This is a genomic window from Paenibacillus lignilyticus (assembly GCF_017942085.1).
Taxonomy (GTDB): domain Bacteria; phylum Bacillota; class Bacilli; order Paenibacillales; family Paenibacillaceae; genus Paenibacillus_Z; species Paenibacillus_Z lignilyticus.
Genome location: NZ_JAGKSP010000021.1, coordinates 1 through 57671 on the forward strand (window position 1 = coordinate 1; position 57671 = coordinate 57671).

General features: G+C 50.6%; 52 protein-coding genes, 1 pseudogene and 1 riboswitch (1 of these 54 running past the window's edge). Of the genes and pseudogenes, 10 read left to right on the forward strand and 43 right to left on the reverse strand.

What is annotated here, in order from left to right:
* A riboswitch (cobalamin riboswitch) is annotated at nt 1–182 on the reverse strand. This riboswitch is flagged as partial in the annotation.
* An 80-nt stretch (nt 183–262) separates the two neighbouring features.
* The 5 genes from I8J30_RS28515 to I8J30_RS28535 all read right to left on the reverse strand — a co-directional run bounded on the left by I8J30_RS28515 (nt 263) and on the right by I8J30_RS28535 (nt 6437).
* Nucleotides 263–1825 carry a tetratricopeptide repeat protein gene (locus I8J30_RS28515; protein WP_210663888.1) on the reverse strand — a complete coding sequence of 521 codons (1563 nt, stop codon included), beginning with the start codon at nt 1823–1825 and terminating at the stop codon, nt 263–265.
* Between the two features lie 250 nt (nt 1826–2075).
* The gene (locus I8J30_RS28520) at nt 2076–3314 is read right to left on the reverse strand and encodes an MFS transporter (RefSeq protein ID WP_338044972.1); all 1239 of its coding nucleotides are present in this window, start codon (nt 3312–3314) and stop codon (nt 2076–2078) included.
* Between the two features lie 42 nt (nt 3315–3356).
* On the reverse strand, nt 3357–5318 hold the full coding sequence (locus I8J30_RS28525; protein ID WP_210663889.1) for a GTP-binding protein: 1962 nt from the start codon (nt 5316–5318) through the stop codon (nt 3357–3359).
* Nucleotides 5319–5481: 163 nt separating this feature from the next.
* Nucleotides 5482–6078 (reverse strand): ankyrin repeat domain-containing protein, encoded by a 597-nt coding sequence (locus I8J30_RS28530; protein ID WP_210663890.1) that lies wholly within the window; start codon nt 6076–6078, stop codon nt 5482–5484.
* Entirely contained in the window at nt 6075–6437 is a 363-nt protein-coding gene (locus I8J30_RS28535; protein ID WP_240548456.1) for a winged helix-turn-helix transcriptional regulator, read from the reverse strand. The genes I8J30_RS28530 and I8J30_RS28535 overlap by 4 nt, the downstream gene beginning before the upstream one ends.
* Before the next feature lie 145 nt (nt 6438–6582).
* Here I8J30_RS28535 and I8J30_RS28540 point away from each other — a divergent pair, with 145 nt between their 5' ends.
* Both I8J30_RS28540 and I8J30_RS28545 read left to right on the forward strand, forming a co-directional pair.
* Nucleotides 6583–7224, forward strand: coding sequence for an NAD(P)-dependent oxidoreductase (locus I8J30_RS28540; protein ID WP_210663891.1), 642 nt, complete (start codon nt 6583–6585; stop codon nt 7222–7224).
* A 40-nt stretch (nt 7225–7264) separates the two neighbouring features.
* The gene (locus I8J30_RS28545) at nt 7265–7972 is read left to right on the forward strand and encodes a DsbA family oxidoreductase (RefSeq protein ID WP_210663892.1); all 708 of its coding nucleotides are present in this window, start codon (nt 7265–7267) and stop codon (nt 7970–7972) included.
* A gap of 159 nt (nt 7973–8131) precedes the next feature.
* On the opposite strand, the gene I8J30_RS28550 is transcribed toward I8J30_RS28545, so the two are convergent.
* The 25 genes and pseudogenes from I8J30_RS28550 to katG form a co-directional block, all read right to left on the reverse strand.
* Nucleotides 8132–8476 (reverse strand): hypothetical protein, encoded by a 345-nt coding sequence (locus I8J30_RS28550; RefSeq protein ID WP_210663893.1) that lies wholly within the window; start codon nt 8474–8476, stop codon nt 8132–8134.
* Nucleotides 8477–8503: 27 nt separating this feature from the next.
* Entirely contained in the window at nt 8504–9700 is a 1197-nt protein-coding gene (locus I8J30_RS28555) for a ParM/StbA family protein (RefSeq protein WP_210663894.1), read from the reverse strand.
* 209 nt (nt 9701–9909) lie between these two features.
* Nucleotides 9910–10776: a DUF5666 domain-containing protein gene (locus tag I8J30_RS28560; RefSeq protein WP_210663895.1), complete on the reverse strand. Its 867-nt coding sequence runs from the start codon at nt 10774–10776 to the stop codon at nt 9910–9912.
* A complete protein-coding gene (locus I8J30_RS28565) occupies nt 10757–11254 on the reverse strand; it encodes an RNA polymerase sigma factor (protein ID WP_210663896.1) in 498 nt (165 codons plus the stop codon). Before I8J30_RS28565 ends, I8J30_RS28560 begins: the two co-directional genes overlap by 20 nt.
* 153 nt (nt 11255–11407) lie before the next feature.
* Complete coding sequence (locus I8J30_RS28570) at nt 11408–12211, reverse strand: histidinol-phosphatase HisJ family protein (protein ID WP_210663897.1); 804 nt, start codon at nt 12209–12211, stop codon at nt 11408–11410.
* Between the two features lie 92 nt (nt 12212–12303).
* Complete coding sequence (locus I8J30_RS28575; RefSeq protein ID WP_210663898.1) at nt 12304–13941, reverse strand: ATP-binding protein; 1638 nt, start codon at nt 13939–13941, stop codon at nt 12304–12306.
* Nucleotides 13942–14090: 149 nt separating this feature from the next.
* Nucleotides 14091–15614: an ABC transporter substrate-binding protein gene (locus I8J30_RS28580; RefSeq protein ID WP_240548457.1), complete on the reverse strand. Its 1524-nt coding sequence runs from the start codon at nt 15612–15614 to the stop codon at nt 14091–14093.
* A 7-nt stretch (nt 15615–15621) separates the two neighbouring features.
* Nucleotides 15622–16383, reverse strand: a complete 762-nt coding sequence (locus I8J30_RS28585; protein WP_091224740.1) for a response regulator transcription factor — start codon at nt 16381–16383, stop codon at nt 15622–15624.
* On the reverse strand, nt 16358–18118 hold the full coding sequence (locus I8J30_RS28590; RefSeq protein WP_210663899.1) for a sensor histidine kinase: 1761 nt from the start codon (nt 18116–18118) through the stop codon (nt 16358–16360). The genes I8J30_RS28585 and I8J30_RS28590 overlap by 26 nt, the downstream gene beginning before the upstream one ends.
* A gap of 159 nt (nt 18119–18277) precedes the next feature.
* A complete protein-coding gene (locus I8J30_RS28595) occupies nt 18278–19780 on the reverse strand; it encodes an ABC transporter substrate-binding protein (protein WP_210663900.1) in 1503 nt (500 codons plus the stop codon).
* Between the two features lie 98 nt (nt 19781–19878).
* On the reverse strand, nt 19879–20808 hold the full coding sequence (locus I8J30_RS28600) for a carbohydrate ABC transporter permease (RefSeq protein WP_210663901.1): 930 nt from the start codon (nt 20806–20808) through the stop codon (nt 19879–19881).
* 14 nt (nt 20809–20822) lie between these two features.
* Nucleotides 20823–21767 carry an ABC transporter permease gene (locus I8J30_RS28605; protein ID WP_210663902.1) on the reverse strand — a complete coding sequence of 315 codons (945 nt, stop codon included), beginning with the start codon at nt 21765–21767 and terminating at the stop codon, nt 20823–20825.
* 235 nt (nt 21768–22002) lie between these two features.
* Nucleotides 22003–22944, reverse strand: a complete 942-nt coding sequence (locus I8J30_RS28610) for an ABC transporter permease (RefSeq protein WP_210663903.1) — start codon at nt 22942–22944, stop codon at nt 22003–22005.
* Complete coding sequence (locus tag I8J30_RS28615; protein WP_210663904.1) at nt 22937–23866, reverse strand: ABC transporter ATP-binding protein; 930 nt, start codon at nt 23864–23866, stop codon at nt 22937–22939. Before I8J30_RS28615 ends, I8J30_RS28610 begins: the two co-directional genes overlap by 8 nt.
* Nucleotides 23863–24966, reverse strand: coding sequence for a DUF4097 family beta strand repeat-containing protein (locus I8J30_RS28620; RefSeq protein ID WP_210663905.1), 1104 nt, complete (start codon nt 24964–24966; stop codon nt 23863–23865). The genes I8J30_RS28615 and I8J30_RS28620 overlap by 4 nt, the downstream gene beginning before the upstream one ends.
* Nucleotides 24963–25706 carry a hypothetical protein gene (locus I8J30_RS28625; protein ID WP_210663906.1) on the reverse strand — a complete coding sequence of 248 codons (744 nt, stop codon included), beginning with the start codon at nt 25704–25706 and terminating at the stop codon, nt 24963–24965. The genes I8J30_RS28620 and I8J30_RS28625 overlap by 4 nt, the downstream gene beginning before the upstream one ends.
* Entirely contained in the window at nt 25706–26422 is a 717-nt protein-coding gene (locus I8J30_RS28630) for an ABC transporter ATP-binding protein (protein WP_210663907.1), read from the reverse strand. The genes I8J30_RS28625 and I8J30_RS28630 overlap by 1 nt, the downstream gene beginning before the upstream one ends.
* A 3-nt stretch (nt 26423–26425) precedes the next feature.
* Nucleotides 26426–26800, reverse strand: a complete 375-nt coding sequence (locus I8J30_RS28635; protein ID WP_210663908.1) for a GntR family transcriptional regulator — start codon at nt 26798–26800, stop codon at nt 26426–26428.
* 185 nt (nt 26801–26985) lie between these two features.
* A complete protein-coding gene (locus tag I8J30_RS28640; protein WP_210663909.1) occupies nt 26986–27348 on the reverse strand; it encodes a DUF1304 domain-containing protein in 363 nt (120 codons plus the stop codon).
* Between the two features lie 130 nt (nt 27349–27478).
* Nucleotides 27479–28948 (reverse strand): S-layer homology domain-containing protein, encoded by a 1470-nt coding sequence (locus I8J30_RS28645; protein WP_210663910.1) that lies wholly within the window; start codon nt 28946–28948, stop codon nt 27479–27481.
* A gap of 140 nt (nt 28949–29088) precedes the next feature.
* Nucleotides 29089–31503, reverse strand: coding sequence for an RNA polymerase recycling motor HelD (helD, locus tag I8J30_RS28650; RefSeq protein WP_240548458.1), 2415 nt, complete (start codon nt 31501–31503; stop codon nt 29089–29091).
* 284 nt (nt 31504–31787) lie between these two features.
* Nucleotides 31788–32186, reverse strand: a complete 399-nt coding sequence (locus I8J30_RS28655) for a DUF1398 family protein (RefSeq protein ID WP_210663911.1) — start codon at nt 32184–32186, stop codon at nt 31788–31790.
* A gap of 23 nt (nt 32187–32209) precedes the next feature.
* Nucleotides 32210–32749: a sensor histidine kinase gene (locus I8J30_RS34320; RefSeq protein WP_420831260.1), complete on the reverse strand. Its 540-nt coding sequence runs from the start codon at nt 32747–32749 to the stop codon at nt 32210–32212.
* A 33-nt stretch (nt 32750–32782) separates the two neighbouring features.
* Nucleotides 32783–33694: pseudogene (locus tag I8J30_RS34325) on the reverse strand (hypothetical protein); the annotation flags it as partial.
* 115 nt (nt 33695–33809) lie between these two features.
* Nucleotides 33810–35987: a catalase/peroxidase HPI gene (gene katG, locus I8J30_RS28665; protein WP_210663913.1), complete on the reverse strand. Its 2178-nt coding sequence runs from the start codon at nt 35985–35987 to the stop codon at nt 33810–33812.
* Nucleotides 35988–36302: 315 nt separating this feature from the next.
* On the opposite strand from katG, the gene I8J30_RS28670 reads away from it, so the two are divergent.
* The 5 genes from I8J30_RS28670 (at nt 36303) to I8J30_RS28690 (ending at nt 40393) form a co-directional block, all read left to right on the forward strand.
* Complete coding sequence (locus tag I8J30_RS28670; protein ID WP_210663914.1) at nt 36303–36656, forward strand: DoxX family protein; 354 nt, start codon at nt 36303–36305, stop codon at nt 36654–36656.
* Nucleotides 36657–36833: 177 nt separating this feature from the next.
* Nucleotides 36834–37898, forward strand: coding sequence for a zinc-binding dehydrogenase (locus I8J30_RS28675; protein ID WP_210663915.1), 1065 nt, complete (start codon nt 36834–36836; stop codon nt 37896–37898).
* Nucleotides 37899–37922: 24 nt separating this feature from the next.
* On the forward strand, nt 37923–38762 hold the full coding sequence (locus tag I8J30_RS28680; RefSeq protein WP_210663916.1) for an AraC family transcriptional regulator: 840 nt from the start codon (nt 37923–37925) through the stop codon (nt 38760–38762).
* A 54-nt stretch (nt 38763–38816) separates the two neighbouring features.
* Nucleotides 38817–39587, forward strand: a complete 771-nt coding sequence (locus tag I8J30_RS28685) for a TIM barrel protein (protein ID WP_210663917.1) — start codon at nt 38817–38819, stop codon at nt 39585–39587.
* A gap of 176 nt (nt 39588–39763) precedes the next feature.
* Nucleotides 39764–40393 carry a YfbR-like 5'-deoxynucleotidase gene (locus tag I8J30_RS28690; RefSeq protein WP_210663918.1) on the forward strand — a complete coding sequence of 210 codons (630 nt, stop codon included), beginning with the start codon at nt 39764–39766 and terminating at the stop codon, nt 40391–40393.
* Nucleotides 40394–40495: 102 nt separating this feature from the next.
* Here the strand turns inward: I8J30_RS28690 and I8J30_RS28695 are convergent, their stop codons facing one another.
* The 12 genes from I8J30_RS28695 to I8J30_RS28750 all read right to left on the reverse strand — a co-directional run bounded on the left by I8J30_RS28695 (nt 40496) and on the right by I8J30_RS28750 (nt 54499).
* Nucleotides 40496–40852, reverse strand: a complete 357-nt coding sequence (locus tag I8J30_RS28695; protein ID WP_210663919.1) for a VOC family protein — start codon at nt 40850–40852, stop codon at nt 40496–40498.
* 59 nt (nt 40853–40911) lie between these two features.
* Nucleotides 40912–41382, reverse strand: a complete 471-nt coding sequence (locus I8J30_RS28700) for a phage tail protein (RefSeq protein ID WP_210663938.1) — start codon at nt 41380–41382, stop codon at nt 40912–40914.
* A gap of 118 nt (nt 41383–41500) precedes the next feature.
* Entirely contained in the window at nt 41501–42811 is a 1311-nt protein-coding gene (locus I8J30_RS28705) for an ankyrin repeat domain-containing protein (RefSeq protein WP_210663920.1), read from the reverse strand.
* Between the two features lie 222 nt (nt 42812–43033).
* Nucleotides 43034–43510 (reverse strand): phage tail protein, encoded by a 477-nt coding sequence (locus I8J30_RS28710; protein WP_210663921.1) that lies wholly within the window; start codon nt 43508–43510, stop codon nt 43034–43036.
* A 634-nt stretch (nt 43511–44144) separates the two neighbouring features.
* Nucleotides 44145–45476: an aminoglycoside phosphotransferase family protein gene (locus I8J30_RS28715; RefSeq protein WP_210663922.1), complete on the reverse strand. Its 1332-nt coding sequence runs from the start codon at nt 45474–45476 to the stop codon at nt 44145–44147.
* A 37-nt stretch (nt 45477–45513) separates the two neighbouring features.
* A complete protein-coding gene (locus I8J30_RS28720; protein ID WP_210663923.1) occupies nt 45514–46032 on the reverse strand; it encodes a VanZ family protein in 519 nt (172 codons plus the stop codon).
* 166 nt (nt 46033–46198) lie between these two features.
* The gene (locus I8J30_RS28725) at nt 46199–48022 is read right to left on the reverse strand and encodes a sensor histidine kinase (RefSeq protein WP_210663924.1); all 1824 of its coding nucleotides are present in this window, start codon (nt 48020–48022) and stop codon (nt 46199–46201) included.
* Complete coding sequence (locus tag I8J30_RS28730; RefSeq protein ID WP_210663925.1) at nt 48015–49655, reverse strand: response regulator; 1641 nt, start codon at nt 49653–49655, stop codon at nt 48015–48017. The genes I8J30_RS28725 and I8J30_RS28730 overlap by 8 nt, the downstream gene beginning before the upstream one ends.
* Nucleotides 49656–49724: 69 nt before the next feature.
* A complete protein-coding gene (locus I8J30_RS28735) occupies nt 49725–50978 on the reverse strand; it encodes an FAD-dependent oxidoreductase (RefSeq protein WP_210663926.1) in 1254 nt (417 codons plus the stop codon).
* A 67-nt stretch (nt 50979–51045) separates the two neighbouring features.
* Complete coding sequence (locus tag I8J30_RS28740; protein WP_210663927.1) at nt 51046–52596, reverse strand: extracellular solute-binding protein; 1551 nt, start codon at nt 52594–52596, stop codon at nt 51046–51048.
* A gap of 94 nt (nt 52597–52690) precedes the next feature.
* Nucleotides 52691–53575 carry a carbohydrate ABC transporter permease gene (locus I8J30_RS28745; protein WP_420831259.1) on the reverse strand — a complete coding sequence of 295 codons (885 nt, stop codon included), beginning with the start codon at nt 53573–53575 and terminating at the stop codon, nt 52691–52693.
* A gap of 3 nt (nt 53576–53578) precedes the next feature.
* Nucleotides 53579–54499, reverse strand: coding sequence for an ABC transporter permease (locus I8J30_RS28750; protein WP_210663928.1), 921 nt, complete (start codon nt 54497–54499; stop codon nt 53579–53581).
* Nucleotides 54500–54761: 262 nt separating this feature from the next.
* On the opposite strand from I8J30_RS28750, the gene I8J30_RS28755 reads away from it, so the two are divergent.
* From I8J30_RS28755 to I8J30_RS28765, 3 genes are all read left to right on the forward strand, one after another.
* Nucleotides 54762–55124: a MerR family transcriptional regulator gene (locus tag I8J30_RS28755; protein ID WP_210663929.1), complete on the forward strand. Its 363-nt coding sequence runs from the start codon at nt 54762–54764 to the stop codon at nt 55122–55124.
* Nucleotides 55125–55142: 18 nt separating this feature from the next.
* Nucleotides 55143–55904, forward strand: a complete 762-nt coding sequence (locus I8J30_RS28760) for an SDR family oxidoreductase (protein WP_210663930.1) — start codon at nt 55143–55145, stop codon at nt 55902–55904.
* 183 nt (nt 55905–56087) lie between these two features.
* On the forward strand, nt 56088–57170 hold the full coding sequence (locus I8J30_RS28765; RefSeq protein WP_210663931.1) for a sensor domain-containing diguanylate cyclase: 1083 nt from the start codon (nt 56088–56090) through the stop codon (nt 57168–57170).
* 185 nt (nt 57171–57355) lie between these two features.
* Here the strand turns inward: I8J30_RS28765 and I8J30_RS28770 are convergent, their stop codons facing one another.
* Nucleotides 57356–57671, reverse strand: the end of a protein-coding gene (locus I8J30_RS28770) for an InlB B-repeat-containing protein (RefSeq protein ID WP_210663932.1). Its footprint extends 6032 nt past the window's final position; the window shows 316 of its 6348 coding nt (coding positions 6033–6348); its start codon lies off the right edge, out of view — the gene reads right to left on this strand; it ends in the stop codon at nt 57356–57358.

Genomic DNA, 57671 nt, shown 5'->3' on the forward strand with positions numbered 1-57671 from the left:
AATCAAGGCAGGTCTCCTGGCTATGCGTCAACGCTTCTCTATGCCTTCCCGGCTTATGGGCCAGTGGCGTCTCCTAGATCAGCTCTTCATTTACAGTGGCGGGACCGCGCCGGATTTTCACCGGACTTCCCTTTTAAGCAGCGCTTATCGACTAAGCGTGCACCTTGATTGTGCTATTCAATTGCTATTCATACTATAGAAGAACAATGCTTTTGTCTATCCATTGCCGCAGTAATTGCAAGACCACCCTGAAGCGGCTGCCCTATTCTTCTGCGGTCAGCGCATGCAGCAGCGCTAAGGCGTCCTCATGCTCGGGTTCCAGGACGAGCGCATCGCGCAAGTATGTCATTGCCGCTTCCTTATCCCCCTGCTCGTAGCTGCATATCGCCAGACAGAACAAGACGGTCGGCACAGACTCGTCTTCGTCGGTTTCAATCGACAAGCTCAGGAATTCCTTCGCGTCATCGTAGAATTCCATCTCAAACAGCAACAGCCCGGCATCGAGCGCCAAATCGTAACGCTGCTCCATCACATAGAAGGATGACCACATGATATGGATGCCATTTTGAATATCCAGCAATTCCTCTTCGCCTGCTTCTGGCAGCAGAGCCGAGATGCGTTTCGTACTCTGGATAAAGAACTCCGCGTCATACCCGCCAAGCCGCCAGAAGGCCAGGATTTGCTGCAGCCCCATCGAGCCGGAATGCTGGTCGACCCATTCCTTCAAACTGAAGAACTCGTCCGGCCCAAACCGATCGACGAACCGTCGAAAAGCAAGCCGCGTGTTGGCGTACCGCATTGGCGATTCCAACATGAGAATACAGCCGACATTAATCGCGTGATAATGATGCTCTTTCGTAAAGAGCGACAGTCCGCCTCGCTGCTCCAGCACATGCTGAATCGCATGATAGTTGGCCGTTAACGAGAAGCTCCCATGATGGAAGAACTCCGGCGGGTCCGCAAGGTCCCAATGCTCCAGCCGGTGATCGCCTTTGTCCGCCGTGATCAGCAGAAACCCTGCCCGTGACAGCCGATGAAGCCGATCCAAGCAGGTCAATCCGGCAACCGGAAACAGGATATAGGAATCATCCAGCTCCGACACATACATGTCGATCAGGTCGTGATACGGGTAGGTTTTCTCTCTGTATTCAGGTGCCGGCCGATTCACGTAATTCAGCTTCATCTGCTTCAAAGTTTCCGAAGTCGTAAGCTCCTTAAGATTATCCGGAAACTCGACGCTGATATCGCACTCATAAACCTCGCCGTCATGGACATAGATCAACTCTTGCGGAATCACATCGAAGAAATAATTCGCGACGATTATTAGCGGCTGCTTCAAATCGCCCGGACGTATCGTAGTTTGCGCTACTGCCAAATGTACCTCTGTATCCCGTACCGCATCAAACCTGGCAAAGTCCAGCAGTCCCTCCCGAATGAACGGCTGCAAGGCGGGATGATGCTGCCACGCCAATACGTTCTTAGAGGCCAGGTCGGTCATCACGTACCGGAAAGGCGGCAGCTCGATACCCGCGTAATCGCGCAGCTCGCACAATCGATGCAAGGTGTGAAAAGCAAGTCGACCTGCACCTGCGCCAAGTTCCATTATCGTAACCGGCTCACTTAAATCCCCCGTACCGGCCCGGTCTTGCAGAAATCCGAAAATCATCTCCGCGTAGGAAGTAGCCATCATCGGATTACTCGATATATATTGCGGGACTTGGTCATTATTCCAAGCCTTCATGCCTTCTTCTTCATAATAGTTGCGCTGCAAATCCCAAATCGGAGCTTCGCTGAAACGAAACTGCTGTCGTTGATTTTCTGCCATACCGTGTAAACCTGCTTTCTGTGTCACCACTCGAGAATGATTATGGACGAATGTATAGCTTCAATTCACCTTGTCTCATCATAAGGCTTACGAAGGAGGAGTACCAACAAATGTCGGATTTTACCCGTATTGTACGCAATTTGCTCCCATTACAATGCCCATCCGGGTACGGAATATGTAGCTATACCTGATGAAAATAACCAAAAGGACGCCACGACGGGCGCCCTCTTCACTGTAATTATGATAACGACTAAGCGTGCAGCTTGTCATCCTTCGGCAGGAATATAGCGAGGATGCCGAGCAGCGGCAAGTACGCGCACAGCTTCATCATATATTCAATACTGGTCGCATCGGCGATCCAGCCAAGAACGGCCGAACCCAAACCACCGATACCAAATGCGAGCCCGAAGAACAGTCCCGATACCAGGCCGACCTTGCCGGGCAGCAGCTCCTGCGCGAATACGACAATGATCGAGAATGCCGAAGACAGTACGAACCCTGCACAGATACACATCACGCATGTCCAGAACAGATCGCAATACGGCAGCAGCAGCGAGAACGGCGCCGTACCGAGAATCGAGAACCAAATGATATTTTTCCGCCCGTAGCGATCCGCGAGCGGTCCGCCGAAGAAAGTGCCTGCCGCGGCAGCCGCCAGAAACGCAAACAGAAATAACTGCGCATGCTGCACGGAAACCCCGAACGTATCCATGAGATAGAAACTATAATAGCTGCTCAAGCTGGACATATAAATATGCTTCGATACCACCAGAAACACCAGAATGACGATGGCCCATGTAATTTGTTTGCTGGATAATCCGATTCGCGCGACGGCAGCAGATTCATGCTTAACGCTCGATGCCGCTTTCTTCTGAACTACGTTAGGGCGCTGCTGCAGTCCATGATCCCGATACCAGCGCGCGACATAGCTCTGAATCAGAATGGCTGCGATTGCCGCAATGGAGAACCACAGGACGCTGATTTGTCCGAGCGGCACGAAGATCGCAGCACTCATGATCGGCCCGAGCGCGCCGCCAATATTGCCGCCCACTTGGAAGATCGACTGCGCCAGCCCTCTTTGCCCCCCTGCAGCCAAATAGGCTACACGCGAGGATTCCGGATGAAAGATCGCCGACCCGATACCGATCATCATGACCGCAATCACGATATAGGCGTACTCGGGAGCAAGCGCGAGCGCAACAACGCCGATCAGCGTAAAGCACACCCCGATCGGCAATATATAAGGCCGCGGGCGCTTGTCCGCATACATGCCGACCATCGGCTGGATCACCGCTGCCGTAATGTTCATCGCGAAGGCAATAAACCCGATCTGTTTATAGCTTAAATGCAGCGAATCGCGCAAGATCGGAAACAGCGCCGTTACGGTGGATTGCATCGTATCATTCAGTAAGTGAACGATGCTGATTGCGAATATAATCGGAAAAACGGTAGCGCCTACCGGAATTCCTTTGGTTAATGCTTTTGCCACGTTGAGGTCCCTCCCCTAAACAAGTTGAAACAACCTTGCCGCTTATAATAAATGCATCTTTGCTTCTGCCTCATCCCAAGCGACCGTATATCCATGTCCCTTCGCGCAAAAAATCGACGACGAGCTGTACAGCGGGTCCGCATCCTTCCGGTAACCCTTCCGCTCGATCACCGCTTGTTCGTTATGACAACGATCATAACCCCCGAAGACGAAGTGCGCAATCCCTCTGCCATGTGTAAAAGAGGCCAGCTCCGTGCTGTAGTCCATGAAGGTGGCGACAGGCACTTTACCCGTAATGACCGCGTGCCTAGGGGTCGTTACAGGCGGCTCGAACACGCCGGAGGCCCGCTGAATATCCGATAACACGCGGCCCATATCGTCGATTTCCACTTTGATCTTATACTCGTAATAGGGCTCAAGCAGGATATTCTCCGCTTTCTCCAAGCCTTGTCTGAGCGCGCGGAACGCAGCCTCGCGAAAATCGCCGCCATGCGTGTGCTCATTATGGCCGGCGCCAGTCAGCAGCGTCACCACGATGTCGGTGAGCGGCATGCCGGTTAACAGCCCGTGGTGATCTCGCTCATAGAGATGCGTCTTGACGAGATTTTGATTGCCGATGCTTAGATCGTTCGCATGACATTCATTCCTAAACGTCAATCCGCTGCCCCGCTCCCCCGGCTCCAGGCGCAGGTGCACCTCGGCATAATGCTTGAGCGGCTCGAAGTGGCCGTATCCGTTCACGGTCGTCGCTATCGTTTCTTTATACAGAATTTCCGGGCTGCCGAAGGTGACGGCGAACCGGAATCGCTCCCTGACAAGCTGCTCCAGCACCTCAAGCTGGATGAGGCCCATCACGTGAATATGGATCTCCTGCAAGCTTTCCTCCCAGATGACATTCAAGGACGGATCCTCGGCATTCAGCACTTGGAAGGCTTTGAGCACATCCTTCACATTCAATGACTCCGCTGCAAAAACCACCTTCGCCGTCAGCGTCGGTACCATATCGTACACCAGCTTATCCGAATACATGCCCAGGCCCTGGCCCGCCTCAGCGCTTGAAAGTCCGGTCACGGCAAACAGATCGCCTGCCGAAACCTGATCGACTGCTTGCGACTTGCTCCCGTTAACGAGGAGGAGCCGTGTCACTTTCTCGCAAATCGGATCGTCCCCGCTCCCATAGCACAGTTCATCGCGCACTTTCAGCGTACCGCTCAAGGCTTTGATATAGGTCAGACGCACGCCGTTATGGTCATGACGGATTTTATAGACGCGCCCTCCGAATGGGGCCAGCTCATCATAATCTACAGTTGTCAGCACATGCAGCTGATCCAGAAATTCAATCACGCCTATATCCTGCAACGCCGATCCGCTTGCGCACGGGAAGAGCTTATGTTCGCGAATCTGATGCTGCAGCGTTCGCAGCCAGAATGCATTGTCTTCCTCACCCGCCAGAAACGTGTCCAACAACGTTTCATCCCGCTCCGCCATGCTTTCCAGCAAAGCCTCTCCGATTTGGCCGTCTGCCGCGAAATGCCCCGTGATCATGCAAGCATCTGCTGTCAGATGCATGCGAATCTCCTCGAGTACGCGGGCAACATCGGCACCGACCCTATCCGTTTTGTTAATAAAAAAGAACGTCGGTATAAGGTGCTTATGAAGCAGCTGCCACACCGTTTCGGTATGCCCCTGAATGCCTTCGACCGCACTGATGACGAGGATCGCAGCATCCATCACCTGGACCGCCCGCTCCATCTCCGGCGAGAAATCGACATGCCCAGGGGTATCGATTAGGTAATAGGCAGTCCCTTTATAGGACATAACGGCTTGGTCGGCGAAGACCGTGATGCCTCTTGCCCGTTCGATCTCATGACTGTCGAGATAGGCGTCCTTATGATCAACTCTGCCGCGCTCCCGAATGCTATGCGTATGGTACAGCAGCTGCTCGGCCAGTGTGGTTTTGCCTGCATCCACATGAGCAAACATGCCGATCGTTTTCCGATTCATCTTATTGATCACCTTGATTTCACTGTGGGATTACTTCTTCCTGTCGTCGGTCACACCTGCCCATTATCATATCACACCATTGCACGCGGGCGAGCCGAATTTCGGGTTACTTTATTGCAAAAGAAAAACCTCCAAGACCCTTGGTCTTAGAGGTACATCACTACTAACGCGCTCCTGCTTGCAGCAGCATCTGTTCAATTTCCTTGAACCGGCGATCACGCTTGGCATGCTGGAGCGGCGTAATGCCGTCCCGATCGGCGATATTCACGTCGGCACCATGATCGATGAGCAGCCTGGCAATCTGCTGATGCTTCGGCCCGCCGTTTGTCAGAACGACCACTTCCAGCAGCGCGGTCCAGCCCAAATTGTTGATGTGGTTGATGTTCACATCCGTCGTCGTAAGCAGTACTCTTACATTCTCCACATGGCCTTTCTCTGAAGCAGGAATGAGTGCAATTCCGCCATATCGATTGGTCAGCTTGGTATCCGCACCAGCTGCAATCAGGAGCTTAAGGATCTCGAGCAGCCCTTCGGCACCCGCATAGAGGAAAGGATTATCGCGCATATTGTCCTGCAGGTTGATATCCGCTCCGGCTTCGATCAATAAACGGACCACATCCGGCTTGTTCGCATGCGTCGCGGCCATTATCGCCGTTCTACCCCTGGCGTCCTGCTCATTGATGTTCGCCCCTTCGTTCAGAAGCCGGCCCACCTTCGCCGTATCCCCTCGTTCAGCAGCAGCAATCAGCTCTTTGCTCAAATGCGCTCTCCGCCTTTCTTGCTTTTGGTGTACTTCTTGCCCCACTCGCCCATACTCTCCAGAATGGGAATGAAGCTTTCCCCCGCTTCCGTCAGCGAATATTCCACTTTGGGCGGAACCTCCTGATACACTTTTCTGTGAATCATTTGATCCTTCTCCAGCTCCCTCAGCTGGCTGGTCAGAATGCCTTTGGAAATGCCGGGTACTAATCGCTGCAGCTCCCCGAACCGTCTTGTCTCTCTCAGATGCCACAAAATAATGATTTTCCACTTCCCTGCAATGACGTTCTGCGTTTCCGTAACCGGGCAAACCTCGATTTGTTCCTCGGGGATGCTTCCTTCGAATTGGGTCCGAGCCATCGTAAATCCCCCTCTGCTCTAATGGTCTTATTTATGTGACTATGTTATAAAAATGTGCCTACTACCGAAAATCCAATTATCCCTATACTATTGGACTATACAGAAAAACACAACTACTGCTCGATCGAAATGGGAGGAATTATCCATGAAAATCGCCATTATCGGCGCTACAGGCAAAGCCGGAAGTCTAATTGCGAAAGAAGCTTCCGATCGCGGCCATGAAGTAACGGCCATCGTAAGAAACGCTGCAAGAATCACCGATACCGCCATCAACGTGCTTGAGAAAGACATTTTCGCTCTCACCGGATCGGATCTGGCATCCTTTGACGTCGTAGTGAATACGTATAAAGCGCCCGACGGCGAGGAACATCTATACATCGATGCCGGCAGAGCCTTGGTTCAAGCGCTCGAAGAAACGCCAAGCACCAAGTTGATCGTCGTAGGCGGTGCCGGAAGCCTCTTCGTTGACGAAACGAATACAACCAAGCTGATGGATACGCCGGGCTTCCCGGATTTCGTGTATCCGACCGCTTCCAATGCGGGGAAACAGCTTGATGAACTGAGAAACGCGACCTCGATTACATGGACGTATATCAGCCCAGCAGCCTTCTTCAATCCCGATGGCAAACGAACAGGGTCTTATACATTAGGGAAAGATCATGTTATCTTGAATAGTCAGGGTCAGAGCTATATCAGCTATGCCGACTATGCCATTGCCGTACTCGATGAAATCGAACAGCCGAAGCATGCGAATGAGCGCTTTACGCTGGTGGGCGAAGCCGAATAACTCATTCCCGAATTTTGAATTCCGTTTGGAGGCATTTGAGATGCAAATAGAGATTTGGTCGGACTTTGCATGTCCGTTCTGTTATATCGGTAAGCGCCGCTTCGAGAAAGCGCTGGCCGCGTTTGAGCATCGCGATCAGGTTCAGGTAGTTTACCGCAGCTTCGAATTAGACCCTCATTCGCCCAAGCATGTGCCGCATGACGTGTATGACATGTTATCCGGCAAATACGGCATGAGCCGGCAAGAAGCGATCAAGATGAATCAAAATCTTGCTCAGCAAGCAGCTGCAGACGGGCTGGACTTTCGTTTCGCCGGCTTGGTGCTGACGAATACATTCGATGCGCATCGTCTGAGACATTTCGCCGAGAAAGCCGGCAAGGCTGCTGAAGTATCCGAACTCTTGTTCCGCGCTTATTTCAGCGAAAATAAAAATGTGAGCGATCACGAGACGCTCGCCGATATTGCGGTGGCGGTCGGACTCGATCGCAATGAGGCGCTATCCATGCTAGCCGGAGAGCAGTTCTCCGACCGCGTCCGCGCTGAAGAAGCCGATGGGCGCTCGCTCGGCATACGCGGCGTTCCGTACTACATCATCGACCGGAAGCAGACCTTGTCCGGCGCCCAGCAGGAGACCATGTTCCTGAAAGCCCTGCAGCAAGCATGGGGCGACCGGCAGCCGCTCGAGGGCTCGGACGTGGACGGCGACAGTTGTATCGATGGCATTTGTGCCGTTCCGGAGGAGAAATAACCCTCGCTCTTGACAATGCAGAGCCCCTTCCTCAGATGATGGAAGGGGCTTTCTTCGTCACACCTTATGGGGCTTGGCAACCCCCGGCGTTACTCGGTATTACTTCATGTTGCCGAGTAACGCCGGGTAATACGGAGTAATACTTCGTGTCACTCGGCATTAGCTCCACGCCTCAATATCGCCATCATCGATTTCTTCCGCTTCTTCTTCCGCTGCTTCCTCTTCTTCTTCCTCCTCGATTGTCGCCGCCAGCTGCTGCCTGTCTGTCGTAATCTGACGGTATGCTGCTCCCCATGCATCCGGGGAGTCCTGCAAGTTCGTCCTCTCCATAGGAATATAGGCCTGTAAATTCCGAACCCCATTCAGCGTGATTTCCTTCTCCACCAAATAACGAAAGGAATCCATCAGATTCGACTGCGCGTTCAGCCAAGCCATAACAAGCGGGTCCTCTGTCTTCTTCGTTTTGAGGCTGATGTTGCCGCCGGGAAGCTTTGTCTTCTTCATCCAAATCACCTCAACCTACCAGGCTCGCTATGCCGGTTGCTCCGCTTTATTTTTCAGCGCTTCATAGATCTTGCCCCGTACGAAAGCATCCAGCCCCGCCGCATTTAGCTCAACCGCGTAGTCCGCAGGCATATAGAGCAGCTTGATCTCCCGCTCATCACAGGCCTCCTTCAAATACGGATACAGGACTGTACGCATCAAAATACTCCCCCCGCCATACACGCAGATGAGATCGATCTCATTGCGCGCTTTGGTCAGCTGCTTCTTCACATGCTGCACGATTTGCTTCACTTGGCTTTCCAGCGGCCTGCGTAACGTTTTGAGCGCCCGTGCATGGTATTTATGCTTCGGGTTCTTGAGCACATCGCTGAAGAACTGCCTCGGACTATCCGGCAAATGAATGAGTCGATTAAACTCCTGCAGCGCTTCCTCTATCGCATATCCCGCACCATGATGACTGCCGTGAATGAACTGACGCAGAAACTTATTGCCCTCCGTAATCGGATATTCCGTCGAGCCGTCGCCAATATCGACATGAAGGATCCGCTTATCCTTGAAATAGCTGCCGTTGAATTTCTTCTCGAGTCCGTAGGTCGCGGCAAAATCAGCAAAGATATCCCCTTCTCTCCAGTTCCCCGCCGCATCCTTCTGCAGCGTGAAGATAACCGGCGTCGCTTCGGGCACAACCTTCACGAACGGGAAGCTGATTTTGACGGCTACCCGCTGCACGCCTAAATGCACCGTCACATGATGCACATCGGAAGTAAACCGCTTCTCAAACCTGGCAGAGCTCTCGTCGGTATGCTGTGTAACCGGCAGTGCGGTTGCCATATCCACCTCGACATCAATCTGCGATGGGATCTTCTTCTCGTCCTCGAATGCCTTCTGCACGGCCAACGCGGCGATCTGAGCCAGCGTATTAATGATCGGCAAATCCATCTCGCTCTTCGAATCGATGCCAATCTGAATCGTATCAATAATCTCGCCGCTCTCCAGCGCAAACTTCCCGACATAGTACATCCCCGGCCTCGCGGCAGGCGAATCCACCGTGACTACCAGCTGATCCTGCAGGTTTCGCACAAAACTCTCCGGCGCTTGCTCCTCGCTCCATGGAAGCTCGTCCACTCTGCAATTCACATTGGGCTGCTGAATCAATTTGCCGTCAATGATCAGATCATGCTCACTGTTTCCGTTATCGTTGCCTACAAAGAAATGATAGTTCATTATCGATTTCCTCCTTAGGTGAAATGCTGACATGCATCCCCTCGGTATTACTTTGACATACCAAGTATTAGTTAGCATCTAACCAGAGTCCCATCGATCATTAGTCTTCTCTCATTTGAATTTGTCGGATATTGCAGTACTTAGGCATAAAAAAACGCCTCTCCATTTCTGGAGAGGCGAAATATGGAATGGATGGTAATACCGAAAACTTATTTCTGTGGAACCATGTTGTTGTAGATGCGTGTAGCGTTCACTTTGCCTGTGCTTACATCTTCGGATGTAAATCCGGATACGATATTACCAACTTTGAATTCTTTCGCCAGGAGGTCTTCAGATGGTGCGGCAGCAGTTGGGCCATCGATGCCCAGTTGCGTTTCCGGTGTTACGGTTACCCACAGATCGCCTACTTTGAAGCTTTTGCCGTCTGCGCTTACTTCTGTAATCACGCCATCGATATTCGCCATCATTTTGCCTGTAGTAGCAGGTTTTGTTGACCCTCCTGCCTCTCCTGTCTGCGGAGCCATGTTGTTGTAGATCACAGTTGCTTTCACTTTACCTGTGCTTACATCGTCGGATGTGAATCCCGATACGATATTGCCGACTTTGAACTCTTTCGAAAGCAGATCCTCGGACGGCGCCGTAGCAGTAGGTTCATTGCTGCCCCATTGTGTTTGGTCCGTTACTTCAACCCACAGATCGCCTACTTTGAAGCTTTTGCCGTCTGCGCTCACTTCAGAGATTACGCCATCGATATTCACTCTCACTTTACCCATGATCGGAGGCTTCTGTGTATCTACAACTGCAGTCTGAGGAGGATTCGCAGGCGTCGTATCATTGTTCAATGTGAAGATACTAACCGCCAACACCGCACATGCTGCAATTCCAACTGTCCAACCTGTTAGTTTTTTTGTCATTACTTTTTCCATTTTCACTCGCCCCTTTGGGTTAATTGTATTGGTTTGTGTTTCCTGATCCATGTGCTGCATTTCTTGCATCAACTTCTTATAGGTAACTTCTTTGAAATCCTCGCTTGTTTTCACGTGGGACATCGCAGACTTATAAACAGATTTCTTCACGCTCGAGACCTCCAATCTTCTCTTTTAAGATTAAGCGTCCTCTTGCAAGCCAGGTTCCGACCGTCGCCGGCTTAGCCTGCATAATTTCTGCGATTTCCTGAATGGAATATCCCTCGTAATAGTGCAGATGAATCGGAATCCGGTACTTCTTGTCCAAAGCCAGAACGGCCATCAGAACGTCGTTTTCTTCCTTCGGGAGGTAGCTTAGGTCTTCTGGGACGGGGTTCCTGTTTCTAAACCACCCGGCTTTAAGCATGTTCTTGCTTTTATTAATGGTTGTTCGAATCAGCCACGCCTTCTCATGTTCACTGGATTGAAATACAGGGCGCTTCTGCAAATAGGTGAGAAACACCTCCTGCGTCACTTCTTCTGCATCCGCTATATTTTTCAAGTAGGCAAAAGCAATTTTGATCATGCTTTGCGAATATAGATCCAAGGCCTGTCGCACAGATTCATTGAGCTCATATGAATCGTACACCTCAGCACCTCCTTTCACTTGTAATACAATTGAGCGGGCTCATATTTTTCATTGGGGCGAATATTTTTTTTAGCATGCGGTTATTTCGATAAAATCATGTCTGATACGCAAACAAAAAAGGGCACCCTAATGGGCACCCTTTGCTTGTAAACCTTATAGCAGCACGAGCTGCGGAACGCGATTGCGGAACTGCACGACTTCCTGAACGTCATACGATTTCAATAACGTGATCGCCTCGCCGAAGCCTTGCTCTATACTGCCGAGCCGGTGTGCGTCAGAACCGAGCGAGAATAACTTACCGCCCAGATCCAGGTACATCTCAATTAAGTACGTATGCGGATGAATCCAGCCTTGCCGGAACAGCCCGGTCGTATTCAGCTCAAGGACCTTCTCCTTGCGAATGATCGTTTTCAGCAAATCGTATAGAATCGAGCTGCAACGCTCGTAATCCGCACGGCTTACCATCGACTTCGTATAACGGGCCACGTAATCGAGATGGGCGACCACGTCGTAATTGTCCATCCGATCGACGGCATCGCGTACATGCGTGAAATAATCCGCCAGGAGCACATCCGTCGGCTGATTGTGGAAGGCCTCCTCGGCAAAATCAAGGACGCCGTTATTGTGAGCGGAAAGCAGCACCAAATCAAACGAGTAGCTCTCCAGATACCGATTGATCTCTTCATGATAATCTTTCCGATATCCGACCTCGATGCCCTTTCGGATTTCGATCTCATACCGCTGACGTAATGCGTCAACCTCTCGTTCATAGCTGTCCATATCGATCAGGACGTCTTTCTTGAAATACTTGCAGTCATAATCGAAATGGTCGGTTGTCACAACGGCCGACTTGCCCAGCTTCACCGCATGGGCAACAATGTGCTCCAACTTTTCTTCCGAATCAGGGGAATAATAGGAATGCACGTGCTGATCCACGATCGTTTGGGGTACTTGCATCAACATTAACCTTCTTTCGTAATGATGGCCTAGAATTACACTATTATAAGCATGCCGTGTAAAATTCAGATCAAATACGAATGAATATATTGTTAGTTTGGCAGCTGTCCCCTTCTGATTGGCAGCTTAATCTCAATCAAGGTCCCTTCATTCCCCTTGCTCTGATACGCAATATCGCCATAGTGCTGTTTAATAATGCGATGACTGATCATAAGTCCGAGCCCCGTTCCCTTTTCCTTCAAGCTGTAGAAGGGTTGTCCCAACTGAGGCAGCAGCTCCTCGGGAATCCCGCAGCCATGATCTTTGATCGAAATGACGTACTCTTCTTCGGCCTCGACTCTTAAGTTGATGTGGATCTCTCCGCCACCCGGCATGGATTCCATGGCGTTCTTCAATATATTGAGGAATACCTGCTTCAGCTGATTTTTCTCGCATGTAATAGGAAATTGGGTTCCCGCAAATCCGCGAATAAACGCAATATTGTTCAGCAGAGCCTGCGGCGACAGAAACTCGACTGTTTTCTCGATGAGCTCTTTGAGATCGGTATCGGTCAGCTGAATGGATTGCGGCTTGGCAAGCGAAAGGAACTCATTCGTAATCATTTCAATCCGCTCAAGCTCACTGAGGAGCAAGTCGCTGTTGCGCATCGAAGGATTTTCCCTCTTGTACAGTTGAAGGAACCCTTTCATCGTTGTCAGGGGATTGCGAATTTCATGCGCCACACCGGCCGCCAATTTCCCGACAACGGACAGCTTCTCCGATTGCAGCAGAAACTCCTCCGCTTTCTTCCGCTCCGAAATATCGCGGCTAATAATGACGACGTGATCAATACTCCCCGCCTCTCCCACAACGGGTCTGCAGCGGGACTCAAATTCGATCCATCGCCCTTCCTTGTGTCTCAGCCGGAATTCCATGGCATGTGATTCGCTATTGGCAAACATCTTTTTGATCGCGCCTCGGAACATGGCCACATCGTCCTCATGTACGAACTTGCACAGTTCAACCCCTTCTAATTCAGAACGGATATACCCCAATACGTGCTCATGAGAAGGCGAGAAATAACTAACGGAGTAATCCTTATCCATCAGAACAATAAGATCGGATGTGTTCTCCGCAATTAGCCGGTATTGGGATTCGCTGACTTCCAGCGTCTTCTCCATGTAGTTCTTCTCTGCGATAATTCTACGGAGTCTCTCATTGGATTCAATAAGCAGCCCTCCAATAACTACGCCTAATAGGACAAAGATCAAATACTGCGCATGAAAGAACGGCAAAGCGATGAGAATTTGAAAAGTGAACACGGTACACAAATAGCCAACGATGTAGCCGCCGAATAACACTGCACTTTTTTGAAATGGCGTAAGGCGAGGAACGTACTTGTATAGGCCGGTTAGAATCGCGATGTTTATGACCCAGCCTATGATGGCAGGCAGCCAGTTGCCGCCGGACAGCAGTCTTGTAATTAAGGAAAAAGAGCCTGCAATAATGCCCGGCACAGGCCCAAGATAGGCATATACCAGGATTACAGGCGCATATCGGATGTCGTAGGAATACCCTTGCTGCTTGACGGAGAGGATGACGAGAATAACGGAAACAAGCCCTGCATACACGCCGATCCACAGACGCATCTGCTTCAGTGAGCGGCGAATAATGAACGAACGGATGACCAAGGGAGTACTGACCAGGAGCGAGAATATAGAGAGATTAACAAAGTAATCAAATACGATCAATTCGCACCACCCTTATGAACTCATTGCTGTCCATGACATGAAGGCTGCTCTCTCTAGAACTCTCGTAGTTGTGATCACCTAATATTTGGTATAGTCGCCTCTTCGAAGTATAAACAATCTCAAAAACAGAATCAACACCCGAAATCAGGCTAGGAATGAGCAGCTCGCCAAGCATTGAGCTGCTTCTGTACTTCAATTCGCACCTCATTAATTCCTGCTTGTTGAAGCTCCTGATTAAACTTCGGCAGCACCGCATCCACGTTTACGCTGCCGGTCATCAGACTTGGAAAATACTTCTCCCAAACCATCTGAATGTTCTGCACTTGGATCGGTACGCGGGACAAGTCAGGCGTAAAGCCGAGCGTACTCGAATTGACCGCCTCCCGATTGCTGGCACGGAACTGATTCCATTTGTCCGGCGGATCCGGGTATTCGCCGCCCATCGTTTTCAAAATAAACCAATTGCCTTGGGTATACTGCACGCCCCCATAGCTTGGCTGCGCCCCTGGGATCGGTTTGCCGTCGCTGTCCTCGGGAGGCTTAGGCACCACCTGACCGTTACGATCCAGCGTGTAGTGCACGCCTTCAATGCCGAAGTTAAAGAGGTTGCGCACCTCGGGATCTGTGTTCAGCAGATTAAGGAACTTCACGCTCTCGACGGGATGTTTCGTATCCACGCTGACGGCCATAACCCCGCCGCGCATGGATTCCGTCGTGATCAGCGCCGGTGTTACCGGGTAAGCCACAAGCTTATATCCGCGATCTTTACTCCAGCTGTTCTCCGAGAGAGGCCCGCCTCCGGCTGCTTTCCAGAACACCTTCACGCCCCGCTTCAGCCCTTGGCTTTCGCGCATGCCGGCATCTTCATTGATATACCCCTTCACATAGTAGCGCCGAAGAATATCGAGCACCTGCCGGGCTTCTTTCGTTTCGAATATATTTACAACCGGGGAGCTCGGATCCAGCACCCGCACCATCAGCGGAAGCGTCTTCTCCGATACATATTCGAAACCGTCCAAGGCGAAGAAGTTCTGTGAATCCTTGTCGAGCTCCATCGGCTGATAATCAGGTTCCTTCTCCTTGATCATCTGGAACAACGGTTCAAGGGAAGCGAGCGTGGTGTATTTGGAAATATCGATCTTGTACTTCTTCACCAGCTCATCCGGGTACATCCACTGGTCACGTACCGCTAACTCCTTATTAGTCGGCACACCATAGATGCTGCCATCATCCATTCGCACGCCTTGCCAGAACTTCGGATCGATGGCATCATACATATCCTTACCCACATTTGATAAATAATCATTCAGCTTCAGCCATGCGCCGCGCTGTGCATAGGTGGTGTATTCCGGCGCAAAAGCGATATCAAACGGCGTGCCCGCAGACACGAGCGTGTTCAGCCGATCTTCATACTCCTGCCAGCCCACCTTAATATAAGTGATCGTCACGCCGATTTTCTTCGCCAGCACCTCGTTGATCTTGTCGTTGACCATTTGCAGGTCCGCGTCGGGGTCTCCGATGGTGTAATAGATCAGATTCACCGTATTGCCGGGAATTGCGTTATTCTTGCCGTTACCGGATGAGGAGAAACAGCCGGATACAAGCAGCATCAGCATCAGGACGAGCACGAAGGCGGCAACGAGGCGACTTGGATTCCGTTGTTGTCGTCGCATCACGGTTCTATTCCTTTCTCCGCAAATCCGAGGGCGATTTGTCGAAATAAGCATGAAAATGAGAGTAAAAATAGTTCAGGTTCGGATATCCCACAGAAAGCGCGATGCTGACGATCTTCTCGTCCGTATTCTGAATGCGTTCCTGGGCTTTGAGCATCCGATAAGCCATGAGATACTCCGAAAACTTCTTATGCGTCTCCTTAAGAAACAACTGCCCAAGATACGTCCCATTCATGCGAAAACGTTCTGCAACCGATTTCAAATTCAGGTTCTGCGCATACTCCGCTTTCACAATCAACAGAATGCGATTGGTCAGCTTGGACAAACTATCGTAACGCACGCCGAGCACCGGATCGATGTCCAGATCATCGCGATCCGAACCTTCGATGGTGCCGTGCAGATCCTCTACGATAATCTTCTCCACCAATTGCTGCAGCTTCGTCCGGTCGACGGGCTTGAGCAGATAGTCCTTGGCGCCGCAGCGGATGGCCTCCAGTGCGTACTGAAATTCGCCATAGCCGCTCATCATGATATATTTTGAAGGAAGACGCAGTTCATTCAGCTTGTGGATGGCGTCATACCCGCGCTGTTTGCCGATGCACACATCGAAAATAGCCAGGTCAGGCAAGAATTCCACCGCCTTCGAGATTGCGCCTTCATACGTTTCGCTTGTCTCTATTTGGCCAAAGCCGTATTTCTCCCAATCCAGCGTTCGTTTCACGCCCTCCAGAATCTGCGGCTCGTCATCTACGATCAGTAGCTTGTACATCGAATGTAGCCTCCTTGGATAGGAATACACCTATTTTAACGCCCGCTTCTTCATTGTTGTCGATGGTCATCGAAAACCCGGCCCCATAGAAGAAGTGCAGTCTTGTATACACGTTACGTAAGCCAATATGATCCGGCTCGGCATCGTCGCCTCTGGCAAGCTTGTTCCTGATTTCGGCCAAACGCTCCTCAGGGATCTTGTTGCCGTTGTCCATAATCTCCAGCACGAAGCGGTCTTCTTCCTCCCAACCGTTAACGATCAGCAGGTTGAACTCGCTCTCGGGGTTGAAGCCATGGATGAAGAAATTTTCCGCCAGCGGCTGCAGCCAGAATTTCACGGTTGGCAAAGCTAACAGCGGCGGTTCCACGTTAAGCTGATAATAAAAGCGTTCCGGATATTTAAATTCCATGATTTTCAGATACTTCTGAAGCAGGTTTAGCTCGCTGCCGAGCGGAATGATATTCTCGTTCTTCACGATATCCCGGTACAAGGCCCCCAATGTGGCGATGGCGTCGGATGTGTAGTCGGCACGGTTCATCAGCGCAGAGGAACGAATAACCTCGAGCGTATTATATAGAAAATGCGGATTGATTTGATGCTGAAGCGCTTTCATTTCGGTTTCCTGCTGCTTAAGCTTGAGCAAATAATTCGTTTGAATATGGCGGTCGAGCTGTTGGATCATATCGTCCAGCTCGCGCGCAATCATGCCGTATTCGTTTCTACGGTAGCGCGCCGGGTTAACCAGTGTAAAATCAGCCGTTTTCGCGCGTCCGATCGACAGAATAATCCGCCGCAGGAAGTTTGCGTCCTCGCGCAGGTTATACATAATGAGCAGCAATACGCTGATCATCGCAACCAGCACGATTAGGAATACGATGAGCAGTACGCTCGCTTTCTGACGTATAAGCGGAGCCATATCTACCATGCTGACGAACCGGTAATCAAACTCCGTGGAGTTGAAGGACACGAAGTACACCGCATCCGCAAAGCCCGTCTTCAGAAACCCATGGCTGCGTCCGTCCGCCACGATTCTGCGAACCAGCTCCTCTGTGTTTCGGCCGTTGCCGGCGACTTGGTACACCTCTCCGGAAGCGCTGATTGCTGCCGCTTCGCTTAGGTGATAGTTCTGCACCGTCTTGAATATGCGGTCGCTGCTGACCAAGAATCGGAATTCGCCCAGCTGACGGGCGATCTGGTTCGGATCGGAAAGCTTCTTATGGTAGACGAAACCGCGCTGGATGGTCTCGCGGAACTTGGGATCCGTATTCGGCAAACGGAATTGAAAGCTCGTATTTCCGTTGCTGTCGAAGCTCACGACATTACCCTCAAGCGAGGTATGCAGGCTGATTTGAGTAATGTCTCCCTTTCCCCCGTTGCTCAGAAAGGATTTAATGTCCTCGGGAAAAGAGACAAGCGGTCGATTATAATGGCTGTTCTGCAGTCGGCTCGTCAGATATCCTTCTGCGGTATTCCCCAAAAAGCTGCGCACATCGGATACGAGCGCGCTGTTGGAATACACCCGCTGCATGAAGGCCTCGATTCGGTCGGCATCATATTGAAGGGTATTCTCCACACGAGTGAACGCGCCGTTCGCTTCATTGCGCGAATTTCCCACCCATTGATCCAGCAGTACTGCGCAAGTGAGTGCGCCGATCGTCAAGCCGATGAACACCACAAATACCGCATATGCAATGAATTTGCCGCGATAGATCTTAATTTGCATAAATGAAAGCATGCGGCGTCTCCTTTGCAGTAAGGCTTTTGTCGTACCCACTCTCAACCTTATAACGTAGTTGTCGTATAAAGCAATCAGGTATTTCGTGGCAGAAAACCCGAACGGCTATCTCCGTTCGGGTTTTCTGTATGACTTTTACTGTAGATTACTTGCTGTGGCTTATTTGAAATAGCTGTTGATTTGCTCTTGAGCGGCAGCAGTAATGGCATCCATGCCGGCTGCTTTCAGTTCAGCAACGATCTTCGGTACCATGACTTCCGGATCAGAAGCACCCGTCATCAGCTCATAACGATATTTGTCCCATACCGCTTTCGTGTTGGACACTTCCGTGCCGAGCTTGCTGATGTCCAGAGCGAAGCCTAAGTTCGTGGACGAAGTCGCTTGATCGTTCAGCTTGCGCACTTGATCCCATTGATCTACCGGAGCGCCTTTCGTTACGGCCAGGTCGAAGAACGTACCTTGCGTATAAGCTGCCAGCGGCCAAGTATCTGTTTTACGCTCAACCACTTTCTCGCCGTCTACGTTATCATAGTCGACACCCAGCTCGCCGAACGCCAGCATATTGCGCAGCTTGGGATCAGTATTTACCAATTGCAGATATTTCAAAGCTTCTGTTTTATATTTCGAGTTCGCCGAGATTGCATTCAGAGAGCCTTGGATGGTGCTCGTTGTATAAATTGGGCCGAAGATTTGGAACATGTCGTACTTCGCAACGCCCTCTGTGATCTGCCAGCCTGCTTCCGCACCCGGGAATGCCTGTGCCGCGAAGAATGGGCGCGCCTTGTCCGCTTCCGTCTTCGTCGGCGCATCCGGATTGATGATGCCGTCTTTGTACCATTGGTGCAGCAGCTTCAGACCGTCCATGATGTCCGGCTGCTCGAGCACGGAGACAACTTTGCGGGAAGCATCGTCGACTTTAACGCCGATTGGCGGAAGACCAAGCGTCATATCATCGTAGCCGTTGAAGAATCCGTTAAATCCGTCGCCTTGCGTGAGTGACAGCGGGTAGAAGCTCTTGCCTTCGCCGGCCTTCATGTCATGGAACGGTTTGTCGAGATCTTTCAACGTCTTGATGCTGGCGCCGTCGATTTTATATTTCTGTACATACTTATCGTCGAACACCCAGTATTGGGTCAAAGAAGAGTCCTTGTACGTCGGTACGGCATAAACTTTGCCGCCGATCTTCGTTCCATCCCAAACTTTCTCGGGGATGAGCTTGTAGAGATCAGGCGAATCGCTCTGTACGGAATCGGTCAGATCGGCAAATGCGCCTAAGTTAACTTGCTGACTGTACTTGCTGTTGTTCGTGAACATGATGTCGAAAGGTTCTCCGGTGTTTACGATGGTGTTGATCTTCGTATCCCAGTCGCCCCAGCTGGCTACCTTAATGTCAACTTTAACGCCGATCTTCTCGGCCGTGTATTCGTTCATCGCTGCGATGGCTTTGTCGAAGTTGGCAGGCGTTTGGCCGCCAATCGTCCACCATACCAGCGTAGGCACTTCACCCGACTCAGCCGGCTTGTTCGCTTCTGTCTGTGTGTTAGAAGGCGTGTTGTTGCTTGATTCGGAATTGGAGTTCGAATTACCGCAGCCCGCAAGAGCGGTTGTCGTCAGGAGTGCCGCAGCACCGATGGCAAGCAGTTGCTTCTTTGTTTTTTTCATAAAACATTTCCTCCCTTTGATTGCTATCTTTGTTTCCGCCGACTGACTGTATCAGGCGGCAGCTATCATAAACCGGACTAAGCCAGGTTTATTTCGGATTAACCTTTAACAGCGCCGACCGTCAGACCGGAAATGAAATATTTCTGGAAGAACGGGTAGGCAACGGCAACGGGAACCACAATGACGATGGCCACGGCCATACGCGCGGATTCCTTAGGCATGGTGGCGACAAGCTCCGCATAGCTGATCCCCATGCTGGAAGCATTCTTCGCCAGGGCGTCCACGTTGCTCATCAAGCTGTTCAGCAGCGCTTGCAGCGAGTACAAGTTCTGATTGTTGATGTACAGCATGGATTGGAACCAATCGTTCCAATAAGAGAAGCACAGGAACAATCCGATGGTGGCCAGAACCGGCAGCGAAATCGGCAGCACGATGGAGAAGAAGATGCGCAGCTGGCTCGAGCCGTCGATCTCGGCGGATTCAATCAGAGCGTCCGGAATGGTGCTTCTGAAGAACGTTTTGCAAATGATGACATTGAAGGAGGAGACGGCCAAGGGCAGAATGAGCGCCCACACCGTATCTTTCAGGCCCAGCAAGTTAGAGTTGATATAGTAACTGGATACCAAACCTCCGTTGAACACCATCGGGATAAATACGATCCAAGTCAACAGCCCGTTAAGCTTGTAATTCGGCCTCGAAAGAACATACCCCATCGAAGTCGTAAGCATCACGCCAAGCACCGTACCGACGACGGTAACGAGCACGGAGATGCCGAGCGCCTGACTAATCATCTTCCCTTGCTTCACGATATAGTGGTAAGCCTCTCCGGAAAAAGCGGTCGGAATGAGATGATAACCATCGTTACGGATGGAATCCTCGCTGGCCAGCGATACGGACAGCACCACTAGAACAGGCACGAGGCAAACCAGCGCCAACACAATAAAAATCAAATTGAAACTGATGTTAGTGGCGGTCCCGATTCGGTTAAACTTGTCGAGACCGCTTTCATATTTCACTCTTGTTTTCATTTCCCGCTCCTCCTTTACATCATTGCGCTCTCTCGGTCTACACGACGAACGACCCAGTTGGCAATCAGAATGGTCACACAACCCATCACGGATTGTACGAAAGCGGAAGCGGAAGCCATACCTACCGTAGCGGTCTTAAGCTGCTTATAGACGAGAACGTCGATGGTAGTCGCTACATTGAAGAGCGAGTTGGAATCCCGCGGCACCTGGAAGAACAATCCGAAATCCGTATAGAAGATTCGCCCTACAGCCAGAATGAACATCATCACGATAACAAGCTTCATCAGCGGCAAAGTAATAAATCGCGCTTGCTGCCATTTGGATGCGCCATCGATTACGGCGGCCTCGTAATACGTGCTGTCGATGCCGGTGATGGTCGCCAAATAGACAACCATGCCGTAGCCCAAGCCCTTCCATACGTTCATGAAAATCAGAAAGTACGGCCAATATTTTGGCTCCATATACCAGTTCACGGGATCCTTGCCGAGGTCTGCCAGGAATTGATTGGCGATCCCTTTATCGAAGCTCAGAAACGCCCAAACAATGGCGGATACAACGACCCAAGATAAGAAATAAGGCAGGAACATCATCGTTTGATAAATTTTGCCGGCCTTGCTGCTGTGCAGCTGACCGATCATTAGCGCCAATGTGACGGGTACCGCAATGCTCAGAATGATGAATATCAAATTGTACCCCAGCGTATTGCGCATCACGACCCAAGCATCGTTCGACTTGAACAGAAACTCAAAGTTTTTGAAGCCGGACCACTCACTGTTTATGACGTTGCTGAGAAAGCCACCGTGTATCTTGAAATCTTTAAAGGCAATAATGAGACCGAACATCGGTAAGAAACAAAACAAGATATACCAAATGGTCGTCGGCAGGGCCAGAAACGTCAGTTCCGTATCCTGCGTGCGCCAGCGTGTTCGTAAGCGTTTACGTCCGCTCTTCATGTCCATGTTAGCCACTCCTTCCGTTTGTTCATGTTCAGCGTGTAGGCGCTTTCAAACTAACTGATGTCATTGTATAGAATATTGGAGACCCCATTCCAGACAACAAACATAAGACCGCAGTCAACAAACGTTAGGTTTTGGGGGTGAATGTGCAAAATAAAAAGCTTTCAACCGCCAGCATTTGGCGGATTGAAAGCTTTTTACAAATTGAGCTAAATTGTGGTGCCGGTTATGAACCGATTTATGCCGCTACGTCCCGGCGCGTAAACGCCAGCCACGAAACAAGATTGAACACGATAAAGTAAATGACCAGCATGATGATGGAGAAGGAAAGCGTCATCCCATCCTGATACGGCCGCCCCTCCAGATACTGTGCAAGATTCAGGTTCGGAAACAGCACATACTTCGCCCAATCATAACGTTGAATAAGCTCCATCAATATAGCTCCCGCGAACAAGGCGAAGATCGAGAACCCGATTGCCATCGCGCTGCTGCGGAATGCTGATGAGATCATGAACGCGATCGTGACGTACATCACGGTGGATACGCCGTTCAGCAAATAGGTTTTCCACAGGTTAAGAACCATGTTCCGCTCGAAGATGTCGCCGTTCGAATCCAGGCCGACCATCGGCAAGCTCATATCGCCGAACTTATACAGCAATCCGTTAATCAACACGGATACAACGAACAGCACGATTAACAACAAGATGCCGAACAGAATCATGGATACGTACTTGGAGATGAGAATTTTCAACCTACTGGCGGGACGGATGAGAAGCAGCTTGATCGTCCCTGTCGAGAATTCGCCGGCCAAGCTGTCTCCGGCAATAATGACGGTGAACAGCGTAATCAAGATCACTAATGTAGCGGAACCGTTAATGCCGCTCCACATCGTGCCGTCTTCCGGTCTGATATTATGCTCCAGCCGATAATCGATAAGTGCAATTTGATTCTCATAATATTTCTTCGTTTCTTCGCCTGTTTTCGGATCGTCCAATTCCTTCACCATGGAGTCCTTCTGCTGCTCGACTTGTTTCTGCCACGTATCGGAAGTGATGTCGTTGTCGTAATACCACTCCACGAGACTGGCGGTAAACACGACCGCTATCATGAATCCAACCATGATCCAAGTTCGCCAGCGGCGGTAGACTTTCATGTTTTCGTTCTGAATTAAGTTAACCAACCTGCTCGCCTCCCGTCATTTCCAAGAACCGATCTTCCAGCGACACTTTAATTGGATGTGCGCCGTAGACATCGATTCCGCTGCCCATTAAGTACGACAGAATGCGTGGAATCCGTTCCCGACCGGTTACGATTTCCGCGCCTCCCTCAACACGCTTCACTTCTTTGACGCCTTCCATCTGCTTAATTGCCTCCACCGCTGCATCGGTAAAGTCGGCTTCAATGAGATAGGACTTGCTTTGCTCATCGGAGCCGATAAATTCATGAATCGGTTTGATATCCACCAATCTGCCTTTCTGCAAAATCGCCACGCGATCGCACATCAGCTCCATCTCGGAGAGCAAGTGGCTGGATACAATGACCGTAATGCCTTCAGTCCGCGTCAAATACCGCAAGTAGTCGCGCAGCTCGCGAATGCCCGCCGGGTCGAGTCCGTTCGTCGGTTCATCCAGGATGAGCAAGGACGGATTGTGCAGCATCGCTTGAGCGACGCCCAGCCGTTGGCGCATCCCGAGGGAATACTTCTTCACCTTATCGTGAATGCGGTCTTCCAGCTTCACCAGCTTGACCACTTCGTCAATTCGTTCCTTTGTCACTCCGGGAACCATACGTGCGTAATGAACCAAATTACGATAGCCGCTCAGAAATTTGTACATTTCCGGGTTCTCGACGATCGCGCCGACATGGCGGATCGCTTGCTCGAATTCGTTCTTAATGTTATGCCCTTGGATGAATATTTCGCCTTTGGTGATCGACATCAGTCCAACCATCATACGGATTGTGGTCGTTTTGCCGGCTCCGTTGGGACCGAGAAAACCGAATATTTCGCCTTTCGGCACGTCAAACGTCAAATTATCAATGATCGTCGTCTTGCCGACCTTCTTGGTCACGTTGCGCAAGCTTACGACTGGCGTGTTGCTCATGGTTGTGCCTCCTCTATTGGGGAATGAATGATCACATCTCCGATACTTGCCGTAATGTCGACTTTCCATTTACCTGTACCGGTTGTACCTTTTAAATTCGTCTTGCGTTCGTTGTCCGGGTCGTCGCTTACAAACGGCAGCTTGGTTAGAAGGTTGCCCTCGTTTACCTCAACGTTATAGCTAAATCCGCCGTCCTTTGGCAGAACCACATCCGTCGTGCCGGATCGGGATACGACTTTGATGTCACCGCGAATGCCGTCCAACCCAATATCACCGTCAGTTCCGCTCAGATTGACGTTGCCTGAGATGTCGCTGACGTATAAGAGGCCGCCTTCGGTAACTCCGCTAACCGCTCCTTGAACGCGGCGGATAAACTGCTTCCCGGACCTGCTGTCAAGGAATACATGGCCTTGAACATCTTCAATCGTTGCAGTACCCGACTGATTATTCAGCTTGATATTCCCGTTAATCCCAGACGCATACACATTGCCGTATGAACCGTTAACGATTACGCTGCCGGCAATGCCTGCGAGCTCCACCAATCCGCCTTCTGAGGCCACTTCCGCATCTCCGCGAAGGCCTTCAAGCCGAATGGATTCTTCTTCCGCATGAAGTCGAAGCTTAATGCCGTCCGGCACGAGCAGCGTATAGGCGATGTCGTAATCGTCATGATCAAGCGTTTTTCCGCCGGCCATTGCAGCCAGCGTAACCTTACCCTTTTCATTATGCTGCTCCATGTTTAGCGCCTCGTTCTTTCGATCAGCTGCCTCTGCGTCCGATGCGGACACGGTAACCGCATAGTGCAGGCTGACGTTGTCGCCGGTGGCCCGCTGCACCGTAATCGGGCCATTCGTGCCGGAGAGCTGAAGCTCCCGCAGCCCTGCCCCTGTATCGGCAATTTCAAGCTGCCTCTCGTACGTCTTGGTCACGCCATGGTCAGCTTGCTGACGTGTCCGCGTTTGCGCCTCGTCTTCAAATTGTTCACCGAAGCGTTCGAGAGGCTCCTCTTTGCGAATCCAGATATCCAGGATCATCGCAATGAATAGGACAAAAACGACGGAGAGAAGCATCGTTCTCTTGGAGCGCAGCGTCATCTTCATACCTCCACTTCCCGTTCAAAAATATAGCCGTTCAACCAAGTTAGACCGACAATAATGAGGGCTAAAACGATAAACGGTCCGGATTGCACAAACGATCCATCTTGGCCTTCGCCGCCAATCCATATATCCGGCGTGAAGCTGAGCAGCGCCGACAAGAACGGGCTTACCCGAAGTGTAGCCCAGAGCGCCGTGACGAAGGCGATCAGAACGACAAGCCACTTCAATCGCGCCACGAGCTGCCCGCATAAGAATGCGAACTGCACGACAACGACCGCGAATACAGTAGTGGACACGTAGAGCAAGAAACTGTACAGCAGCAGGTTAAGCAGCTCCGGCTTGAAGCTCAGCACTTCGTAGTCGGTGTGCCATTTGTCCCACTCGGCAATAAGGAGCGTCACCGAGAAGCTTGCTGCGATCCACAGCATGACCCCAATTAACAGCGTTATTGTAGCCGCAAGCTTCGCCGCCAGTACTTTCCATCCACGCACCGGCAAGGAGAGCAGCAAGTAGATGGAATTCGATCTCCACTCCGTATGCAGCTGGTAATACCCCACGCCGATCGTAATCGTCGCAATAAAGATATAAGGGAGTAACAGCGATAAAATCGTCAGAACGCTATCGTCCCATAGGTTCCTCTTGAATAAGAGGAAGAAATCCATCAGCAGGACCGCGACGGAGAAGACGCCGTACAATGGCCAAGCACTCTTCAGCTCTTTGCGGAATAAATTGCGGAATGCCATTACACGTACACCTTCTCCCATATGTTCTCGAGTGAACAGCCAAACTCGGCTCGCAGATTCTCCGCTGAGTCGTACAGCTTGATTCGGCCGCCTTGCAGGAAGATCACGTCATCGAACATCGGCTCAGACTCTTTCACGGAATGAGTCGACAAGACGATCGTCTGCTCGCCGGATTCAAATTCGCTGGCGATGGAACGGATGATCTTGGCGCGTGAGGAAGGATCGATACCCGAGAACGGTTCATCAAGCAGTACTAGCGGCACGTCGCGGGATAACGCAGCAATCAGCTTTAACCTTGCACGCATGCCTTTGGACAAGCTGCGCACCTTCTGGTTGATGTCCAGCTCCATCTTCTCGAGCATATCTGCCGCTTTGTCCGCGTTCCAATCGTCATAAAAGCCGGAAATGAACCGCAGCGTTTCCTTCACCGTCATCCAGCCATACAAATTGTCGATCTCCGGCAAATAGGCGATTTGCGATTTGTTCCGAACGTCCGGCTGTCTGCCGTTCACGAGAATGCGGCCTGACGTCGGATAGATCATGCCCGCCATCATCTTGAGCAGCGTCGATTTACCGCTTCCGTTCGGGCCGAGCAAGCCGACGATTGTTCCTTTGCGGATTTGGAGGTCGATTCCGTAAATCGCGTGTTTCAACAAGTATCGTTTATGAACGCCCTGCAGCTCGGCAATATTCCGTTGTTCGATAGGTTCATTCATGCGCTAAGCCTCCTCGCCCTCGTATAATTGCTTGCGAAGCAAGTGCTCCGTCTCACCGGGATCGACGCCAAGGCCCCGCATCTCCTCAATGAATTGGCGTACCGCCGCATTCGCCATCTCCGCTCGTATATGCAGCAGCAAAGCCGGGTCGTTCTTGATGAACGTACCTTGGCCGCGCAACGTTTCCGTCAGTCCTTCCCGCTCCATCTCTTGATACGCCCTTTGCACCGTATTCGGGTTAACCTGCGACATCTGAGCCCTTTCCTTCAGGGAAGGGATCTTGTCTCCCGGCGCCAGCTCACCCCTGACTAACGCCTTCTTGACCTCGTCCACCATTTGCAAATATATCGGTTTCGGGTTGTCAAAATTAAGTTGCATGTCCGACCCTCCTATAGACCGCGAACCAGTGCACTACTGAACTAGTGTACTGTTAATATAGTTGGAATTCGAGATGTTTGTCAATGGCTATGTTTTTTTGCGTCAAAAAGCCGCTTCCTATGCGGGAAGCGGCTTTAAACAATCGCGATATGATGGTCATCCGTATTGGGTTAAGGTCAGCTGAATTAAGTCGCCAACACGAACGCCAGGGCAACGAGTGCAGGCAAACCCTGCACCGTTAAGATGGATTTCTTCGCCGTTACGCCTCCATAGATGGCGGCAACGAGCACGCAGCAGAGGAAGAACAGTTGAATCTGATGTCCGACCGCGGCATCGGGATGGAACAATCCCCAGAACAAACCCGCCGCTAAGAAACCGTTGTACAACCCCTGGTTGGCGGCGAGCGACTTCGACTCTTCCGCGAACGCCTTCGAGGTACCGAATGCCTTTAATGCTCTGGGCGTCGTCCACATAAACATCTCCAGGATTAAAATATAAATGTGCTCCACTGCGACAAGCGCAACCAATATAGCAGCTATAATCGTCATTTGCGTCTTCTCCCCTGTCCTTATGGCGGTAATACCTTATATATACCTCTTCCCGCATGCCGGAACAAGCACTAAATTGAAACAAAAAGAGCGCCACCTAAACGGTGTGCGCTCTGCACCATCTGCCCGATTATGCGAGATCCCAGTAGAACGTAATCGAAACTTCGTTGGCATTGCCCGCAGCATCTGTCAAAGTACCGGATACAACCAATTGATAAGGGTCGTTGCCAAGGAGCTTCAAGTAGCTAACGGATACACCGTCACCTTGATGATCCAATTCGCCTAATTTAGTGATTAGATTCAAGGATGATGCAGTTCCTCCGACAAGCTGCTGCGTAAAGGACAGCGAAGGATAATCCGACAGTTCCACATTTTGAATGGAATCAATCGTCAATGTCGCATCTTCGTTCGATGTGATCGTTCCTGCAGTCAGGTAACCGCTTAATATTGTAATACTGCCGTTGTTGCTGTTAATAGTTACATTGTTGCCATTTACGGTCGCTCCAGTCAGGTTCGGCGCGATATCATCCGCTTTAATTGTTAATGTGACTGTGCGGGAGTTGCTGGAACCGTCTCGAAGCGTACCTGTGATGACCAGCCCGTCGTGGTTTGCATCAAACTGATTAAGCAGCGCCATGGATACGCCGTCATCTTGTGGATCAAGCGCTGCAAGCTTGCTGATCAGGTCGAGCGTGTTCGAACCGGAAGCTAGGGATTGAGACAACGATAACGACGGATAGTCCGTCAAGTTGATGCCTTCAATTGCAGTAATGATCAACGTCGAAGCTTCGCTTACGCTAAGCGTTCCCGCGGTCAGATACGCGCTGCTCTTAAAGCTAATCGCACCGTTTACGCCATCGGAAACCGTTACGTTCCTGCCGTTAACGGTAGCTGCCGTGATACTCGGCGCGGTCGTATCTCCATTGCTCGTTGGCGTTGTCGGCGTTGTTGGTTTATTCGCTTCTTCTTGTTCTTTCTTAATCACTTCATAGGCTTGCTGACCGCCATATGCACCAACTACAAGATCAGAACGGGTAGCGAGGTTCTTTCCATCGCTTCCTTCCGGAAGGATCTTATTGGCCACTGCTTTGCTAATGGCATCCGCATACCAAGGCGTACCGCTTATGCTTACGGATTGACCTAAACCTTTCACTAAAGCTGTAGCTAATTGTCCCAAAGTGGCATTATCAGCGGGATTAAAGGTGTTGTCTCCCATTCCATTGATGATTCCGGCCTTCTTCGCTGCTTCAATATAGGCAATAGCCCACGCGTTAGAACCATTTTCCCCGCCCACGTCACTAAACGACGAAGTCTTGATGCTGTTGTCGACCGGGATTTCATAAATTTTAGTTATTATTTTGGCCATTTGTGCCCGCGTCATGTTCTGATCGATTCCGAAGGTGCCATTACCAACACCATCAAATATACCTTTGGCCAACAACGCATCGATTTTAGCCTGGAGAGCTGCATCCAATCCCGCCAAATCTTTAAAATCAGCCGATGTCTTTGGGGCTGAATCTGCTGCATTTGCAACTAAGCTTGGTACGAGCAAACTTACCGCCAATGGCAGAATAACCCATTTTGAAACTTTCTTCTTCATCAACAAACGCTCCTTTAATAATATTTAGTAAATTATTCTAGCATTTATTTCGGCATATCCATCCGTTTTGTTTAGCTTATTTCGACAAAAAAAGACACGGCACCCAATTCGGTACCGTGTCTGCCACGTTGAAAACACATTTATACCTCATAGTTGAAGGAATCTACTGCCTGAATATAAGGCGTCCATTCTCCCGTCGTATACACCAGAAGACGATGCATGGCACGCGTACATGCCGTATAGAAGAGCTTGCGCTCGCTTTCCCGTTGGTAAACCGACGATGAAGCGTCGTAAATCATCACGGCGTCGAATTCCACCCCTTTCGCGAGGTAAGAAGGGATCACCATCATCCCCTTCTCGAAGATAGGCGTCTCCTTCGTTACAAGCCGCAGACCCTGACAGCCATAAGAAGAAAGGCGTTCATAGGCTTCTCTGCTCTCGGCAGCTGTCTTCGTAATAATAGCGATGGAACCGAAATCCTCGGCCTGAAGCGCCGCCAGGTCCGCCGCGATTCGCGCCGTCCGCTTGTCGTCACTGTCCAGCCGAATAAGGAGAGGTTTTCTTCCGCTCCTCTCGAAGGGCACGATCCCCTCGCCGCCCGGCAGCAGCGACCTGGTGAATTCCACGATTTCGCGCGTTGAACGGTAACTGCGGGATAGCAGAATTCGGCTCGTTTCCGCATCGCCGTAAAGCCTGCGCAGCGGCGACTCGGCTTCGTGCAAATTCGTTGCCTGCGTGAAGATCGCCTGCCCGAAATCGCCCAGCACGGTCATGCGGGCGCGCGGGAACAGATTCTTGAGATACTGATATTGGAACATCGAATAATCCTGGCCCTCGTCTACGAAGATATATCGAACCATCGTGTTCACCCGAGAACCCTCAATGAGTTCTTTCAAGTACAGATAGGGTGTCGCATCCTCATAATACAGCTCGCGTCGACTCAACTTCTCCTTCGTCTGCTCACAGATTTGCGGCCAATGCTCGGGCACCTCGGCAGCATTCGTCATGTCAAGGAAAACGGCGGCATGCTCGTTGAACAATTGGGTGTATATGCCCTGCATATCGATAAACGACATACTTTTCACGCTTCGTCTTAACGGCTTGAAGGCCTCTTTCACGACCATGCGGCTGAGCAGCTCTTCCTCTTGTTCGGCGAAGCTGAAATCAGCTTCATCTCCGCGACGCTTCTTCGTAACAAATTCCTGCACCTTCGCATATTCCTCGGCAAAATCAAACACACCGCGATCCTTGTGCAGCTCACTAAACGCCTCCGCATACTGCTCGTTGTCCAGATATTGCAATTCCTCCTGAACCCACGGCGCGGATCGCTCCAGCTTCTCCAGCACGTTCAGTTCCTTCATTAACCATTCCTGCAGCAACGTTATCCGGTTGGTCAGGCGAATCGAGGCGTCGTAACTATAAAATTGGGACTTTATCCGATCTCCGGTAATTAATACCCGATCGCGGAATCGAATTCCGTTAAACCGCATCCCTTCCTGCCCCAGCCATGACGCATAGCCGTGGAGAGCCTGAAGGAACGCTTCCGACGACTTATATTGAATGCCGCTCATACGAGACTCATACCCCGGCGTCGAATCTTCGGTTAGCACATATTCAAGCTGGTCGAAGGGATCCTCCAGTTTATAGTTTGAGCCCAGCCAATAGTCCAGATATTCTTGGAAAGTCGTCTGCTGCATGTTCTCCTCGCCCAGCTCCGGAAGAACCGTAGACACATAACTATTGAACATCGGATTAGGCGAGAAGAGGACAATCTGATCGGCCGTCAGCTTATCGCGATGTTTGTACAATAAGTACGCCACCCGCTGCAGCGCCGCAGAGGTTTTCCCGCTGCCTGCTACACCCTGCACAATAAGCATGCGGCTTTTATCATCGCGGATGATCGTATTTTGCTCCTTTTGGATCGTCGCCACGATACTCTTCATCTGCGTATCCGCTCCCTTGCCGAGCACCTGCTGCAGCAATTCGTCGCCGATCGTTATGCTGGAGTCAAATAAATTTTGGATCCGTCCATCGCGGATTTGGTATTGCCGCTTCTTCGTCATGATACCCGTAATTGCGCCACCGGGTGTTTCAAAGGAAACCTCTCCGGGAGAATAGTCATAATACAAACTCGCAATTGGCGTACGCCAGTCATACACTAAGAAACTCATGCCATCCGGTTCGACGAAGGAGGACACACCTATATAAACCTGTTCGATCAGATCCTGATCCGTCTCTTGAAAATCGATTCGCCCGAAATAAGGAGATTGCAGCAGTCGTTTCACGCTGTTCCATTTCTGCTGCAGCTGCCGGTGGCTGCGCTCCCGTTCCGATAACACGGCTGCCTGCTGCTGAATCGTGAAGAACGTCTCTTCGAAATCCTCATGGGTACTCGTATTCACCGTAACTTCTTCCCAGAATCGCTTACGGATGTCGGCCGCTTGATGACCCAGTTGATCCACTTTAGGCTCAAGCTCCACGAGTGCCTCACTGAGTTTGCTCATCGTCAGTTCCAGCCGCTCTTGTTCATTCTCCCAATCCTTTGCGTGTATCATCCTACTCAACACACTCCTTTAAACAATAATTTGGAGAAGCAAAAGAACATTTGACAGAACGTAATTCCCTGTGATAAAATTAAGGTATAAGTAAGATGCAGTATCTATGACTTATTACATAAATCTGCAGAGAATTCTTTCATTATAGCATGTTGCTTTTGGGAGCACAATTGGTGATTACGAAAAACACCCCGGGAAAATTTCCCGGGGTGTTTTTATTTACAGAGCGGGTTAACAAAAAGCCACAACGACTCACGCCGGTGAGTATGTTATGGCTTCTTGAACTATTCGAAAACCGGGACCGACTCCACATACGACTCTCCGGGTCTTCCGCTTGTATAGTTAATTGTACGATCGATCATATTCACTTCGTAATACTGCACACCCGCAGCTGCCATATCCCTAAGAAACGCTGAGAAAGGAGTCCTATGCTGTTGATGATGCGCTAATCCTCTCTTTACGGCATCAGCTTGATACTGCTCCGCTACCTCGAGGGTTGAAACTGACGCCGAATCGGCTTCGTCGTACTGGCTGTCTGCCCCCATATATACGATGTTGTCGTTCGCCACGCTTGTCCGATAGGAAATGACTCCGGCTTGGAGTAATGCCTGGAACGTTCTCGGATAGGGCCATCTTTCGCTTTTGGACACCATGCTAATCCGTTTCACTTCTTCAATATTCATAAATAACTTCTCCTTATCCCAACTTACTTGGCATCCATGTCTTGTCCGGTCACGAACGTTTTGTAATCAATTAATGGAATGGAAACTTTGAATTCTGTTCCCGACGCATCGCTTTTCAGTATTTCAATATATCCACCGTGCGAATTTAAGATACGCTGCGAGATGGATAATCCGAGCCCCATGCCCGTGTCCTTCGTTGTATGGAATGGCGTAAATATACGATCCCATTCCTCGCGAGCGACCCCCGCGCCTGTGTCCGCGAAAATGATCGTGCCTTCATTGTTTTTACTGAAGATTGTAATTTTAATAACCTTCCGTTCTTTTCCTTCCATAGCCTCGATACTATTGTTGATTAAATTCGTAAACACTTGCCTCATTTTATCTTTATCCATGCTCGCGGCCATCCGTCTCTGCTCGCTCAAATCCATGATGACGTTCTTCTCTTTGATTCGGATTGAAGTTAACACTAACGCTTCTTGTATGACTTCCATAATATCGGTGTCTGCTCTGTTAATTTTACCGCTTTTAATAAATTGATCGTAATTGGTAATAATGCTGCTCATATGAGAACCGGCAACCGTAATTTGGTTAACCATGCCTTTGGCTCTGGGGTCGAGCTGCTCGTTTTGGGTTAACAGTGCCGAATAGCCGTTCACAACCGTCAGAGGATTACCGATTTCATGAATTAGACCGGACGTGTTGATTTCAATTTGCTCTTCCTTGGCTTTGCGTTTCAAGATTTGCGAGGTTTCCCTTATAATCTTTGTACTTAGCCGAACAAAAATAAAGAAAATGAAGATGGAGAAAAACATGACGGCAATTTGACTCGAATAAATGAATGTCCCCGCCTTCAGGTTGAGCACGCCAATCATATAGGTAAATAAGAAGGTCAGACTAAACGAAGTCAGAAAGCTTCTTAAATAGTTATCCGATATTTTTCGGCTTGAAATGAGCGTTAGTACGATACTGACAATCAAAAGTTTGATATGGTTTACAAACAAGGCCCCCCATTCCCCGTATACGGGATAGAGGATGGTTGTCGTACCGCCGGGAATGGTTATCAAGCCCGTTACGCCATAGGTCGTCCAATTGACCGCGTAAATAAACAATGACCACGCACCATAGATGCCTAACGTGTACTTATTGATGATCCAGTTCATCCACTTTACGTTCTCTTTGATTTGATACTTTAGCGTGACATAGCCCACATATAAGAATGCCACGGGAAGCATAATCGAACCGATCCGCAACAGCTTGAACAGGACCAGTATACCGGCTTGGTCCAGGATATCGAGGCTGTATAACACGCTAACGTCCAATTGCCACAAACACATAAAAACCATAAACACTAACATCGCGTTCGTTAGTTTGGTTTTAAACAACATTTTACAAGCGATTCCTAAAAATAACGGCACTAAAGACATCGCTGCCATGAGTATAAAATTCATATCGTAAACGAGCCCACTTTCAAAGCCGGATGATGGAATTGCGATCTGAGTTATTGACATAATATCATATTTATCGAACAACCGAACAAAAAATAAGAGCGCCCCCCAAATAGGGACGCGCTCTTTATCTTCTATGAATGAAAATCAATAAGTGCATGGTCCGCTGCTGTATCGATTAGGCAAGGTCATAACGATCTGCATTCATTACTTTCACCCATGCCGCGATGAAGTCGCGCACAAATTTTTCTTGGTTATCGTCTTGTGCATAGACCTCTGCAACGGCACGCAGCACGGAGTTCGAGCCGAACACGAGGTCAACGATGGTTGCGGTACGTACGACTTCTCCCGTCTTCCGGTCACGGCCTTCGTATACGACGGAATTAATCGGCTTCCATTGCAAGCCCATATCCAGCAGGTTAACGAAGAAATCATTCGTGAGTATCCCTTCGCGATCGGTGAATACGCCATGTTTGGTTTGACCGAAGTTGGTGCCCAGCACGCGCATGCCGCCTACAAGCACCGTCAATTCCGGTGCAGACAGGTTCAGCAGCTGTGCCTTATCCACGAGAAGCTCAGCCGGGCTGACGCTGTACTGCTTCTTCTGATAGTTGCGGAACCCATCGGCTACCGGCTCCAGCACGGCGAAGCTCTCTACATCCGTTTGCTCTTGCGTGGCATCGCCGCGTCCGGAGGTGAAAGGCACCGTAACATCGAAGCCTGCATCGCGGGCAGCTTTCTCTACCGCAGCGCTGCCGCCCAGTACGATCAAGTCGGCCAGGCTTACTGGCTTATCCAAGCCGTTCTGAATGGCTTCCAGTGCAGAAATAACCTTCGCCAGCTGCTCCGGTTGGTTCACTTCCCAATCCTTCTGCGGAGCAAGTCGGATTCGGGAACCATTCGCGCCGCCGCGCATATCGGAGCCGCGGAATGTACTCGCCGAAGCCCAGGCGGTTGTAACCAGCTCGCCGACTGTCAGTCCGGCGCTTAGAATCTTCGACTTCAGATCTTCTACTTCTGCGTCTGTTAGCCCGGATTCGGCGGCTGCCGGTATAGGATCTTGCCAGATCAGCACTTCTTCCGGCACTTCCGGCCCCAGATATCTTGCACGAGGGCCCATGTCACGGTGCGTGAGTTTAAACCATGCGCGAGCAAAGGCATCGGCGAACTCTTCCGGGTTCTCATAATAACGCCGAGAAATTTTCTCGTAAGCCGGGTCCGTACGCAGTGCCATGTCCGCCGTGGTCATAATCGTCGGAACACGAACGGACGGATCTTCCGCATCGGGTGCCAGATGCTCCTCTGCAGGATCAATAGGCGTCCACTGGTTCGCCCCTGCCGGGCTCTTCGTGAGCTTCCATTCATAGCCGAGCAGCAGCTCGAAGAAGCCATTGTCCCACTGCGTAGGGTTCGCTGTCCATGCCCCTTCAATTCCGCTCGTGATGGTGTCGCGCCCTTTGCCGGAGCCATGCGTGCTCAGCCAGCCCAAGCCTTGTGCTTCAATCGAAGCGCCTTCCGGCTCCGCTCCGACAAGCGCGGCATCTCCCGCGCCGTGGGCTTTGCCGAACGTATGCCCGCCGGCCACGAGCGCTACCGTTTCTTCATCGTTCATGCCCATCCGTTTGAACGTTTCACGAATGTCGCGTGCGCTTGCAAGCGGGTCCGGGCTGCCGTTCGGACCTTCCGGATTCACATAAATAAGGCCCATCTGAACAGCGGCCAGCGGATTATCCAGCTCGCGATCGCCTTTGTAGCGATTGTCGCCCAGCCATTCCGTTTCAGCCCCCCAGTAGATATCCTCTTCCGGATGCCATACGTCCTCGCGGCCGCCGCCGAAACCAAATGTTTTGCCGCCCATGGACTCTATCGCGACATTGCCCGTTAGAATGAACAAATCCGCCCAAGAAATCTTGTTGCCATACTTCTGTTTAATCGGCCACAGCAGTCGGCGCGCTTTATCCAAATTGCCATTATCCGGCCAGCTGTTAAGAGGTGCAAAACGCTGCGTACCGGTTCCCGCCCCGCCGCGCCCGTCACCCGTACGATACGTGCCTGCGGAGTGCCACGCCATACGGATAAAGAATGGACCATAATGACCGTAGTCGGCCGGCCACCACTCTTGACTGGTCGTCATTAGATCACGAAGATCCTGTTTGAGAGCGGGATAATCGAGCTTCGCGAATTCCTCTGCATAGTTAAACGCTGCGCCCATCGGGTTCGTTTTCCGGTCGTGCTGATGAAGAATGTTCAAATTCAGTTGGTTCGGCCACCAGTTTCTGTTCGACGTGCCACTGGATGCAGGAGTCGTAGCGCTTCCATGATTGAACGGACACTTCCCTGCGTTAGCATTTTCCATATTCAATGTATCACCCCTAAAACTGAAATGAGTACTACATAATAATTATTCTAATTATAGTTATAAAGCTAAACACTGCAGAAATCAATTGTTTTTTTAGGCATTCTTCACGACAGGACTCTACCTAATTTATATGTCCCACCCCGCAACCCTATGTCCAATGGATGAAATACGGACAATCCCGCTTCCCCCCATTACCCGCTTAAGGTAACTTTTAAATAACCAGGTTTATTAAAAGTGCCTACTTCCTCAGCTGCGACACTAGGGGCTATCCTATCTAGTAGTGACTTATGAATTAGGGGGATGAACTCAATCATGAATATCGCTCTATGGATTATTCAAGGTGTTGCAGCATTGGGGTTTGTTTATTCCGGCTGGTTGAAGGCCGTTCAGTATGAGCAAGCCAAAGCAGCTTGGGGCTGGGTAAAAGATGTCCCGCGATCATTCGTATTCTTGATCGGGATCGCCGAATTAATAGGCGCAGTCGGACTTATACTGCCTCAAGCCACAGACATCGCGCCCGTATTGACGCCGATTGCCGCCGCCGCGCTGGCCGTGATCGTCCTCTGCGGTGCCCTGTTCCATATCGGACGGAAGGAATATCGGGAAATCGGCGTAAATGCCGTCTTCATCGCACTGGCTCTGCTTGTTGCATTCGGTCGTTTTTAGCTCCCTCATTGGGGAGTTTTTTATTTTCCAGAAAACCTGTAAAAGTGATAAGTATCTAGTGGTTTTGGATAACAGCGAATGGATGAACATGCTATATAATGGAGCTGTAAGCGATAACAACCTAGATCATGTTCTTATACATAAGTGATTATTATCCAAACACTGGGAGGATGGCACATGCCTAAACAATTGATCGCGGCAGCCCCGCGCAAAGCGGCGATTACGACTTACGAGGACCGTACTGTACTGCCGCATGAAGTGAAAGTGCGCATCGAACACGCTTCGCCGAAGCATGGCACCGATCTTGCGGGCTTCCGCGGAGAAAGCCCGCATACGGCCGATTATTTCGATGATAAAGAAGGCTGGAATCTGTTCTTGCCAAGAGATCCGAAAGACATGGAAACGGACGGCGGGTTCGGAAGGTGGAACCTCGGTAACATCTGGGTAGGCGTCATTACAGAAGCAGGCTCCGACGTCACGGAATATAAAGTCGGCGACCGTGTATCTTGCTATGGCGGCATTCGCGAGACGCATATCGTGAACGCGGTTAACAACTATTATTTGAAAAAGCTGTCCGAGGGCATGTCGTGGCAAAATGCGGTGTGCTTCGATCCCGCCCAGTTTGCGCTTGGCGGCATTCGCGACGCCCATGTCAGAGCGGGCGACCGGGTCGCGGTATTCGGACTTGGCGCGATCGGCCAACTCGCCGCGCAGCTGGCGAAGCTCGCCGGCGCCAGCTGGGTAGCCGTTATTGACCCGATCGCGGGGCGGCGCGAAGTCGCGCTCAAGAACGGCGCGGATGCGGCATTCGATCCCCTTACGGATGACGTGGGCCTCGAGCTCAAGAAAGCGACCGGCAAACTCGGCGTCGATGTGGTCTTGGAGACGAGTGCCAACGAATTCGCGCTTCAGCAAGCGCTCAGAGGGCTTGCTTACGGCGGCACGATCGCTTTCCTCGGCTGGGCGAGAGCGTTCAAGGGCGGGCTCGACTTGGGACGCGAAGCCCATTTCAACAATGCCAAGATCATCTTCTCCCGGGCTTGCAGCGAACCTAATCCAGACTACCCGCGGTGGAGCTGGCGCAGAATCGAAGATGTCTGCTGGGAGATCCTCTCGAGCAGCCGCATCAATTGCGAGTCGATCATCTACCCGGTCATTCCTTTCGAGGAATCGGCCGCAGGCTACGAGAAGTACGTCGATCAGAGTCCGGAGCAGAGCATCAAGCTTGGTGTCACGTTCTAATCCAAACACGAAGGGGGAAGCAGTATGAGCGATAGCTTGAGCCATCTCTTACGGCATGCCGAGCTGCAAATCGAACAATTCGACGTGCACAGCCGGAAAGAGATGAAGACGCTGAACCGTACGCTCCCCTTCTATGTCATGTCTTATTTGAAGTCGGGCAGCGCCAAGCTCAGAATCGATGGCGAAGTGATGGCGCTAGAACCGGGGACAGTCGCCTTCATTCCCCCGAACGTGATGCATGATCATTATAAAGACACCGCCGATCAAACCGAGTTTCTATGGTGGCATTTCACTTTTGAGATCGAAGGCGTTATGGACGTCATGAAGATGTTTCGAATCCCGTTCGTGTTTCAGCTGCAAGATCATGCGTACTTCGAGGATGTGTTCATGGCATTCATGGACTCCGCGGATGCCCGAATTCCCTCCTTGCCGCGCTCCATCTTAACGAGAGCAAAGTCGCTCGAGCTCTTGTACATCATTCTCAACAGCGCACTCCGTCAACAAGATGCCAAGGGGGACGTCGCCAAATCGGATGGTTTCCTTGCTATGCTGACGCGAGTCGTACAATCGCCCGAGGCGCCGATGACGCTGCAGCAGATGGCCGATGAGCTGCATATGCATCCAACATACGTAAGCAACCGGTTCAAGGAGTTATTCGGCAAGTCCCCGCTCCAGGTTCAACGTGAAATGCGGATCCAGAAGGCGAAGACGCTGCTGGAGACATCCGATCTATCCGTGACGGAAATTTCGCAGCGGCTGGGCTATAGCGAATTACAGAACTTTACGAGACTTTTCAAGTCTTATGTCGGCATATCGCCCACCCAGTTTCGCGTGCTCAATCGCAAATGGCGGGTTTCGAAGTGAAGTAGAAGTAAGGTCGAGAATCATTAATGTTCAAGGGGAGCGGATTAGGCAGACATGAACTATTCATTATGTATCGGAGCTTATCCGGGCAAAGACGCGGTCTACCATCTGGAGAAAATCAAGGAGCATGGCTTTCACGGCCTCGAATATTACGCTTGGTGGGATTTGAAAGACCTTCGTTCTTTCGCCGCGGAGCAAGAGCGGATCGGCGTCGGCATCAGCGCGACTTGCACGAAGTTTATCAGCTTGGTCGACGAATCGCTGCGGGACGCTTATATCGAAGGGGTTAGGCAGACCATCGAAGCCTGCCGGTTATTGAATGTTAAATCGATCATTTCACAAACGGGCAACGAAATAGACGGCATGCCTCGCGAGGTTCAGCGTGCGACGATGGTTGAGACGCTGAAGCGCTGCGCGCCTATGCTTGAGGAGGCCGGCATCGTGCTGGAGCTGGAGCCGCTTAATGGACTCGTCGATCATAAAGGCCATTTCCTGCAGCGTTCGGATGAATCCGTGGATGTCGTCGACCAAGTTGGCAGCCCGAGCGTGAAGCTCGTGTTTGACGTCTACCATCAGCAGATTACCGAAGGCAACGTTATCCGCAACGCAACCGGCTATCTCGAGCGGATCAACCACTATCATATCGCGGACAATCCCGGCCGTAAGCAGCCGGGCACGGGCGAGCTGAATTACGTGAACATCCTGAAGGCTATCAAAGATACCGGCTTCTCCGGATTCGTCGGCCTGGAATGCGGCTACACGATCGATACGGATGCTGCTATTCAACGGTTTAAGGATGAGATTTTGTCGCGGGTAGAAGTGTAAGACAAAAAGGACGGAGCTTATGAAGCTCCGTCCTTTTTAGGTTGCCTGGCCTTTCTTCAAGAACCCCCGCCCACCGATTGCCAATGCGGAATTAACGATCCGCTAACAATCCGCCTTTATACTGGACCTACGATGGCAGCAAGCCAAACCTTCATCCAAGAAAGGAAGCTGATCGTATGGGTATTCACGCGTATTTCCAATCATTGACCGACTTGGAAAGAATCATTCGTTGTCCCGGCAAATTCAAATTCCAAGAACATAGCGTTGCTGAGCATTCGTGGAAAGTCATCCAATATGCCAAAACTCTGGCCGATATCGAAGAAAGCCATGGCGTCGCCGTCGATTGGAAGAAGCTCTATGAAATTACCAGCAGTCATGATTATGGTGAAATTTTTATCGGCGATATCAAGACGCCTGTTAAGCATTACTCCATGGAGCTGCGCTACATGCTGCAGCAAGTCGAAGAAGGCATGGTGGCCCATTTCATCGATGAGCATATTCCCGAAGAGTTTAAGCCAATCTTCCGCAGACAGCTGCGTGAAGGCAAAGATGATTCCGTGGAAGGGCAAATCCTCGAAGTGGCCGATAAAATGGATCAGATCTACGAAGCGTTCGCCGAGCTGCAGAAGGGAAACTCCGAGCAAGAATTCGTCGTCATGTACCGGCATGCGCTCATTAAAATCAAAGGCATTCGGCTGCACTGCGTCGATTACTTCCTGCAGCACATTTTGCCGGACCTCGTAAGTGAAGGAGCTCGCTCTCAAATCGACATCGAGCAGATCACGAAGGAAGCATTGGCTGCCTGATGCTGTTCTCATTCCCGATAGCATCGCCTGTTCAGCTGTTCCTATATCCGGCGAATTTATAAGGCCACCCCTTTATGGGATGGCCTTCATTGTTGCGTAAACTCAGCTCTCCAGGTCGTAGGCTACGGGATGCAGCGGCTGGTAGATCGGAAGATCTGCCCCGCTCGGAAGCTTAACGGAGGCCAGCTTGCCCCAACCTTGATCGCTGATTGGCGCCGAGATCTCCACGCCTTTAGCCGTTAATTCATTTAGCGTCTTCTCGATGTCCTCGCACATGAAGTAGAACTCCTGCTTGCTTGGTCCATCTGTTGGATGCACGGCAATCTCAGCAGGGGGAAGTTTAAATATGAGCCACCCGCCGCCGGCATCAACGCCTGCTAATCCGAGCACGTCTCGAATGAAAACCCGGTCTGCATCCGCGTCCGTGCTATACAAAATAATATGGGCTGCATTGATCATAGGAATACCTTCATTCTCCTTCCGTTGCATGGTTCTATTCCGTTAGTATCTACAAGCTGCTACACGGCATATTCGCCTTTAATAACGAAGAACGAGCCCCGAATGGTTCCGGCTAATTTAGACTTCTGCCTGGCAAACTTGAACTTAGGTTCCAGCTCCTTTGGAATTTCCATCCCTTCAGAAAGCTTAAAGCCGACAGCCCGCTTCTTAGGATCATCGACCGTATACATCACATTGATCGAAAGGCCATCCTCGTAGAATACGTAGGTAAATTGAATGTTTTCCACTTGAAAGCGCGACGTTTCCAAAGGTTTCGCAGCAAATTCGATACCCCGTTCTTCCTTCAAAATCCGGTTCGCATATTCGAGGCTCTCCTGACTTTCGCTAGCCGGGACAGTCGTAAACACATGCTCGTATTTGTTCATAAAATACCGGGCTTCGTTCGCACGCAAGCCTGCAAGCGCTTCTGCTACCGGTGAGGACTCTAAACCAACGGTAGACACATTTTTAAAATCAACGATGTACGACATTGTCATCCCTCATTCTCTTATTTAATGATCCAGCCAAACACGCCTATTCCCAGGCTGCCCTTCTATTATCTCCCAATAGCATACCAAAAATAATGCTAGAGTCAGCCGGTCTCCTTTTTCAACCGTTCTCACCGGGCACACCGTGCCGAATCAGAACATCCTTCATCTTCTCGCTGCCCATGGCTTGGTCGGGAAGCTTAACCCCCGCTTCGATGAGGATCTCCGCAGCTAAGCCATAATCGCCTTCGGGATTTTGCATATGAAGCGATCCCCAGATACAGCTATTCAGTGGCGTCCCGCCGAATTCATTAAGCATGTCGACAGATGCACCTTGGTCGATTAACAGTCGGACAACTTCATCGTTTCCTTGTACCGCAGCACCATGAAGAGCCGTCATGGAACGCTCATTGCGGCGCGCATCTACGTTAAAGCCGACCTCCAGCATAAGACGTACTGCATCTGTTTTGCCATCCCATGCGGCATCCGCAATTACGCTCTGATCTTCCGGCTTCAGCGTTTGGACGATGTCGATACGTTCTCTTACCATGTCATGGACCGTTGCTGTATCCGCCCGCATACAGGCAAGCAGGAATTTCTGCTCGACTGAACAGTACGATAACATCAAATCCGTGATGGCCTCAAGACCCAGACGATCCGCAAGAAAAAGCGGCTTCGCGCCCGAGCCGACCGTGTACTCATAAATATGCCCTCCGGCGGCGGTAAGATCGCCTTTCCCCACCTGGGCTTGCAGCGCATGGGGATCGTCGTTCAAAATTTCGCGGACAAGCTCGGCATCCCCCAGCTTACAGGCCATGAAGAGATCCGCCTTGGCACCGCGCTCGATTAAGTGTCTGCATTTGTCCGGGTTGTTAACCGCATATTGAGCCGGTGTCCCGTCGTGATCGAGATCCCGCTTATCGATTTCCGCCCCGTGATTCAGCAGAAAATCCATAACCTCCGATGAAACCGCGAAATGCAGCGGAACCTGTCCATCCGGGCCGCGTTGGTTAACAATTTCCGGCTCCTTCTCTACCATCGTCTTCAAGTGGTCGAGCATCCCCAGAGCAGCCGCCGCATGTGGATCGACATGAGCTCCCCGCTCAATAAGATAGCGGGACAAGTCGTGATGATCGTGATGCAGGACGCCAAATCCTCCCGCCCACCAGCTGCTTTTGACATTGATATCGGCCCCGTACTCCAGCAGCGCGTCCACCATTTCACGTCTTCCCCTGCCGGCACTGATTACAATCGCAGGTGCATCAAAGGAAAACCATGGTTCGTCGATCCGCTTAACAAGCGATGGATGGTCGTGCAGCAGCTGCCTTACCGTTTCCGAATTATTGCCCTCAACCGCCTGTTTGAACTGCAAGATGGCCATACTGTCCGGCTCACCCGCTGACCTATTGGAGTTATGGTTCAATTCCGTCATCGTTGAATCGTTCCTCCTTGTTCTGGATCCTGTTTTCACTCATCATCTTCTATTTCGCTTCCTGCTTCTCCTGCTCCTGTATCACCTGCTCTATGCCGAGCAGTATCAGCCTCAAACCGAACTCAAACGCCCTGGCAGTGACATTGCGCTCATGCTGGTGCAGTAGAACAATAGAAGGCAGGATACGGGACGTTCCCCGGGTCCTGCCTTCTTTCCATGATTTCAAGCCATTGTCTGTCCATATTCCCCTTTGATTACAAAAAACGAACCCCGAATCGTGCCGGCCAGCTTGGATTTCTGCCTGGCAAATTTGAATTTCCCCAGCTCTGCCGGGACCTCCATCCCTTCCGAAAGCTTAAAACCGACGGCCCGCTTCTTGGGATCATCGACCGTGTACAGGACGTTAATGCCAAGTCCATCCTCGTAAAAGACGAAGGCCCACCTAATGTTCTCCACTTGAAAATACGATGTTTCCAGCGGTTTCGCGGTAAACACGATATTACGTTCCTCTTTCAATACGCGGTTAACGTAATCCAGCGTTTCTTGGCTCTCGCTCGCCGGTACGACCGTAAAATCATGCTTGTATTTGTTCATAAAATAACGGGCTTCATTTGCACGCAGACCGGCAAGCGCTCCCGCTACCGGTGAAGTTTCTAACCCGACGGTAGACACGTTTTTGAAATCAACAAGATTGGACATCTCCATCTCTCCTCTTCTCATTTAAAGTTTACGGCTGTTCGGTCGCAGCGCCCACGAAGCAATATTCAATGCAGCGTAGGTTAACGGAAGTAGGCTATTAACCGGGCTCACTGTTTTTATACAGGCCTGCATGACTCACTTTCTAATTGGACACCATTTAGTGTCATTTTTATTATAGGACACCAAACGGTGTCTAGTCAAGAGTATGAGCTCCCATGTAGTAAGCTTGAAACAAAAAAAGGCACCCCCTAAGGGGTACCTAAAATGAATTTGTAACGCGCTTTTATTATCTTGCTTCCGATGTCCCGGCAGCAGCCTTATCGCTTGAAAACCACCAAATGGCGAGCACGATGCAAGTTAGGATACCAAGCGAGAGGAACAACCCATTTGCCACCTTCAAGTTAGATGCTTCCCACGTATAATGCCCCGCGGCAACGGCCTCTAGGCGGTACCTCAAGGAAAAAGCGAATCCACTACAACGTTCTACATAAACGTTATTAAGTTTATTGTGCTATTCGCCTTTTTTGTGGTGGGTTCGCTCTGGCGAATTGTGATGAGCTGGTACATAGACCGGGTCACTTCCTCTCTAGAAAAGTATAGGAAGCGTCTATTTATAAGTCAAACGAAATGTAAATTATTCTTGCTCTTGAAGAAATCGCAATGCTTTGCGAAGGTAGAACGGCGGTCCGTCGTCCAGCTCGGCTCGGGACCTAACTTCAGTGTGATGCAGGATGGACTGGTAGCTTATTGCGTGATGGATGGCATGCATGACCTCGCAGAGCGACCACAGCTCCAGCAGACGATGCATCGGCTCGAAGTCGCTCCACATTTCCAAATAGACGTCCCGCAGTTGAGCCCGCAGCGTTAAATCGCTTTCGTCATAGATGAGGAACATATCCATGAAGGGATGACCTACGGATGCGTCCGTCCAATCAATGAAACTCAGCCTGGCGTTTGAGTTTGTGACATTCCCCAAGTTAAGGTCGCCGTGCAGCAGCGTCGATGGCACTGCATACTCCGAGAGCTTCTTGTTCATTTCCACTACTTTGGGCATTTGCTTTCGAAGCTCGCTAATTTCTTCCGGCGTTAGTTGGGCTGTCATTAGATCATCATCCAGAAGCGGAGCAATTAGCGGAATATGTCGATCCGGTCTTCGGTCGGCACAACCTATTTCAAGCAACTCATCTACGTGGGGAATGGCATCTAGCTGGATCCCCGCGAATATTCGCAGTAACTCGATCTTCTGTTCCATGGATACGCTGTTTCTTATGCTGACTCCGCTGTCACTAGATAACATCCATCCGTGATGGGGTTCGGCTGCAAGGACGACCGGTACGCGTTCTTGGTAAAGCTTACTCATGAATTGGAGAAACTTAGCTTCATCCACAAACAACGGTTGATCTGCGTTTACCTTGAAGTAGACATTCCCATGTGAGGTGGGTACCCGAAGGACACACGACAGACTCCACCATTTTAATGGTTCCGGCTGTGCAACGATCTCGATGCCCAATGAGCCGAGAACTTCTTTTGTCCAAGCCGTAGCTTGCTTAAACCACCCGCTGCTCTCCCATGGCCGGCGGTACTTGGGTTGATCCCCAGTCTCCGGTTCGGAACAATAATTGTACATGACCTCTAGATGGTCCAATCGGTTGAATTTCAAACTGGGCAAGTCATCCCCGCATACCCATCTTCCCGCTGGCGATAATTGGTCGCTGCCAAGATTGTCTAATAAGAAGATTCCTTCTTGTCGACCTGATTGCAGGTTTTCTGAGATAGATACGTATCTATACGCGACCACGGGCTGACCGAGCATACGCGACATTTCTCGTGTTGCCAAAATCGAGGAGATTGGTTCTTCCACTTGCATACCAGGGAGACACCACTCGTCATTTTCTTTTTGTACAAACACCTTTCCCTTAAGGGTCGGATGCGGCAATATGCCATAGATTACTGTATCATTGTTCAAATGGATCGGACTCCTTTGGTGTCGCGAGTTCAGACGCTTATAATCGGATTCTTATCCCCGTTATACTTAAATACAATGCGATAAATAACGGTACAAGAATAATGGCCATCATCGAAAATAGATTAACTACTTTCGCAGCTCTTGTTTTCAGTATCTTATGCAGAGCCCTATAAATAACGATGCCCAGCATGCCTCCAAGCGTATTGTTCAATAGGTCTGTAATATCTGTTCTGCCAATCGAACAAATATACTGTACGATTTCAAGAACCAAAGAAGTGCCGAAGATCAGAAGCACCTTTGTCCAAAAAGGCCGATTGAATGTGAGTATACCCATATATGTGCCAAAAGGGATAAAAACAAGAATATTTACAAGAATCTCCATTGATCTCAGACCGCTAACGGAAACGGAATCCTGAAAAGGAATGAGATTAATCGCTCTATCTGCTTGTATATCCGAAAGTGAAACATGAAATTTGAAAAGAATACTCCAAACCAAAACCAACAAATAAATACAAAACAATGCTAAAGTGAGCCTGTTTTTCTTTTCGTGCACCATTTCTCATCCCCCATATCTTGCTGACCTCATCAAATTCGCTAACTTTCGACGTATTCCTGTTCATTCCTGTTCAACTTCAAAAAAAAAGCAATCCTCTGCACTGAACAGTAGGAGTTGCTTCTTTTTTTTGTAAACACCCAATAAGCAGTCTAGGGGCTTCTCTTGATTATTCGCTTTTAGCAAGCTCCGCCGCCTTAAACCGGATCGTAACGACGGTGCCGGTGCCCAGCTTGGAGGAGATGCTTAACCCATACTTGTCGTCTCCCGAATAAAGCTTGATGCGCTCATTGACGTTGTAAAGCCCGTAGGAACTGCCCGATCCGTCGGACTTTTCGCCGGAAGGCGCCACCGACAGAAGCTGCAGCGCCTTCTGTTCCTCCATGCCGATTCCGTTATCGGCAACCATAAAGAGGAGTTCCCCGCCGTCCTCCCGTACGGTGATGACGATGGTGCCGTGCTTCCCTTTCGCTTTGCGGATTCCGTGCAACAGCGCGTTTTCAACAATCGGCTGCAAGATCAGTTTCGGCATTTGATAAGCTTCGAGGCCGGGCTGCATATCAACCCGGAAATCGAACGTATTGGGAAAACGGCTCTGCTGGATTTCTAAATAGACTTGAGCCAAACACAACTCGTCCTCTACGCTGACGATACTTCTTCCCTTATTAAGGCTAAGCCGGAAGTATTTCGCCAAGGCGTCGATCATTTGGCTGATGTCGGTTGCTCCCTTGCCGATTGCGATCCAATTGATCGTATCGAGCGTATTGTACAAGAAATGCGGATTGATCTGGGCTTGCAGAGCTTGAAGCTGTGCCTCGCGCTCATGGATTTGGGCCAAGTATTTCTCACCGACCAGCGTTCGCACCCGCAAAAGCATATGTTCAACGCTCCGTTCAAGCAACAAGAAATCGCTTGTCTCTGCAGGAAAATCCACCGGGGTATCCGTGCCTTCTTTTCGTATCGTGGTGATGACGCTTTTGACCCTGCGATTCATCCCCCGCACGATGATCGCCAGCAGTACGACCGGCAGCAGAAGAAACAACGCGATGTATTCCAAGAGCGTGGTTAATCCCGTCATTTGCGTCAGTTTCACCGCGCGATGAGAAAGCTGTGACTCCGTGCCCTGCGCGACCAATTTCCACCCGGTCGGATTGACGGTCGCATACAGGACATCATTCACTTCCTCATCCAACTTGATCGAGAGCGTTCCTTCGCTCCCGCTCGAGAGCGCCTCTTGCATTTCGGGGCTGACTGTCGAGCCGACGAGCGCCTTGTTCGGATGATAAGCGATGGTTCCGTAGGGATCCACGAGGTAGACGTTTGTTCCCGGCGAGAATTGAAGCGTCGATAAAATGTCCGTCACCATTTGCTCCTTCACGTCAATCATCAGCACGCCCGACACCTTCGCGTATTGGTTAGGATCCCTCAGCATCCGGGCAGCCGAGAAAATACGGGCATTCCCGGCATCCAAATATCGTTCCTCGTAACTGCCTGACCAGACGATTCCGCCGTTTTCCGTGATAATCTTCTCGTACCACGAGCCCGTCTTTAAGCTTTCCAGCGAGAAGAAATTAATTCGTTCGCCCGCGTAGAGCTTCGATTTATCGACGAATAGCCGTACATGGAACACATCGGAGTTGGACTGCACGGATTCGACTATATTCCGCAAATCTTTGATAACCTGAAATTGAATGCCGATCATCCGGTCATTCTCGCCGACCGAGAGGTACTCGTGAAGATTGGCGTTCATGATTACGGAGTTGCTGATATCCTCGATATGCTCCAAACGGTACGCTAGATTGCTTCCCGCCTGCTTAAGCGCTTGCTGCATCGTTCGAGTGACTTCATCTTTGAGAATCGCGGCCGAACGCTCGTAAAACCCGTACAAGATGACTCCCGCCGGTACCACGATCAAGAATAAATAGGCCAACAGCCACTGCCTCGGGATCGAGAAGCGGCGAACGAAACGACCGATTGCCCTCGCCTTAAACATAGCTTTCCCGGTAAACGCTCGGCGTTACGCCGGTCGCCTTTTTGAACAGCTTCGTAAAGTAACTCGGATCCGTGTACCCGATTGCATAGCATATATCGTAAAATTTATAACGATGATCGCGAAGCATTTCCTTGGCTCGTTCCACGCGCACCTGAGTCAAATATTCATTGATTGTTTGTCCCGTTTCCTGTTTAAACAGCAGACTGACATAGGTCGACGTTAAATAAACCTCTTTGCCTATAGCATCCACGGTCAAATTGCCGTCGGCGTATTTCTGCTCGATAATGGTGCGAACCCGCTCCGCCAAATTCGCTACTTTGCCGATTCGCTTCTCGCGGATACGATCGCAAGCCGAAAGGAGGTGGATCTCGATCAATTGACGCATCTCGCCTATCGTTTCTTGCTCGAACAAGGCTTCCCACAATGCCGATTCCGCAGACTCCAGCTCCGTGGACTGCACATTCAGCTCCATTAATAGCTGCCCGACCACGAGGGCGATCTGCAAGCATACGTTGCGTCCGTATTTTAGCCCGTCCGGCCGGTTGCGGTTCAAATCTGCGAACAGCAGATCAAGGGTCTCGCGAACCTTATCCGGATCGGCTGCTTTCAGCGCTGAAGCCAGCTGCTCCTGATGCTCGGAATCGAACTTCCCAATGCCCCCGCCGCCTTCCGACTCGGGGTTTTCAAGGCTGTTCATCGTAATGATTCGGTTTTTCCCCAAATACCATTTGTGATCGACCGCTTCCCGAGCCTGTTTGTACCCGTGAGCCAGCTCGGCCAAGGAATCCGCCCGATCGCCGATTCCGATCGTAACGCCTATCTTAAGCCAGCGCTCCAAATTTTCTCGAATGTCGCCGGCAAGCATGAGCAGCGCGTTCGCGGCATCTTGTGAACCGCCATCCTCTGACTCCGCCCGTAAGATGGCGACGAATTCCCCGCTCCGATGCTCGAAAACATACCCGCACATATGAACGTCTATCAGTTCCCTGCAAATGTTTAGCACCGCATACCATAAGAGCTGCCGATCCACCTCGGAACGCATGGCCGTCACTTCCCCCAGATCGTCGACGGAAATCGCCATCACCCAATAGGAAGCGTCGACGGGTAAATCCAACCCCAGAAAAACAAGGCGTTCTTGAAGATTGTGCTTCGGCGTGACATTGCCGATCAAAGCGAGCAGGAATTTCTCCCTCAGAAGCGGCATGCCTTCCTGCAGCTTAATCCGCATTTCCTCTTTGCGGCGCTGCTCATACCGTTTGGCATCCAGATCTAGGATGACCTTCTTGATGACCTCCGTCAGCTCTTGCAGGTTCACGGGCTTGAAGATGTAGTCGACCGCGCTGACCTTCATGGCGGATTTCAAATATTCGGCGTCGTCGTGACCGCTTACGAATATAATCTGAACATCGGGATACCTCGCTGAAATTTGCTGCGCCATCGTAATCCCGTCCATGTTCGGCATCCGGACATCGGACAAGATCAAATCCGGCAGCTCTTTCTCGACAAACGCAAGCGCCACATCTCCGTCATCCGCTTCGCCGATCACCTCGATACCGTAGGAGGACCAATTGAAATAGGTACGTAAGCCGGTTCTAACCGTCGGCTCGTCATCCACGATTAATAATTTATACATGTTCTATGTCGTCCTCCCCGGCTTGCTCTCGTTGTCGAATCTGGCGAATATCCCATTTCCGCTGCCTTCTTATTTAACGAAAAACTTGACGCCTTGCTTCTTCAATTGTTCATGCAGCTCGTTCATCGGAACGTCTCTCATCGCGGTCTCGCGATCCATCGAGATGGCTGCAGCCGCGCCCGCTGCTTGCCCCAGCGCGTAACACGTTGCCTGCACGCGCATCGAGGACATGGCTACGTGCGTCGCGGAAATGGACCGTCCCGCCACGAGGAGGTTATCGATCGCCTCCGGAACCATACAGCGGTAAGGGATATCGTACCCGTCGATTTTACGCTCGTCTGTCGTTTTGGCCGCATCCGGGCTATGAATGTCGATCTCGTAGTTCGTTTGCGCGACCACGTCCGGGAAGCGTGCACCGGTCACCAAATCCTGCTCGGTCAGCCGGTAGAGCGCTTCGATTTGGTTCGTTTCGCGAACGCCGGTCTGCGATGCGATATGAGAAAGCGAATAGTTGCCATACCCTGTCTTTTGCAAATAATACGCGATGGAAAATACCTGCTTCAGCGCTTCGGTCTCCGCGTAGTTCACTTCTTCAATCTTCGCGCCGTTTGCTTTGACGCGGGACATGTTGACGAGCAGCGTACCGTTGTTGTTCTGCTCCCAGTATAACCTGCGTCCTTGCGGAAGATCAGACACTTCCTTGTACTCGTAGCATCCTTCCGGCAAGAAAGGGGTGACGGGACTGCCCGTATTCGTCATCTGGAACATCAGGGTCATCGGCTGCGTTAAGCCGTCCTCTTCCCGCCCCGTCGTAAACGGCACGCCGGCATCGATGGCGACGCGGGCATCGCCGGTGCAATCGATAAACCGTTCTCCTTCGAAAGCCTTCAAGCCTTCGCGAGTAGACATAATAACGGCTTTGATCTTATTACCTTCGCGGATCGTACCGACGAATTCGGAATGGAAGTACACGTGAACGTTTTCCTTTTTCATTTTCTCGTTCAAATAGTGCCGAAGCAGGAACGGAGAGTATTGAGGCGCAATTGACTCGTCATGCCCCTCCGGCAAGTATTCAGCCAGCATTTCCGCGATCATTTCCCGATAGATGCCGGTTACGTTGCCGATTGGCATGAAGATGCTTACATTGCCGAGCGTGCCCATGCCTCCGAGCTGCGCCGATTTTTCGAGCAGAGCGACTTTTTTGCCGGAACGCGCCGCGCCGATCGCAGCCGCTGTTCCTGCCGGCCCTCCTCCGATAACAACGACATCCGCGTACGCGTAAGTGTCGATTTGACGTTCGAACGTATAGGAATTAAGATTCATAAGGGCTTCTCCTCCAATGGAAGGAAGCGGCAGGTTCCATGAACCTGACCGCCGCCTCCGTATATGATTATTTTTTTGCAGTCGCATACCAGTCGTTAATTTCTTTCGCGCTGACTTCTTCCCCGGAAGCTTTATACTTCTCTTGGAATTTCGCCAAATCGTTTAGCGACTCGGCGCCGGCAAACAGTTTCACCGTATATTCGCCGACCATTACTTCCAGGCGCATATTGTTCTTCGCATGCTCCGGCAAATACGGAGCCCATCCGAGCGTGTTGCGAACTTTCACTTCCGCGGGCTGCTTGTTGTTCAAGAAGTCGAATCCTTCGAACATAATCGGGTTTTTGCGAACGCGCGCTTGCCAGTATTGCGGATAGTTCGCCTCGTCTACGCCGGCCATGTAGTTGTTCGCTTGGTTGCGCTCATCGGAGAAAATCGGCAAAATCGGAATATAAGCGTTGTTCTCCAACTTGTAGTGCTTGCCTTCTTGTCCGATTGCCAGCTCCTTGAATGTTGCCGGCTCCAGCAATTCGTTGATGTATTTAATGGCTTCTACCGGATGTTCCGCGGATTTCGGAATAAAGGTCAGGCGGTCAAAGCCCGACATTGCGCCGAAGCCTGCTTGCCCTTTCGGACCTTTCAGAGCACCTACGTACGCGAATTTCGCATCCGGCACGACTTTGGTCAGCGCATCGTTCAGACCGGGGATATCCGCCCAGTGAACGATGATTGCGCCGGCTTTGCCGCTCGCGAACTTCTCTTTAGCGGTAGCGTCTTTGTTGATGATAAACTCTTTGTCCAGCAAACCTTGTTTGTACAAATCGGCCACGTAGTTCACATAGTCCGGATAGTTCGGATCAAGCACACGCGGAGTCAATTGGCCGTTCACGTCGTTCCACGGATTCGGCATGCCGAAAGCGCCTACAATGTTCTCCAGCATAGCTTGATCGCCTTTGATCGTCAGCGGAACGTTTTGATCGCCATTGCCGCCCGGATCCTTCTCTTTAAACGCTTTCAAAACAGTCACCAGTTCATCGGTCGTCGTCGGCATGGACAGACCAACCTTCTCCAGCCAGTCGGTACGAATCAGGATGCTAAAGCCGACCTCATGCGTAACCGGAGCCGGTATTGCGTACAGCTTGCCGTCGATTTTGAGCGCGTCCATCGATTGCTGAGAAACCGCGTTCTTGATGTTCGGTCCATATTGGTCAATCAGCGGGGTCAAATCCGTCAATGCTCCTTTTTGAGCATAGTCGGAGTAGAGCGCCAAATCATTGTAGAACGTAATAAAGTCGTACGGTTCACCTGAAGCGAAAATCAAGTTGAGTTTTTCGGCTGTTTTGTCTTGCGGAAGGACGTCGTACTGGACTTTATAGCCCGTTTTCTCTTCCAGAAATTTGGCTACGGGATAGGTCGCATAATCTTCCGCTTGAAAGACGTTCAGTCGTTTCAAGGTCGGCTTTTCCGCTTCCGGAGCCGCGTTGCTTTCTGAGGACGTTGTATTGCCCTTTGATTCTTGGGAAGCGTTGTTCCCGTTTTCTTTCGATCCGCATGCTGCCAACGATCCGGCAAGCATCACGGTCATAGCGGCAAGCGTAAGCAATTTCGGTAGTTTCCTCAATGCATGACCCTCCTAAGAATAATGTAATTATATCATTAACATCAGGTGCACCTGAAAAAGTTAATGCAACGTTGAATTGCCTCGCTTCGCCAACCTATCCTTTAACGGAACCGATCAGCACGCCTTTAATAAAGTACCTCTGCAGGAACGGATACACGAGCAAAATCGGAATCGTCGAGGCGATTACGGTTGCCGCCCGGATGCCCTCTGCCGGCACGTTCATCATGTCGTCGGCACTCATGCTCAATGCCGTAGACGTGTCGGCGTTCATCACGATATCCTGCAAATACAGCTGAAGCGGCTTTAAGGATGTGCTGTTGATGTACAGCATCGGGTTAAAGTAGTCGTTCCAATAATAGACGGCGTAGAACAACCCGACTGTCGCCAGTACCGGACCGCTCAGCGGCAGAAGGATGCGGAAAAGAATGCCGATGTTTTTGGCCCCATCGAGCTTGGCCGACTCCTCCAGGCTTGGCGGTAAGCTTTCGAAATAGCTTTTAACCACGAGCAGATTGAACACGCTGATCAAAGCAGGCAAGATGAGCGAGCTAAGATGGTTGAGCATGCCCAATTCGCGTAAGAGCAAGTAATTTGGAATAATGCCCCCGCTGAACATCATCGTAAAGATGAACAGGACGATCAGAACGCCCATACCCGGAAGCTCTCTCTTCGAGAGCGGATAAGCCGTCATGGCCGTGAACAGAATAGAGGCGAGCGTCCCGACGACGGTAACGAACGCGGAGATCAGAAAGGAATGGATGAATTGGTCCGAGGTAACGACGAACCGCATCGTATCCAGCTGAAAACCTCGCGGGAATACGCCGACCTTCCCCGCGACGATTGCCCACTCTTCGCTCACCGACTTGGACAGAACGTTGGCGAAGGGAAGCAAGGTGATCAGACCCATAAAAGTTAAGATGATATAAATTGCGATATCGAGCACATAATCGCCGGCTTTTTTGTGACGCAAGCGGCTCACCTCCTACCAAATACTTCGTTTAAGAAACTTTCTGCTGAGCATGTTCCCGGTGACGATTAAGAGGAAGCCCACCACGGAGTTGAACAATCCGACTGCCGTACTGAAGCTGTAATCCTGTTGTCCGAGGCCCATGCGGTACACGAATGTTCCAATGACGTCACCGGTTTCGTATACGAGCGGATTGTACATTGTCAATATTTGTTCGGTCCCCGCCTCCAGCAGGCTGCCGATGCGCAGAATGAACATGAGGACGATCGTCGGCAGCATGCCCGGCAGCGATACCGAGATCATTTGCCGAATCCGGCCCGCACCGTCAATGGCGGCTGCCTCGTACTGCTCTTGCTCGATGCTTGCGATTGCGGCGATGAAGATGATCGCATTCCATCCGATTTCCTTCCAGCCTGCCGTGAATACGAGGATGCTGCGGAAAAAGTCATTGTCGGAAAGGAAGGAGATCGGCTCTCCGCCCAGCCACTTGATGAGCCCGTTAACGATTCCGCTCGTAGGCGAAAGGATATTAATGAACAAACCCGAGATAATGACCCACGATAGAAAGTGAGGCAAGTAAATAATCGTCTGAATGGCGCGCTTGAAGAACATGCGGCGTACTTCGTTTAGAAGCAGCGCGAGGACGATCGGAATGGGAAACAAGATGACGATTTTGTATAAACTGATCAATAGCGTATTGGTCAAAACCTGATAAAACTCTTCCGAGCGAATCAGCTTCTCAAACTGATTCAGCCCCACCCATTCGCTGCCGCCAATACCGCTGAAAATGTTGAAATCCTGAAATGCGATCAGAATGCCATACATCGGCGTGTATTTGAATACCAGCAAAAAGGCCAGCCCCGGCAGCACCAAAGCATACATATCCAAGTTGCTTCGGATGACTTTCCATTGGCGTCCCGCCTTGCCCAAATCCATCACCTTCTTCCTTCTGTGTGTCTTTATTGTACGGAACAACTCGAAATCGCTGTAGAAGCTAATCCATCGATTTCTGGTGCTTTCCTATAGTCTTCCGCCTTGCATGCCATAAAAAAGAGAACCTCCGTTAAGGTCCTCTAATTCGCGTGCCTATGTTAAATTGCTGATCCCCAGACAGGCAAAATATTCTAAGTTGACTTAAACCATGGTTTAAGTCGTATCCTAATCCTGTCGACAGCAATAGATTCATGGAGGTCTCCAAATGAAGTACCGTTCAATCAGCGAAGCTTCCGCGAAATTAAATATTCCGGAATCAACGATACGCTATTATGAGAAAAAAGGACTTCTCCCGTTGATTGAACGTGATGAAGCTGGCAGAAGGTTATTCTCGGAAGACCAAATGGCGCTTCTCGAGACCGTTATTTGTTTAAAGAACACGCATATGCCGATCAGCGGCATTAAGCAATATATGGATTGGATTATAGAAGGAGAAACCACCATTCCGCTCCGACTTGAAATGATGACCAAACACAAGCAAGCCGTACTTGCTGAAATTTCGTTGATGACGGAATCGCTAATCGGAATTGACGTAAAGATTGCACGTTATACCAACCGTAATAATTAATGGAAAAGAGGAACCGGCATGAAACTTTCCGGAAACACCATACTCATTACAGGCGGAAGCACCGGAATCGGGTTAGCTTTTGCAGGACGCTTCATGAAAGCCGGAAGCACAGTCATTGTGACCGGACGACGTGAACATGTGCTTCAGAATGCCCAAGAAAGATATCCCGGCCTAATCACTCGAGTAAGTGATTTGGATGTGGAATCGGAACGCGCCGCATTGTTTGATTGGGTGACCGCAAACTATCCGGAAGTAAATGTGTTAGTTAACAATGCGGGGATCCAACAACGCTTTCATGTGTTAAAAGCGGACGTTAAAAATAACTGGCGCTATTTCAATCAAGAAATCACGACGAATATGGAAGCGCCTTTTCATCTTTCGATGCTGTTCGCTCCGTATTTTGCGGCCAAAGAAGACGCGGCAATCATTAACGTGACATCCGGATTAGCTTTTACGCCTCTTGCGATTGCGCCCATTTATTCAGCTACGAAGGCCGCACTTCATTCGTTTACGATGAGCTTAAGGCATCAGCTCGCTGACACGTCCGTAGCAGTCATTGAAGTCGCTCCCCCAGCGGTGAATACCGATTTAGGCGGCGCAGGATTGCATACGCATGGAGAGCCGCTGGATGCCTTCGCGGATGGCATTTTTGAGGGGTTGGTCGAAGGTAAATCTGAAATCGGATATGGCACTTCCGTGAATCGCTTACGCATGTCGCGAGATGAAGTCGACGAACATACAGCGAACATGTATCAGGCATTGAGAAACACGATTGAATAACGAAACGGTATGTTTTGAAGGCCATCCCCCCGCGGGGATGGCCTTTTGAACAGCGGAAGTTTATTTATGGAAACGGATCAGACCACTCTCGCAGCCGGGCTGACAAACCTATTTAAACGTGCTAGCATGTTATCTAATAATGTCCGACAGATTACAATGCACGCATGGAGGGGAATAGGGTCGATGATGGAGAACCGTCGCCTGAAAGTCATCATGGAAGTCCAGCAGCAAATGCTGTTATCTAACTTTGATTTAAAGCTGTTTATGCAGACGATCTGCGATCGGATGTGCCTATTAACCGATGCCGACGGTTCTACGATCGAGATGCTGGCGGGCGATGAAATGGTTTATGCCGCCGTCAGCGGCACTTTGCAGCCTCATCTTGGCATCCGACTCCATAAGAACGGCAGTTTGTCGGGCTTGTGCGTGACAGAGGAGAACATCTTGTATTCGCCGGATACGCAGCAGGACGATCGCGTCAACAAAGAAGCGACTATGAGAGTCGGCGCGAGGAGCATGGTCTGCGTTCCTCTGTTCGAAACCAGCAACGCTGTCGGCGTATTGAAAGTCATCTCCGGCCGTCCTAACGCTTTCTCCGGCCGCGATATCGAAACGTTGCAGCTGTTATCGCTTGCACTGGGGTCAGAGCTGGGCAAGCAAATCAACTACGACGATAAAGTACGGATCCTAAACGATTACGAACAATTATTGATTCAATTAAGAGCTGAAATTGAAAGACGCGAAAAACTGGAGCGCGAGCTTATTCAACTGACGGAGTGCGACATTCTGACGGGATTACTGAATCGCAGAGGCTTTAGCGTTCGAATCCAAGGCTGGATGAATCGCGCCAATCGAGAAGAAGGCTTATTCGGGGTGTTCTACCTCGATTTGAATCAATTCAAGCAATGCAACGATACGCACGGACATGAAGTCGGCGATCTCGTGCTTGTCGAATTCGCGAACCGCATCAAGAATGCGACTCGCGATTCCGATCTGGTCGCGCGCGTAGGGGGCGATGAGTTCGTGGTGGCGGCATGGCTGCAGAACGACGGTTTGATGCAGGTAGCCAAGCGGTTGATCGAGCAACTGGAATCGCCAATGTCGATTAAGGGGCTTCATCTTCCGATGACCACCAGCGTCGGCTGTACGGTATGGGAACCGGGCAAGACGGAGCTCGATCTCATACGTGCCGCGGACCAAGCGATGTATCTCGCCAAGTCGAGCGGCACGAACCGGATCGCGGTTAACGGGGAGCTCGTCTTGTAAAGCGCGCCTACGATTAACCCGCGGTGAGCGCTATAATAACTCTGCCTTGCAAGCTGGCTTCGGTACTGTACCGGAGTCAGCTTGTTCCTTTTTGCCATAACGAAAAGCACCCCCTATCGTTTTCATCGGTTTGAACACAAAGGTGTTTTTCCGATGTCCGCTATAAGGGGTGCAGTATTCTCAACCTACTTCGTATGGCTTGTCCAAGTCTCACTGTCTACGGCTTTATCATAATGATGGCTGTTTGTAGCCTCCACAATATCGTAGTAAGCCCAGTGTTTACTTGTTAAATCCACATATTGATTGATCTTAACTCTATTGCTGTCTACATAACTTCTGTCCGAATATCTCTCAAGCATCCGGTTTACCAAACTTACCACTTCAGCCCGTGTGATGTAGTTCCCGGGTTTGAAGGTTCCGTCCGGATACCCTTTGATCCATCCTTTGGCAGCAGCAAAGGAAATGTAATCTCTTGCCCAGTAACTATCCGTAACATCTGTG

What these genes read in the sequence shown, in the direction of transcription:
- I8J30_RS28630 (WP_210663907.1), bottom strand. Translation starts at nt 26,422, where the DNA reads ATGAATGAACCTATCGAACAACGGAATATTGCCGAGCTGCAGGGCGTT.
- I8J30_RS28685 (WP_210663917.1), top strand. Translation starts at nt 38,817, where the DNA reads ATGAACTATTCATTATGTATCGGAGCTTATCCGGGCAAAGACGCGGTC.
- I8J30_RS28675 (WP_210663915.1), top strand. Translation starts at nt 36,834, where the DNA reads ATGCCTAAACAATTGATCGCGGCAGCCCCGCGCAAAGCGGCGATTACG.
- I8J30_RS28595 (WP_210663900.1), bottom strand. Translation starts at nt 19,780, where the DNA reads ATGAAAAAAACAAAGAAGCAACTGCTTGCCATCGGTGCTGCGGCACTC.
- I8J30_RS28680 (WP_210663916.1), top strand. Translation starts at nt 37,923, where the DNA reads ATGAGCGATAGCTTGAGCCATCTCTTACGGCATGCCGAGCTGCAAATC.
- I8J30_RS28545 (WP_210663892.1), top strand. Translation starts at nt 7,265, where the DNA reads ATGCAAATAGAGATTTGGTCGGACTTTGCATGTCCGTTCTGTTATATC.
- I8J30_RS34320 (WP_420831260.1), bottom strand. Translation starts at nt 32,749, where the DNA reads ATGAGCAGCATTATTACCAATTACGATCAATTTATTAAAAGCGGTAAA.
- I8J30_RS28690 (WP_210663918.1), top strand. Translation starts at nt 39,764, where the DNA reads ATGGGTATTCACGCGTATTTCCAATCATTGACCGACTTGGAAAGAATC.
- I8J30_RS28695 (WP_210663919.1), bottom strand. Translation starts at nt 40,852, where the DNA reads ATGATCAATGCAGCCCATATTATTTTGTATAGCACGGACGCGGATGCA.
- I8J30_RS28600 (WP_210663901.1), bottom strand. Translation starts at nt 20,808, where the DNA reads ATGAAAACAAGAGTGAAATATGAAAGCGGTCTCGACAAGTTTAACCGA.
- I8J30_RS28760 (WP_210663930.1), top strand. Translation starts at nt 55,143, where the DNA reads ATGAAACTTTCCGGAAACACCATACTCATTACAGGCGGAAGCACCGGA.
- I8J30_RS28535 (WP_240548456.1), bottom strand. Translation starts at nt 6,437, where the DNA reads ATGGCTCGGACCCAATTCGAAGGAAGCATCCCCGAGGAACAAATCGAG.
- I8J30_RS28555 (WP_210663894.1), bottom strand. Translation starts at nt 9,700, where the DNA reads ATGAACTATCATTTCTTTGTAGGCAACGATAACGGAAACAGTGAGCAT.
- I8J30_RS28755 (WP_210663929.1), top strand. Translation starts at nt 54,762, where the DNA reads ATGAAGTACCGTTCAATCAGCGAAGCTTCCGCGAAATTAAATATTCCG.
- I8J30_RS28570 (WP_210663897.1), bottom strand. Translation starts at nt 12,211, where the DNA reads ATGCAAGTACCCCAAACGATCGTGGATCAGCACGTGCATTCCTATTAT.
- I8J30_RS28730 (WP_210663925.1), bottom strand. Translation starts at nt 49,655, where the DNA reads ATGTATAAATTATTAATCGTGGATGACGAGCCGACGGTTAGAACCGGC.
- I8J30_RS28720 (WP_210663923.1), bottom strand. Translation starts at nt 46,032, where the DNA reads ATGGTGCACGAAAAGAAAAACAGGCTCACTTTAGCATTGTTTTGTATT.
- I8J30_RS28525 (WP_210663889.1), bottom strand. Translation starts at nt 5,318, where the DNA reads ATGAATCGGAAAACGATCGGCATGTTTGCTCATGTGGATGCAGGCAAA.
- I8J30_RS28615 (WP_210663904.1), bottom strand. Translation starts at nt 23,866, where the DNA reads ATGAGCAACACGCCAGTCGTAAGCTTGCGCAACGTGACCAAGAAGGTC.
- helD (WP_240548458.1), bottom strand. Translation starts at nt 31,503, where the DNA reads ATGATACACGCAAAGGATTGGGAGAATGAACAAGAGCGGCTGGAACTG.
- I8J30_RS28750 (WP_210663928.1), bottom strand. Translation starts at nt 54,499, where the DNA reads ATGGATTTGGGCAAGGCGGGACGCCAATGGAAAGTCATCCGAAGCAAC.
- I8J30_RS28550 (WP_210663893.1), bottom strand. Translation starts at nt 8,476, where the DNA reads ATGAAGAAGACAAAGCTTCCCGGCGGCAACATCAGCCTCAAAACGAAG.
- I8J30_RS28580 (WP_240548457.1), bottom strand. Translation starts at nt 15,614, where the DNA reads ATGCGACGACAACAACGGAATCCAAGTCGCCTCGTTGCCGCCTTCGTG.
- I8J30_RS28735 (WP_210663926.1), bottom strand. Translation starts at nt 50,978, where the DNA reads ATGAATCTTAATTCCTATACGTTCGAACGTCAAATCGACACTTACGCG.
- I8J30_RS28725 (WP_210663924.1), bottom strand. Translation starts at nt 48,022, where the DNA reads ATGTTTAAGGCGAGGGCAATCGGTCGTTTCGTTCGCCGCTTCTCGATC.
- I8J30_RS28640 (WP_210663909.1), bottom strand. Translation starts at nt 27,348, where the DNA reads ATGACGATTATAGCTGCTATATTGGTTGCGCTTGTCGCAGTGGAGCAC.
- I8J30_RS28705 (WP_210663920.1), bottom strand. Translation starts at nt 42,811, where the DNA reads ATGACGGAATTGAACCATAACTCCAATAGGTCAGCGGGTGAGCCGGAC.
- I8J30_RS28670 (WP_210663914.1), top strand. Translation starts at nt 36,303, where the DNA reads ATGAATATCGCTCTATGGATTATTCAAGGTGTTGCAGCATTGGGGTTT.
- I8J30_RS28765 (WP_210663931.1), top strand. Translation starts at nt 56,088, where the DNA reads ATGATGGAGAACCGTCGCCTGAAAGTCATCATGGAAGTCCAGCAGCAA.
- I8J30_RS28585 (WP_091224740.1), bottom strand. Translation starts at nt 16,383, where the DNA reads ATGTACAAGCTACTGATCGTAGATGACGAGCCGCAGATTCTGGAGGGC.
- katG (WP_210663913.1), bottom strand. Translation starts at nt 35,987, where the DNA reads ATGGAAAATGCTAACGCAGGGAAGTGTCCGTTCAATCATGGAAGCGCT.
- I8J30_RS28620 (WP_210663905.1), bottom strand. Translation starts at nt 24,966, where the DNA reads ATGAAGATGACGCTGCGCTCCAAGAGAACGATGCTTCTCTCCGTCGTT.
- I8J30_RS28540 (WP_210663891.1), top strand. Translation starts at nt 6,583, where the DNA reads ATGAAAATCGCCATTATCGGCGCTACAGGCAAAGCCGGAAGTCTAATT.
- I8J30_RS28625 (WP_210663906.1), bottom strand. Translation starts at nt 25,706, where the DNA reads ATGGCATTCCGCAATTTATTCCGCAAAGAGCTGAAGAGTGCTTGGCCA.
- I8J30_RS28700 (WP_210663938.1), bottom strand. Translation starts at nt 41,382, where the DNA reads ATGTCGTACATCGTTGATTTTAAAAATGTGTCTACCGTTGGTTTAGAG.
- I8J30_RS28590 (WP_210663899.1), bottom strand. Translation starts at nt 18,118, where the DNA reads ATGCTTTCATTTATGCAAATTAAGATCTATCGCGGCAAATTCATTGCA.
- I8J30_RS28655 (WP_210663911.1), bottom strand. Translation starts at nt 32,186, where the DNA reads ATGAATATTGAAGAAGTGAAACGGATTAGCATGGTGTCCAAAAGCGAA.
- I8J30_RS28635 (WP_210663908.1), bottom strand. Translation starts at nt 26,800, where the DNA reads ATGCAACTTAATTTTGACAACCCGAAACCGATATATTTGCAAATGGTG.
- I8J30_RS28710 (WP_210663921.1), bottom strand. Translation starts at nt 43,510, where the DNA reads ATGTCCAATCTTGTTGATTTCAAAAACGTGTCTACCGTCGGGTTAGAA.
- I8J30_RS28645 (WP_210663910.1), bottom strand. Translation starts at nt 28,948, where the DNA reads ATGAAGAAGAAAGTTTCAAAATGGGTTATTCTGCCATTGGCGGTAAGT.
- I8J30_RS28605 (WP_210663902.1), bottom strand. Translation starts at nt 21,767, where the DNA reads ATGGACATGAAGAGCGGACGTAAACGCTTACGAACACGCTGGCGCACG.
- I8J30_RS28515 (WP_210663888.1), bottom strand. Translation starts at nt 1,825, where the DNA reads ATGGCAGAAAATCAACGACAGCAGTTTCGTTTCAGCGAAGCTCCGATT.